Source organism: Micromonospora sp. NPDC049523 (assembly GCF_040676775.1).
GTDB lineage: Bacteria > Actinomycetota > Actinomycetes > Mycobacteriales > Micromonosporaceae > Micromonospora_G.
Map to the genome: position 1 here is coordinate 1 of NZ_JBFAPP010000030.1, position 57,671 is coordinate 57,671.

Genomic DNA, 57,671 nt, shown 5'->3' on the forward strand with positions numbered 1-57,671 from the left:
GTCGATCTTGCAGTTGTGGTGCCCGGATTGTGCGCCTTATTCGCAGATGTCAACAGCCACAACTGCAAGATCGACGAGCGGGTGGGTGGGGCAGGACGGGACGGGACGGCGCCTAGCCTCCTAGGAAGGGTTAGGGGGTGTGGGGTGGGGGGTGGGGAAGAACGCAGGCGCCCGAGGTGTCTGAACGGTCCGGGATGGGGGATGATGGCGGCAAGGAGGGGAGTATTCCCCTGCGGCGGCGTCGTCAACACGGTCTACCTCCGGCTGGTCCGGTGGCCGACCCGGCCCGTCGGTCAGCGGCAGTCGGAGCGGTGCTCCGGGCGCCGGTGGCGGAAGAGACCTCCGACAGTCACCACATTCGGCACCACCAGCCACGGCACGCCCGTACGGGTGTGCCGTTTCGGGTGTGCCGAGTGTCTGCCGGAGGAATGATTTGAACGTGTCCACCTGGGTGTGGGTCGTAACGCTGGTCGCGCTGGGCGCGGTGCTGACCGTTGATCTTCTGATCATCGGGCGCCGACCGCACGAGCCGAGTATCCGCGAGTCGAGTCTCTGGGTCGGCTTCTATGTCGCGCTCGCCCTGCTCTTCGGGGTCGGACTTTGGCTGACCACGGACCTGTCCACGGCAGGCGAGTTCTACACCGGCTGGCTCACCGAGTACAGCCTCTCGGTCGACAACCTGTTCGTCTTCGTCATCATCATGGGCCGCTTCGCGGTGCCCCGGCAGTACCAGCAGAAGGTGCTGCTGATCGGCATCGTGCTGGCGCTGGTGATGCGCGGCGGTTTCATCGCGGCCGGTGCCGCCCTGATCTCCCAGTTCTCCTGGGTCTTCTACATCTTCGGTGCGTTCCTGGTCTACACCGCGATCAACTTCTTCCGGCAGGGTGAGCCGGAGGAAGAGGACTTCAAGGAGAACCTGCTGATCCGGTGGAGCCGCCGGGCGCTGCCGATCTCGAAGGACTTCGCCGGTGGCCGGCTGACCGTACGGGAGAACGGCAAGCGCATGTTCACCCCGCTGCTGGTCGTGATGATCGCCATCGGCACCACGGATCTCATCTTCGCGCTCGACTCCATCCCGGCGATCTTCGGGATCACCCAGAACGCGTACCTGGTCTTCACCGCCAACGTGTTCGCGCTGATGGGGTTGCGCCAGCTCTACTTCCTGCTCGGCGGGCTGCTCGACCGGCTGGTCTACCTCAACATCGGCCTGGCCGTGGTGCTCGGCTTCATCGGGGTCAAGCTGGTGCTGGAGGCACTGGCGGACAACAACCTGCCGTTCATCAACGGCGGTGAGCACGTCGGCTGGGCACCGCACGTACCGATCTGGCTCTCCCTGGTGGTCATCCTCGGCACGCTGGGTGTCGCCACCGTGGCCAGCCTGTTGAAATCAGCCAGTGACCGGCGCAAGCAACTCGCCGATGCGGGCCGCTGACGGGGACGGCGCCGGGTAACGGCGCGAGCCGGGTCAGTCGGTGCAGGGACGGACCCGGTGCGCCCCGACCAGGGTGGCTCGGCGGTCCTCGGTGAGCGACTCCTCGAGCACCCGCCGCTGGGTGTACGAGGCGTGCAGCATGCGTCGGTTGTCGCCGTAGCCCGGCTCGGCGGTCACGATGCCGATGTGGTGGATGTTGCGGCCGGGGCGGGCGAAGAAATAGAGGTCGCCGGGGCGTTCGGCACCCAAGGGCAGGGGTGTAGTGGCGTTCGCCTGGTCGTCGGCGTCACGCGGTAGCCGTACCCCGAACCGGCGCCAGGCCAGGTGCACCAGCCCGGAGCAGTCGATCCCGTACGCGGACACCCCGCCCCACAGGTAGATGACGTCAAGCAGGCGGTTCGCCACCGCGAGCACCTCGACCGCGCTCGGCGGGCGACTCGGGACCGGGGCGAGGTGGTCGGCCGGCAGCCAGAGCGGGTGGTCGTGACCGGGGGCGTACACCGGGCTCCAGCCGTCGCGGGCCGGGCCGGCCGGTGTCAACCGGGTCCCGAGGATCACGCCGGGCAGCACCGGGTCGCCGTCCGGTGTGGCGAACAGTGCGGTGACCGTGGCGTCGACCACGACGGGTTCCTCGCCGGCCGGGTCGGTGGTGGCGGGGGCGAGCTGTTCCACCGGCAGCCAGCCGGGATAACCGCGCGGGTCGAGCTTGGCGGCGGGTTGTTCGGTCGCGATCAGGCGGGCCCAGCCGTCCGGGCGGATCTCCTCGATCAGCACCCGTTCGCCGAGCAGCAACTGACTGAGCACGCAGTCGCCGACCTGTTGGTCCGCGGTCATCGCGGAGATCCAGGCCGGGATGTCGGTGGTCCGTGGGGCGAGCGCCGGCTCGTCCACCGGCCGGACCGCCTCCGGCCCGGCCCAGAGGGTCGCGACGGCCACCCGGACCACCGCCTCCTGTCCGGCCCGCAGTGTCGTCCCGGACGGTGCTGCAATGCTGGCCGGCGATGCCGTTCCGACCTGCGATGCCGTTGCGACCTGCGATGCCGTTGCGACCTGCGATGCCGTTGCGACCTGCGATGCCGTTGCGACCTGCGATGCCGTTCCGACCTGCGATGTCCTGGCGGCCTGCGTTGCTGCTCCAGCCTGCGCCATCAGCGGGGACCCCTCTCCCGGTCTTCCCGGCCGACCCTACGGAAGAGCCGAACGAGCGGCAATAAGTCGTCTTGCGCAGTGGGCGGCGTCAGTTCACGCCGTCGACGCCCAGACCGGGTGCGTCGGGAAGGAGGACACAGGCGTCGGCGTACCGGATGCCGCCCCGCACCGGTGAGGACGCGAGCCACCAGGCGGCGTCCAGGTCGGAGACGGCGGTGGTGCCGTACGCGGCGACCAGGCTGGCGGCGGCGCCGACCCCGATCTGGCTCTCCATCATCGAGCCGACGATGGTCCCCATTCCGTGCGCGGCGGCCAGTTCGAGCAGGCCGCGGGCGGCACCGAGGCCGCCGCACTTGGCCAGCTTGACGTTGACCATGTCGGCTGCCCGTCGCTGGATCACCGCGACCAGGTCGCGCAGCCCGAAGACGGACTCGTCGGCGAGGATCGGCACGGTGACCCGGTCGCTGACCCAGGCGAGCCCGTCCAGGTCCCAGCGGGACACCGGTTGCTCGACCAGTTCCACGTCCAGGCCGGCGTCCTCGATGCCCCGGATGACGCGGACCGCCTCCCGGGGTGTCCAGCCCTGGTTGGCGTCGAGCCGGATCCGGGTGTCCGGTCCGGTGGCGGCCCGGACCGCGCGGACCCGGGCCAGGTCGCCGGCGGCGTCCGTACCCACCTTGATCTTCAGGACGGTGAAGCCCTCGGTCACCCGTCGGGTGGCGGCGGCGGAGAGGGCGCCGGCTTCACCGGCGGCCAGGGTGACGTCGGTCGGCACCCGCAGGGTGGTGCCGCCGAGCAGCCGGACCAGGGGTACGCCGAAGCGGCGCGCGGCCAGGTCGTGCAGGGCGGTGTCGGTGGCGGCGCGGGCGGCCTCGTTGCCGGCGACGGCCCGGTGTACCTCGGTGCAGCGGGCGACGAGGTCGTCGGGGTCCCGGCCGACCAGGAGCGGGGCGAGCAGTTCGGACACGCATGCCTCGGCCCCGGCGATCGAGGAGCCGGTCACCTGCCAGACCTGTGGTGCCTCGCCGAAGCCGGAGCGTCCGTCGTCGTCGACGATCTCGACCACGAGCGTCTCGACGGTGGTCGCCCGGCGCAGCGCGGTGACGAACGGGGTGTGCAGCGGGGCGGTGAGCCGATGGGTGCGGACCGAGGCGATGGCCATGCTCGGCACCCTATCGGCCGGCGATCATCAGCTCGGCGGTGTCGGCGTGAGATCGCGGCGGGTGGCCCAGACGGTCGCGGAAACCCGGGCGATGAGCCGTCGGGCCGCCGTGTCCGGGTCGCCGCCGTCCGGGTGGTCGCTGGTGCAGACGACCACGGTGTACGGGGGCGCGTCGTCGGGGAAGACCACCCCGGCGGCGTGCCGTACGCCGCGTACCCAGCCGTTCTTGTGCGCGACCCGGGTGCCGTCCGGTAGCCCGGCGGCGAGGTCCTCCTGGTGTTCCTGGCCGAGCAGGGCCTGGAGCATCGTGGTGCAGGCTGCCGGGCTGGCCAGGGGGCCGGGCGTCTCGGTGCCGCGGGCGATGGTGCCGAGCAGGGCGGCCAGGTCGGCGGCGGTGACCGGGTTGTCGATGCCGGCGTCGCGGGCGGCGAAGTCCTCGATGCCTCGTCCGGTGTGGCTGTGCCGGGCGCCGGACAGGGCCCAGACGGCGGCGACGGCGGGCAGGCCGACGTGTCCGAGGACGAGGTTGGTGGCCAGGTTGCTGGATCGGACGATCATGCGTTCGGCGAGCCAGCGGAGAGAGGCTCGGCCACCCACCTTGGCCCAGACGGCCGGGTCGTTGTCGTAGCTCGGGCCGCACCGGAAGCGGGGCGCGCCGGGTTTGGCGGAGTCGAACTCGTTCTCGACCGGCACCGGGGCGTCCGGGTCGAGGGCGCCGGTGTCGGCGGCCCGGTAGAGCGCACCCAGTACGGCGACCTTCATCGTGCTGGCCGCGTAGTGGGTCTGCTGTGGCAGCCGGGTGTACGCGGGCGCGGTGTCGAGCCGGCCCGCGTACACCGAGACCGTGCCGGCCGTGTCGGCCAGCTCACGGTCGAGCCTGTCCCAGGTCATGCCGCCGACCGTAGCCGATCGGCGGATCTTCCGTGGTGTGCTGCGGCTTTGGTCAGCCGGCGTGCTTGCGGCGGGCGGCGGCCCGTCCTCGGGCGTTCTGGTCGAGTACGACCTTGCGCAGCCGTACGGCCGCCGGGGTCACCTCGACGCACTCGTCCTCGCGACAGAACTCGAGGGCCTGTTCCAGCGACAGCTTGCGCGGCGGGATCAGCTTCTCCGTCTCGTCACTGGTGGATGAGCGCATGTTGGTGAGCTTCTTCTCCTTGGTGATGTTGACGTCCATGTCGTCGGCGCGGGAGTTCTCACCGACCAGCATGCCCTCGTAGACCTCGCTGGTCGGTTCGACGAACAGGGTGCCGCGTTCCTGGAGGTTCATCATCGCGAACGGGGTGACCACGCCGGAGCGGTCGGCGACCAGGGAGCCGTTGTTGCGGGTACGCAGTTCGCCGAACCACGGCTCGTAGGACTCGAAGACGTGGTGCAGGATGCCGGTGCCCCGGGTGTCGGTGAGGAACTCGGTCCGGAAGCCGATCAGGCCGCGGGCCGGTACCAGCCACTCCATCCGGATCCAGCCGGTGCCGTGGTTGACCAGTTGCTCCATCCGGCCCTTGCGGGTGGCGAGGAGCTGGGTGATCGCGCCGAGGTACTCCTCCGGTGCGTCGATGGTCAGCCGTTCGACCGGCTCGCAGGTCTTGCCGTCGATCTCCCGGGTGACGACCTGGGGCTTGCCGACGGTCAGCTCGTACGACTCGCGGCGCATCTGCTCGACCAGGATGGCCAGGGCCAGTTCGCCGCGGCCCTGCACCTCCCAGGCGTCCGGTCGCTCGGTCGGCAGGACCCGCAGCGACACGTTGCCGATGAGTTCCTTGTCGAGCCGGTCCTTGACCATGCGGGCGGTGACCTTGGAGCCCTTGACCCGGCCGACCAGCGGCGAGGTGTTGGTGCCGATGGTCATCGAGATGGCCGGCTCGTCGACGGTGATCAGCGGCAGCGGTCGCGGGTCTTCGAGGTTCGCGAGCGTCTCGCCGATCATGATGTTGGGGATGCCGGCGACGGCGATGATGTCGCCCGGTCCGGCGGATTCGGCGGGCTTGCGCTCCAGGCCGTCGGTCATCAGCATCTCGGAGATGCGGACCCGCTCGGTGGTGCCGTCGGTACGGCACCAGGCGACGGTCTCGCCCTTGCGGATGGTGCCCTCGCGGACCCGGCACAGGGCGAGCCGGCCGAGGAACGGCGAGGCGTCGAGGTTGGTGACGTGCGCCTGCATCGGGGCGCCCTCGGTGTACGACGGCGGCGGGATGGTGCCGAGCAGGGTGTGGAACAGCGGTTCCAGGGAGGTGCTGTCGCCGGGGACGGTGCCGTCGGCGGGCTGGGTCAGCGAGGCGATGCCGTCGCGGGCGCAGGCGTAGACGATCGGGAAGTCGATCTGCTCCTCGTCGGCGTCCAGGTCGAGGAAGAGCTCGTAGGTGTCGTCGAGCACCTCCTTGATCCGGGCGTCCGGCCGGTCCACCTTGTTGATCACGAGGATGATCGGCATCCGGGCCTTGAGGGCCTTGCGGAGCACGAACCGGGTCTGCGGCAGCGGGCCTTCGCTCGCGTCGACCAGCAGGATCACGCCGTCGACCATGGTCAGACCGCGTTCGACCTCGCCGCCGAAGTCGGCGTGGCCGGGGGTGTCGATGATGTTGATCACGACCGGGTCGGAGCCGTCCGCCGGCACGTAGCGAACGGCGGTGTTCTTGGCGAGAATGGTGATGCCCTTTTCCCGCTCGAGGTCCATCGAGTCCATCACCCGGTCGGCCATCTCGGCCCGGGCACTGAACGCCCCGGACTGCCGCAACATGGCGTCGACCAGGGTTGTCTTGCCGTGGTCAACGTGAGCGATAATGGCGACGTTGCGTAGGTCGGCGCGGGTCTGCATGTCACTATCCTCCCTCCTCCTTCGTCGCGGTTGCGTCGGGGTCACCCTTGAGGTGGTCGGGATCTCCTCCAAACCGCTGTCATGGGGTTGTTCCGGGCTGGCATGCTGGCCGGCGTGGTCCGGGGGTGGATATGCATACGGTGGTGACACTGCTTGAGCAGTTGCCGCCGCTGCTCGTCTACCTGGTCGCCGCGGCGCTGGTCGGGGGCGAGACCGGGCTGTTGGTGCTGGGACTGTTGGTGCCCAGTGAGGCGACTCTGCTGCTGGTCGGGTTCCTGGCCTACACCGGCACCCTGGATCTCGGCACCGCGCTGGTCGTGATGATCTCGTCGGCGCTGCTCGGGGACTCGGTGGCGTTCCGCAGCGGTCGGCGGCACGGGCCGCGTATTCGGGCGAGCAAGTGGGGACAGCGCATCGGCGCGCGCCGGTGGGCGAAGGCCGACGAGATGCTCGACCGGCTCGGCGGGCGCGCGGTGCTGGCGGCGCGCTGGATCGCGTACGCGCGGACGCTGGTGCCGCGGCTCGCGGGCAACGCCGGCATGCCGTACCGGCGGTTCGCGCCGTGGAACCTGGCCGGGGTGGTCAGCTGGGTCGGCGGTTCGGTGGTGGTCGGCTACCTGGCCGGCGAGTCGTACGAGACCGTCTCCAGCTATCTCGGCAAGGCGACCGGGGCGGTGCTGGTGCTGCTGGTCGCGGTGCTGGTGATCGTGCTCGGCGGGCGGTGGCTGGGCCGCAACCCCGATCCGGTACGCGCGCTACTGGGCCGGGCCCGTGCGCTGCCACCGGTGCGTTGGCTGGCCGGCCGTTACGGGGTGCTGTTCTTCCTGCTCGCGATGCACATCGGTCCCGGCTGGACCCTGCTGATCAACCTGCTCGCCGGGCTCGGGCTGCTGTTCGCCACCGGTCTGGGGCTGGCGTACCTGGTCGACGTGGTGGTCCACCAGAGCGGCCTGTACGTGGTGGACCACGCGATCGCGCAGTGGTTCGCCGAGCAGCGTGCCAGCGGTACGGCCGACGCGGCGATCACCGTACTCAACATCTTCCGTGGATCGTTCCTGATCATCGCGGTGGCATTGGTCGCGGTGCTGGTCGGTTGGCGGTCCCGGCCGTGGCAGGCGGACCTGGTCAGCGTGGTGGGCACGGTCGGTGCGTCGCTGCCGCTGGTGCTGCTGGCCCTGGTCGCGGACCTCACCCAACCGGGTCAGCGCACGCCCGAGGAGGCCGGTGCGGCGGTGGCGGCGTTCCCGAACCAGAACGCGATCGTCACCGCCAGCCTGTGCACGCTGGCCTGGTTGCTCGCTCGGCAGAACCGGTGGCCGTTCGCGGTTGCCGCCTGGACGGGTGCGGCGGTCGGGGTGTTGATGGTCGGGGCGGCGCGGCTCTACGTCGGCTGGAGTTCGGCCAGCGAGACGGTCACGTCGATCCTGCTCGGGGTGCTCTGGACGGCGGTATTCATGGTGGCTTGGGCCACTCGTGACCGGGCGGTGCGCGGCTCCGCGCCGCCGAAGACTCAACCGATCGGTTCGTGATCCCTGCCCGTTGGGTTGGTGATCCATGCCGGTCGAGGTCCCGGTCGGTCGTCGTTCCTTTGTTAGGGTGCGGCTCGGACTCGACGGGGGAGGGCTCCGATGACTGGATCGACGCGCCGGATCGGACTGGCCGCGGGTGCGGTGTCGCTTGCCGTGCTGCTGGCCGGCTGTGGCGGTGACTCGCCGACCGGCGATCGGGTGGCCGCGCCGGTCGGGGTGACCGTCTCCGGATCGACCGGTGAGCCGAGCCCGCCGCCGTCCGGCCCGGTTGCCGAGGGTCTGGGCACCGGGCCGACCAAGTCGGTGTCGCCGAGCCCGAGCAAGACCACTCCCAAGCCCAAGCCGACCAAACCGAAGGCCCCGCCGAAGCCGGTGCCGAAGAAGGACGTGCCGCCCCCGCCCGCGGTCCGGCCCGCACCGGCCGGCTGCAGCGGGCCGAAGTACGTCGGCGAGCAGGCGAGTCGGGCGGAGTCGAAGGCGGCGCTGACCGCCGCGGCGAACGTGACGTACTGGCCCACTTCGGCGCCGGAGATCAAGGTCCCGCTGAACCTGGTCAAGGCGGTCGCCTGGCAGGAGAGCGGTTGGCAGTCCAACATCGAGGCCTGTGACGGCGGGGTCGGCCTGATGCAGGTGATGCCGGGTACGGCGGATCAGGTCAACAACCGGTTCGGCCAGTCGTACCGGATCGGCGACTACGGGGACAACGCGAAACTCGGCGCGAACTACCTGGCCTGGTTGATCAAGTACCTGGGTGACCTGAGTGGGCTGGGCTATGGCGTCTCGGCTACGGACTGTGTCGATCATGTCGATCCGTGCATGCTCAACGCGGTGATCTCCGCGTACAACATGGGGCCGGGAACCGTGTTGGTGGAGAAGTCGGACGGGACGTACGACCTCAAGGTCTCGAACATCCGGTACACGGACAACGTGCGTACGTTGATGACCGAGTGCGAGTGCCTCGGATTCTGACCGGGGCGGCTCTCCTGGTCCACCGTCCCTTGTGATCGATATCTGGTCGTAGATCGACTGCTGGCACCGCGCCGGTAGTCGATCTGACGTGCGCCCGACAGAAGATGGCATGCATTTGCCCTGGTCAGCGGCGTATGGGCGACGATACTCTCAAGTCGGACAGGTTGGACGATCGGCACTGTCAATCCATTTGGGTAAGACGCGCCGATAGGAGAAATTCAATGGCACTCTGGACCGATCTCGCCACCTGGCGTGGTCCCACCGTCAACTCCGGTGACGGCGACAAGAACGGCAATGAGGCCAGCGACCGGATGACCGAACACCGCGGCATCGTGTTGCACATCGCCGAGGGCTACTTCGAGGGCACCATCGCCTGGCAGAAGAACCCGACGGCCAACGTCTCGTCACACTTCGTAGTCGCGAAGGACGGTCGGATCGCACAGATGGTGGACACCGACATCCGATCCTGGGCTCAACGGTCCGGGAACCCCACATGGCTCAGCGTCGAGAACGAGGGCTTCGTCCCGGGCGCACTCACCCCACAACAGATCGAGGCGAACGCGCGCCTGCTCGTGCGCGCCAACCAGGTCTACGACATCCCACTGCAGATCGCCACCAGTCCATCGGGGCGGGGTCTCGGCCACCACAGCATGGGGGCCGAGAACGGGGTCGACTGGGGACATCCCAATTGCCCTGGTCCCGCCATCATCGCCCAAAAGCCGGCGATCGTCTCCCGGGCGTTGAAGTTGGCCGAGTCGGAGGTGGCGCCGCCGGCTCCGGTGCGGCGCCGGCACAGATGGATCATCGACAACTAGGAGATCGGCGACCAGAAAGGTCCGTCCCATGTATCTCATCCAGAGCACGACGCAGAACCCGAGCCCCATCTTCCTCGTGCACGACAGCGGCAAGGTCCGGCACATCGGGCCGGTCGAATTCAACTACCTACGTTCCCTGGGTGGCGGTGCGACCGTGCCACTGCTGGTGGAGCCGGACCCGGACGCGTTCTCCCGGCTGCTGGCCGAGGCCCGCGTCTCTCAGGGTTACCTGCAGAACTGAGTCGCACCTGGCCCGGAGCCGGCGACCGTCCGCCGGTCAGCGGTGCCGGGCCAGCCAGGCGTCCTCGGCGGCGTAGTCGAAGTAGTCGGTCCGATATTCCAGCAGGTCGGTGAAGACGTCACGCCAGTCCCGGTCGCGGGTGGCGTCCACCAGCCAGCTCACCGTCTCCGGCAGTGACCGGAGGTAGTCGGTCACCGGGCGGTAGCCGAGCTGCCGTTGGGCCACGCTCATGTCGAGCACCACCGGGTTCGCCGTCGACCAGGGTGTCTCGCCCACCGGCGGGGCCGGCGAGGGGCCGTCGATCAGCACCTCGTCGGCCGAGTGGTCGAGCACCGAATGGATGGCGGCGCCGATCTCCCGTACGGTCGGCGCCTCCGGGTCGGCGGCGTTGAGCACCCTGGCACCCGGCTCGGACGCGGCCAGCCGGACCAGTTCGGCCAGGTTGGCGGTGGACACCGGGTGGAATTGGCTCTCGCCGCCGTAGGCGAGCACCCGGGCCGGTCTGCGGTCCAGTGCCCGCTTCACGAAGTGCCACTCGCGGGGGTGCACGGTGTGCGGGCCGTGGATGGCCCCGGCGCGCAACACGGTGGTGGGTAGGACCGCGCCCGCGTCGAGCAGTTCGCGTTCCAGGGCGGCCTTCTCGGCCGCGTAGTCCCCGGTGCCCGCGGCGATGGTGGCCTGGGTTTCGGCGATCGGTACGGGGAAGGCCACCCCGTCGGCGCCGAAGCCCAGCCCCCGGTCGTCGAGGTAGACCGCGGCGCTGGAGAGCACCACCGCCGAGCCGATCCGGTCGGAGAGTTCGATGAGTTGCCGGGCGTGCCGGGCCCCGTACGCGACCGTGTCGACCACCAGGTCGCAGCCGTCGCCGACCGCCTCGGCCAGTTCGTCGTCGTCTTCCCGGTCGAGCGGGACCGGGTGCACGTGCCAGTCGAGCGGCCACAGTGGCCCGCCCCGCCCGCCCCGGGACCCGGCCCGGACCTGCCAGCCGTCACGCACCAGGGCCCGTACGGTCGCCCGGCCGACCTGGCCGGTCGCTCCGATGACCAACGCAGTCCTCTCCATACGCCCACGCTAGGCGGGCGGGCGCCCCGGCCGGCGCCCTTCTGCCGAGGGCGAATAAGCCGAGAGCCCAACCAGTCCAGCGATCAGCAACAGGCATTGCGCAATAACTCTTGCGCAATGCCTGTTGCTGATGTCAGACTCCGTGCCATGGAAGACAAGGCAGAAATCCGGCAGGTGACCGACTCGCGGGTGCTGGCGGCCCTGGCGCACCCGTTGCGCCGCCGGCTGATGGACGCGCTGAAGGTCGACGGACCCTCCACGGTGAGTTCGCTCGCCGACCGGACCGGGCAGGCGGTGGCCAACGTCAGCCACCACCTCAAGGTGCTGGCCGCCAGCGAACTGGTCGAGGAGGCACCCGAACTGGCCCGCGACCGGCGGGAACGGTGGTGGCGCCCGGTCTCCGCCGGGGTGCGCTGGTCGCAGGCCGACTTCGTCCACGACCCGGCCGCGATGGCGGTCTTCAACGCCTCGCTGTCGCTGAACCTCGACCGTCACGCCGGGCTCGTCCGGGCCTGGTGGGCGGCGGCCGAGGCCCGAGCCGAGGAGTGGACCGAAGGGCCGTTCTCCACCGACAAGTGGCTGCACCTCACCCCGGGCGAGTTGGCCGAGCTCGGTGGCGAGCTGATCGGGCTGCTGGACCGGTGGGCCAACCGGGAGGTTCCGGACGACGGCCAGCGCCGGGAGCCGGTCTTCGTCTTCGCGCACGGCGTACCGGCGCAGCCGTGACCGGCGACCCGACCCCGCGCCGGGGCCTGCTGCGGCACCGGGACTTCCGGCTGCTCTGGATCGGACAGACCACCAGCAAGCTCGGCAGCAGCGTCACCGGCGTGGCACTGCCACTGGTGGCGGTCGCCACCGTCGGTGCGAGCACCTTCCAGGTGGCGGTGCTGGCCGCGGCCGCCTGGGTGCCCTGGCTGCTCATCGGGCTGCCGGCCGGTGCCTGGGTGGACCGGCTGCCTCGGCGGCCGGTGATGATCCTGGCCGACCTGGCCTGCCTGGTCCTGTTCCTCAGCGTGCCGGTCGCCGCCTGGCTCGGCGTACTGGGCATCGGGCACCTGCTCGCGGTCGCCCTCGGCGCGGGCACGGCCAGCGTCTTCTTCCAGACGGCCTACCAGGTCTACCTGCCCACGCTGCTGCGACCCGAGCAGGTGGCCGAGGGCAACGCGAAACTGCAGGGCACCGAGTCTGGGGCCCAGGTGGTCGGCCCCGGGCTCGCCGGGCTGCTCGCCCAACTGGTCGGCGCGGCGTCCGCGCTGCTCGCCGACGCGGCCAGCTTCCTGGTCTCGGCGCTGTGCCTCTGGTCCATCCGTACGCCCGAAGCCCGGCCCGCACCGGACCCGCACCGGGAGAACCTGCGCCGGCAGATCCACGCCGGCATCCGCTTCGTGGCCCTCGACCCCTACCTGCGGGTGCTGACGGTCTTCGGCGCGGCCAGCAACATCGCCCTGGTCGGCTACCAGGCGATCCTGGTGGTCTTCCTGGTCCGCGAGGTCGGGGTGAGTCCGGGCCTGGTCGGCGCCCTGATCGCCCTGACCAGCCTCGGCGGGGTGCTCGGCGCGACCGCCGCGAGCTGGCTCGCCCGGCGCTTCGGCACCGCCCGTGGCCTGCTCCTGTCCGAACTGGGCGCGGCGCCCTTCGGGCTGCTCATCCCGCTCACCGCGCCCGGTCCCAGGCTCGGCTTCATGGTCGCCGGGGGTGTGCTCGTCGGTGCCGGGATCGTCGCCGGCAACGTGATCAAGGGGACGTTCCGGCAGACGTACACTCCGCACCACCTGCTCGGCCGGGTCACCGTCAGCATGCAGCTGCTCAACCTCGGCTCGATCCCGTTCGGTGCGCTGCTCGCCGGTGCGCTCGGCACCGGGCTGGGGATCCGGCCGACAATGTGGATCATGACGGCGTGCCTGCCGCTGAGCGGTCTGATCCTGCTCGTCGGGCCGCTGCGGCGACGCCGCGATCTGCCGACCCGCCCGCCGACCCACGCCCGGGACGGGCGCGCATCCGACGTCCCCGGTTCCGATGTGGCGGTCCCGGACGTGGCGGGCGCCGACGCGCCCGTTCCGGGCGAGTTGCTCGCCGCCGGGCGATGACCGGCAATGGCGCACCCACCGGTCGAGTCGGTGTCCGCGGCAATGGACAGCCGCGGCCGGGTCGATCTCCGCGGCAATGGCCAGCCGTGGTGGTCGGCGTCGGCGGCAATGGCCGGCCGCGGTCGGGTCGGTGTCAGCGGCCAGGGCGGCGGACGGTCGGGTCGGTGTCAGCGGCCAGGGCCGCGGCCGCGATCGCTTCAGTGGAAGCGGTCGGGGGCGACGTGGGCGGGGTCGATGCCCGGATCGGGTGCCGTGCCGCCGCTGACCAGTGCCGCCAACAGGCGGCCGAGGCTCGGCGCGACCTGCATGCCGTACCCGCTCAGGCCGGCAAGCCAGAGGAATCCCTCCGCGTCCGCGGACCGGCCGACCACCGGCACGTCGTCGGCGGCCGAGGTCCGCAGCCCGGCCCAGGCGTGGTGCACCCGGCGGATGGTGAGGGTGGTGGCCTCCTCGACCCGGGCGGCGCCGATCGCGATGTCGAGATCGTCGGGGCGTACGTCACCCGGCGGGGTCGGGGTGGCGTCGGCCGGGGAGATCAGCAGCCGCCCCGACTCCGGTTTGAAGTAGAACGTCTCCGCCACGTCCGACACCATCGGCCACCGCGCCGCGCTAATCCCGTCCGGCAGGTCCACCAGGAACGCCGTACGCCGCAGCGGCGTCAGACCGACCGGCCGTACGCCGGCGAGTTCCGCCACCTGGTCGGCCCACGCACCCGCGGCGTTGACCACCAGCCCACCGGTGAAGTCCCCGGCGTCGGTCTCCGCCCGCCAGCCGCCGACGACCCGGACCAGCGACCGGACCCGTGCGGACCGGACCACCCGACCGCCGCCCGCCCGGATGCCCCGCAGGAAGCCCTGGTGCAACGCGTCCACATCGATGTCCTGTGCCGCGGGGCGGACCATCGCCCGGTGGTAGCGGCCCGGACGGACGATCGGGCAGTAGGACTGCACCTCGTCCAGGTCGATCTCGCGGGCCGGGGTCGGCGCGGCGAGTTCGTCGGCGAGCGCCGCGTCGAAGCTCGCGTCCTCACCGGCCGGCGAGAGCGCCAGGACGCCCCGCGGGGTGAGCAGCGGGGTGGTGCTGAAACCCGGCGGCGGATCATCCAGAAAGGAGCGGCTGGCCGAGGTCAACGCCCGCACCACCGGCCCGCCGTAATACTCCGAGAACAGTGCGGCCGAGCGGCCCGTCGCGTGGTAGCCGGCGACCTTCTCCATCTCCAGCAGGACCACCCGCCCGTACGCGGCCAGGTGGTAGCCCGCGCTGGCGCCAGCTATCCCACCGCCGATGATGAGGAAGTCAGCGTCCACGGGCGCTGACCGTAGTCGGTCAAGGCGAAGACAGCAATCAATGGCGAGACAGTTTCGGGTCCAACCAGGAAATCCGGGACGACCCTGAGAGGGATCAGGGGTTTCGAGCACGATCGAGGGGTCTGTCCCGGAGGGAAATGTTGGCCGGCACGCCTACGGTGTAGTCATGGCGCAGCAGGGGTGTGGGCATGGCTGACTGGCTGGCGCAACTGGGTGAGCTGCCGAGTGCGCTGTACCTGGCGGGGCTCGGCGTGGTCATGCTGCTCGACGCCATCCCGTTGGTGGGCGTGCTGGTACCCGGCGACATCGCGGTACTCGCCGTGGTGGGCACCGGCCGACCGGGCGGACCCGCCGGTGCCTACCTCAGCGTGATTGCCGGTTGCGTGGTCGGCTGGTCGTTGAGCTTCCTCGCCGGCCGGCTGTTCGGCGACCGGATCCGGCAGGGTCGGATCGGAGCCTGGATCGGCGAGGCGAGGTGGGCCGCCGCCGAGGGCATCCTGAACCGCGGTGGCGGCCGGATGGTGATGGTGGCCCCGTTCCTGCCCGTGTTCAACGCGCTGCTGCCACTGGCCGCCGGCGGTCTACGAATGTCCTACCGTCGCTTCGTCTCCTGTGCGGCACTCGGTGCCGCGCTCTGGGCCGGGCTGTACGTGCTGCTGGGCACAGCGGCGAACTCACTCGGTGGACTGTTGCCCGGAGAGTCGTTCACGCTGGTCGCCACGGTCGGAATCGGCCTGACCGTCGGCTGGGTCGTGCTGCTCGGTGCCCGGCGCAGCTGGCTCAGATCGGCCGGACATTCGCCGCCTGCGGGCCCTTCTGCCCCTGAGTGACCTCGAACTCGACCTTCTGGCCCTCGTTGAGCTCGCGGTAACCCTGGCTGTCGATGGCGGAGTAGTGGACGAAGACGTCCGGTCCTCCACCGTCCTGCTCGATGAAGCCGAAGCCCTTTTCTGAGTTGAACCACTTCACGGTGCCGGTTGCCATTCAAATCTCCTTAACAGGTGTGCGACGGTGGTCGTCCCACACCTCACCGACACTAGCGTTCCGACCCGGTTGATGCGCGGCGAAGTCGCGGCTCGGCGACAGTCAGGGCGATAACCGGGGCCGGAAGGGCCGCTCTACGGCATGCTGGACCCGTGACGAGACGGATGGCGGGCCCGCTGGCCGATCTCGAAACCAAGATCTCCGCGACGGACACCGGCGGACTGGATCGGCTCCGGCTCGTCGAGGTGCCGTTCGTCCCCGAGGTGCGCCTGCACCTGGCCGAGGACGCCATCGTCTGGTGGGCCAGGATGGAAGCCGAGGCCGGTGCGGTGTTGCCGCCGCCGTACTGGGCGTCGGCGTGGCCGGGTGGGCAGGCGCTCGCCCGGTACGTACTGGACCATCCCGAGGCGGTCACCGGGTTGCGCGTACTCGACCTGGCCGCGGGGTCCGGGCTGGCCGCGATCGCCGCCGGGCTGGCCGGGGCGGTCTCGGTGACCGCGAACGACATCGACCCGTACGCCCTGGCCGTGATCGGGATGAACGCGCGGGCGAACCGGGTCGACGTACGCCAGGCCGACGGTGACCTGCTCGACGGCGACGGGCTCGACGCGGACCTGATCCTGGCCGGTGACGTCTTCTACCGCCGGGCACTGGCGGACAGGATGCTGCCGTTCCTGGAGCGGGCCGCGGCACGCGGTGCGCGGGTGCTGGTCGGCGACCCCGGGCGGGTGTTCCTACCGGCGGACCGGTTCCGGGTGGTGGCCAGCTACCACGGTTCGGCCAGCGACTCGGTCGAGGACGCGGAGATCAGTCGGATGGACGTGCTGCAGCTCCTGAGCTGACCGCCGGAAGGTCGAGCACGTACGAGTCGCCCTCGCGGCGGAAACCGAGCCGGTCGTAGTACGGGGCGACCATGCCCGGCGGGGTCACCACCCGGCGGAAGCCCCGGTCGGTGAAGAGCCGGCTGCGCCGGTAGACGAACTCGCCGGGGGTGAAGTCCCGGAACCGCTGGGTCACGTAGTCCAGTTCCACCCGGGCCACCTCCCCGCCGCTGCCGTCGACCAGCACCACCCCGACCACCTCGTCGGCGCGTACGACGAGGAAGGCCGTCCGGTCCGGGTCGGCGCCGTGCCAGCGGAAGCCCGGGTTGAACCGGGCGATGTCCGCCCCGTGTACGCGCAGCGTGTGGGCCAGGAAGCCGTCGTCGGTGCCGACCTCGACGACCTCGTAGGTCCGCTCGTCGTGCCGGGTGGCGAGCATCCGGCGCAGGTACCAGACGTTGATGATCGCGATCACCACGTTCAGCCCGACCCCCGGCCAGACCTGCAGGGCGGTGTTGTACCCGATCAGGACCAGGGACCCGACCAGGTTCAACGCGCGCAGCCGCAGTACGCGGGTCTGCAGCAGGGACCAGACCAGTACCGCGGAGCCGAGCCAACCGATGATGTCCAGCCAGTTCACCCGCCGAGGTTAGCCCCTGCCCGCTGACCTGCCCAAAATCGGACGCAGGTGGTGAAGCGCGCGGACCGGGCGCGGTTGTCGTCGCCGTGGCGGGGCAGGTGGTGACACGCGGGGGTACCGGCCTCGGGGAAGACGTACCCCCGGCCGTACCACCACGAGTATGGTGGCCCGTATGGCAGACAAGGTCACGTTGAGTCTGAACCCGGACACACTGGCCCGGGCGCGTGCCGCCGCCGGCCAGGAGGGCATGTCGCTGTCCGCGTGGATCGACCGCGCCGCCCGTCGGGAGGCGATGCGCGACGCCGCCCGCCGGCAGGACGAGTGGCTGGCCGCCAACCCGGACGTACGCGACGAGCTCGACGGGTTCGACCGGCTCGCCGACAACCTCGAAGCGGGTTGGAATGACCTGGCCGAGGCGGCGTGAACCGCGGTGAGATCTGGACTGTCGGCGATCCCAGCAAGGTGCGTTACCGCGTCATAGTGCTCTCCGGCGACGCGCACAACGACCGGCCCAGCGCCTCGCCGTACTGTGCGCCGATCGTCCGCCAGCGCGGCAGTTCGGAACTGCCGCCGTTTGTCGTACCGCTGGCCGAGACGGACCCGATGACCGGTGTGGTGGTGGTCAACCGGATGCGCCGGGTGCCGGCCGCCGCCGGTGTCGAGCGGGTCGGCATGGCCACCGGGGCCAGCATGTCCCGGATCGTCGAAGCCCTCAAGGACCTCTTCGAACTCTGACACTCGCGAACCCTGCTTGACCACCAGCATCCTGCTCGTGTTCACCGGCGACAGCCTCGTCCTGGGTGGACCCGGGAATTCGCCCCGACGTCCCCAGCGAAGTCACCACGGCACGTCGTGCGCGAGCCAAACTGGTGGAGGCGGAACAATCAGCAGAGCAGGCCATGCTACCAACCACGAACGCCCCGTACCCTTCTCGAAGGTCGGGGCGTTCGTGGTTGGAAACCGGAGCTTGGTGCGCGACGTCTACCAGCCGCGGGCTCGCCACTCCTGGAGGGAGGGGCGCTCGACGCCGAGGGTGGAGTCCCGTCCGTGACCGGGGTAGAACCAGGTTTCGTCCGGCAGCCGACCGAAGATCTTGGTCTCCAGGTCGTTCATGATGCTGTCGAAGTGGGCCGGATCGGTGGTCTTGCCAGGTCCACCGGGGAACAAGCTGTCGCCGGTGAACAGGTGCGGGATGCCGGCGGGGTCGCTGTAGAGCAGGGCGATCGAGCCGGGGGTGTGCCCGACCAGGTGGATCACCTCCAGGGCACAGCCGCCGACCCGTACGGTGTCCCCGTCGACCAGCGTCTCCGAGTCGATCGGCAGCCCGTCGGCGTCGGCGGTGTGCGCCAGGCTGATCGCGCCGGTGGCCGCCACCACCTCTTCCAGCGCCACCCAGTGGTCCATGTGCCGGTGGGTGGTGATCACGTGGCTCAGCCCGGTCTCGCCGGCAAGTTCCAGCAGCCGGGGCGCCTCGTTGGCGGCGTCGATCAACACCTGGTCGCCGGTGGTGCGGCAGCGGACCAGGTAGGCGTTGTTTTCCATCGGCCCGACCGACACCTTGGTGATGGTCAGGTCGTCCAGGTCCCGTACGTCGGGCGCGCCGCCGGGCGAGACATCTCCGCGGTAACTCATCTCGTACCTCTAGATCCAGTCCGGTGGGGTGGGCAAGGGGCCGTTCGGGGTGACGGTAAGCCCGGCACCGGCGGACCGGCCGATCAGCCAGCCGGCGAGCAGGTGCACCGGTCCGGCGACGGTCGGTCCGGCACCGGCCGGGCCGATGGTCAGGGTGCGGCCGGCGTCGGTCGGGCGCAGCGCCAGCGCTGGTACGTCGTCGCGGGTGGCCAGGTCACCGGCTGCCTCGTGCAGCAGCCGCTGGGCGAAGCCCTCGGGCCAGTCGACCGGGTCGTAGCCGGCGTCGAGGTCGACGTGGTGCACCTCGAGTTCGCGCAGGCGGGTCCAGACCAGCATCGCCGCCACCCGGTCGCCGCGGTGTGACCTGACCACCGCCGTCCAGGCCTGCGGCGGCATCGCGGCGCACGCCTCGGCGAACCGTTTCGCGCCGCCGCGCAGGTCGTCGAGATGGGCGTCGAGTTCGCGGCCGGCACCGGCGGCGATGTCCGCGTCCCGGGCGGCCACGCTCGCGTACGCCGGGACGTGCTGGCCGGTGCGGGCACCGGTGAGCAGGTTGACCAGCGCGTCGGCGCTGCGCGCCAGGTGGGTCAGCACATGTCCGCGGCTCCAGCCGGGCAGTCGGGACGGTTCGGCGAGGGTGGACCGGTCGAGCGTGCCGGCGGTACGGAGCAGCCGCTCCGTGGCGCGGTCCACCTCGGCGATCAGAACCAATGGGTCAACGGTCACGTTTCGACCCTAGTCGTCCGCGCCCTGCCGGTGGCCGTCGGCGGGCCGTACCCGGAAATGGCTTTCGGTGGATCGTAGGCAGCCCTTACCGTTCGGGTTGAACGCGTCACCCGGGAGTTGGAGGGAGGTGGGGATCATGCCGGTCGCCGTGCGCGTCTCCCGCATCCCGGTTCACCAATTCTGACGAGGGTTGACATGAGGTTTGATCTCGCGTCCCTGGGCTGGGACGCCGCGCTTCACAGCGCGTACTCCAGGCACGATGACCTGCGGCCGGGCCGGGTGGTTCGGGTGGACCGCGGGGTGTGCACCGTACTGTGCGCCGACGGGACGTACCGGGCGAGTCTGGCCGGGGCGGTGCTGGCCGGTGCCGCCGCCGATCCGGCCCGCCTGCCGTGCGCCGGGGACTGGCTGCTGGTCCGGGTCTGGCCGGACGACCGGGTCACCGCGGAGGCGGTGCTGCCCCGGCGTACGGCGATCGTGCGCCGGACCGCTGGCAAGGCCGCCACCGGTCAGGTGCTGGCCGCCAACCTCGACGCCGCGGCGGTGGTGGAGCCGATGCATCCGACGCCGGACATGGCGCGGATCGAACGTCTGCTCGCCCTGGCCTGGGCGTCGGGGGCGGAGCCGCTGGTGGTGCTGACGAAGTGTGATCTTGTCGCCGACCCGGCGGCGGTGGCCGCGCAGGTGGCCGACGTGGCGCCCGGCGTAGCGGTGTTGGCGGTGAGCGCGCAGACCGGCGCCGGCCTGTCCGACCTGCGCCCGCAGGTCGCGTACGGCCGCACGCTGGCGCTGCTCGGACCGTCTGGTGCGGGCAAGTCGACGCTGGTCAACGCGCTCGCGGGAACGAACGTGATGGTCACCCAGGGGATCCGGGGGGTGGACGGCAAGGGGCGGCACACCACCACCCACCGGGCGTTGATCCCGATTCCCGGCGGGGGAGCGGTGCTGGACACCCCGGGCATCCGGGCGGTCGGGCTGCTCGACGCGGCCGGTGGCCTGGACCACGCCTTCGCCGACGTGGCGGAGTTGGCCGCGGCCTGCCGGTTCGACGACTGCGCGCACCAGGTGGAGCCTGGTTGCGCGGTCCGGGCCGCGCTGGAGGACGGTGGGCTCACCCCGCGTCGGTGGGAGAGTTGGTGCAAGCTGCAACGCGAGGTGGCGTTCGAGACCCGGCGCCGGGACGCCCGGCTGGCGGCCGAGGCGCGGGCGGGGCGGCGGCGGACCCGGTCGGACCGCCGGATCCGTCCGTAGGCCGGGGAGTCGCTCGGCGATGCCACGGCGTTGACCAGCGGGAACGTACGGCTGGGAGAAAGTGTCGTACCTCGGGGCTAAAGTTGCCGAGGCGCATTCTTGGCGTCTGCAAGACCAGTGACTTCGGCGGCAAGATCACCGAAACGGGGCGAAACCCGGAAGCTGGGCATAACCGCAGAAGCTCGACCCAACCGCAGAACCTCTTCAAGCCGCAGTAGCTTGTCCGAACGGACGAGTTCTCGCTTTCTTCTCCCGGGAGTACACGGACAGTGGCCGACCGCATGATCATCCGCGGCGCGCGCGAGCACAACCTGCGTGACGTCAGTCTCGACCTGCCGCGGGACGCAATGATCGTCTTTACCGGGCTTTCCGGCTCGGGCAAGTCGAGCCTGGCCTTCGATACGATCTTCGCCGAGGGCCAGCGGCGCTACGTGGAGTCGCTGTCGTCGTACGCTCGGCAGTTCCTCGGTCAGATGGACAAACCGGACGTCGACTTCATCGAGGGGCTCAGCCCGGCGGTGTCGATCGACCAGAAGTCCACCTCGCGCAACCCCCGGTCGACCGTGGGCACGATCACCGAGGTCTACGACTACCTGCGTCTGCTCTATGCCCGCGTCGGCGAGCCGCACTGCCCGGTCTGCGGCGAGCGGATCTCCAAGCAGAGCCCGCAGCAGATCGTCGACCGGGTGCTGGCGATGAAGGAGGGCACCAAGTTCATGGTGCTCGCGCCGGTCATCCGGGGCCGCAAGGGCGAGTACCTCGACCTCTTCGCAGAGCTTCAGGGCAAGGGCTACGCCCGCGCCCGGGTCGACGGCGTGGTGCAGCCGCTCACCGAGTTCATCGGCGAGGCTCCGGCGACCAAGCTGAAGAAGCAGGAGAAGCACACCATCGAGGTGGTGGTCGACCGGCTCACCGTCAAGGCCTCGGCCAAGCAGCGTTTGACCGACTCGGTGGAGTCCGCGCTGACCCTCTCCGGCGGGCTGGTCCTGCTCGACTTCGTCGACCTGGCCGAGGACGACCCGGACCGGGAGCGGCGCTACTCCGAGCACCTGGCCTGCCCGAACGACCACCCGCTCGCGATCGAGGACCTGGAGCCGCGGGTCTTCTCCTTCAACGCCCCGTACGGCGCCTGCCCCGAGTGCACCGGCCTGGGCACCAAGAAGGAGGTCGACCCGGAGCTGATCGTGCCGGACCCGGAGCGGACCCTGCGCGAGGGCGCGATCCAGCCCTGGTCCTCCGGGCAGACCCTCGAATACTTCCTGCACCTGCTCGAGGCGCTGGGCGAGGCGGAGCACTTCGACCTCGACACCCCGTGGCGCAAGCTCCCCTCGCGGGCACAGAAGACGATCCTGCACGGCTCCGGTGACCAGGTGCACGTGCGTTACCGCAACAAGTACGGCCGCGAGCGCTCCTACTACACCGGCTTCGAGGGTGTGGTGCAGTGGATCGAGCGCCGGCACTCCGACACCGAGTCGGACTGGTCCCGGGACAAGTACGAGGGCTACATGCGCGACGTGCCCTGTGCCGCCTGCGGTGGCGCCCGGCTGAAGCCGGAGGTGCTCGCGGTCACCCTGGGCGGCCGGAGCATCGCCGAGGTCTGCGCCCTGTCGGTGGGTGAGTGCGCCGAGCTGTTGGGCGTACTGACGTTGACGGACCGGCAGAAGATGATCGCCGAGCGGGTGCTCAAGGAGATCAACGCCCGGCTGCGCTTCCTGGTCGACGTCGGGCTGGACTACATCTCCCTGGACCGCCCCGCCGGCACCCTGTCCGGCGGCGAGGCACAGCGCATCCGGCTGGCCACCCAGATCGGCTCCGGCCTGGTCGGCGTGCTCTACGTGCTGGACGAGCCGTCGATCGGCCTGCACCAGCGGGACAACCACCGGCTGATCGAGACCCTGGTCCGGCTCAAGAAGCTCGGCAACACGCTGATCGTGGTCGAGCACGACGAGGACACCATCCGGGTCGCCGACTGGATCGTCGACATCGGTCCGGGTGCGGGCGAGCACGGCGGCAAGATCGTGCACAGCGGTTCGGTGAAGGACCTGCTGGGCAACCAGGAGTCGGTCACCGGGGCCTACCTGTCCGGGCGGCGCAAGATCCCGACCCCGAAGCAGCGCCGGCCGCAGACGCCGGGCCGGGAGCTGGTCGTACACGGCGCCCGTGAGCACAACCTGCGCAACCTGACCGTGCCGTTCCCGCTGGGCCAGTTCACCGCCGTCACCGGGGTCAGCGGCTCGGGCAAGTCGACCCTGGTCAACGACATCCTGTACGCGGTCCTGGCGAACCAGATCAACGGTGCCAGGATGGTGCCGGGGCGGCACACCCGGGTCGCCGGCCTGGAGCACGTGGACAAGGTCGTCGGGGTGGACCAGTCGCCGATCGGGCGTACGCCCCGGTCGAACCCGGCGACGTACACCGGGGTCTGGGACCACGTGCGCAAGTTGTTCGCGGAGACCACCGAGGCGAAGGTGCGCGGGTACGGCCCGGGCCGGTTCTCGTTCAACGTCAAGGGTGGGCGCTGCGAGGCGTGCAGCGGTGACGGCACGATCAAGATCGAGATGAACTTCCTGCCCGACGTCTACGTGCCGTGCGAGGTCTGCAAGGGTGCCCGCTACAACCGGGAGACCCTGGACGTGCACTACAAGGGACGTACCGTCGCCGACGTGCTGCAGATGCCGATCGAGGAGGCGGCCGACTTCTTCTCGGCCATCCCGGCGATCCACCGGCACCTCAAGACGCTGGTTGACGTCGGCCTCGGCTACGTACGGCTGGGCCAGTCGGCGCCGACCCTGTCAGGTGGCGAGGCGCAGCGCGTCAAGCTCGCCTCCGAGCTGCAGAAACGCTCGACCGGCCGGACCGTTTACGTGCTCGACGAGCCGACCACGGGCCTACACTTCGAGGACATCCGCAAGCTGCTCGGCGTGCTGGAGAGCCTGGTCGACAAGGGCAACACGGTGATCGTGATCGAACACAACCTGGACGTGATCAAGACCGCCGACTGGCTCATCGACATGGGCCCGGAGGGTGGCCACCGCGGCGGCCTGGTGCTCGCCGCCGGCTCCCCGGAGGAACTGGCCGAGGTCCCGACGAGTCACACCGGTCAGTTCCTGCGGCCGGTGCTCGGGCTCAAGGGCGCGGCAAAGGGCTCCGAGGCGGCGACCGCGCGGGCGGAGAAGGCCAACGGTGCCGCCGCGAAGCCGAAGACGGCCGCGGCCAAGTCCACCACGGCGGCCAAGACCACCGCGGCGGCGAAGAGCACCGGGGCCAAGAGCGGTACGCCCACGGGCAAGACCGCCGCGGCCAAGTCCACCACACCGGCGGCTCGGGGACGGCGGGCCGCGTCCGCGGTCTGAATCGTGCCCAACTGAACCATTGCCGGCGATCTTGCGTGTCTACTGTCGTGGCCGCAGTACCAGTCCGGGCGCGGCCGCCACAGTCGAGAGGAAAGGCTAGGCATGAGTGACGACCAGATCGTGACCGGTCAGGTGCAGACCCGCCGCGCCCTGCTGTTGGGTGCGGGCGCCGTCGGCGCGACCGTGGTACTCGCCGCCTGCGGCACCGACAACTCCACCGACGGTTCCGACGACGCGGGCGCGCCCGCCGGCAGCGACCCGGCGGGCGATCCCAACGCAGGTGGGGACAACGGCGGCGGCGCGGACGTGCTGACCAAGACCGCCGACGTGCCGGTCGGCGGCGGGTTGATCTTCGCGGCGAAGGACGTCGTGGTGACCCAGCCGACCAAGGGCGAGTTCAAGGCGTTCAGCGCGATCTGCACCCACCAGAACTGCCCGGTGACCAACGTCGACGGGGGCACGATCAACTGCTCCTGCCACGGCAGCAAGTTCTCGATCACGGACGGTTCGGTGAAGAACGGACCGGCCACCCGGCCGCTGGCGGCCAAGGACGTCAAGGTCGAGGGCGAGAACATCACCCTCGCCTGATCCGCGGGCCGGCCTGGCGCGGAGGACCCCGCGCCAGGCCCGGATCCGGCCTACGATCCGGGGATGCGGCTGACCGTACTCGGCGCGTGCGGCGCGTGGCCGGAGGCGGGGCAGGCGTGCAGTGGTTACCTGGTCGAGCACGACGGGTTCCACCTCCTGCTCGACATCGGCTACGCGACCCTGCCACGACTGCTGGAGCGGATCGGCCCCGAGCAGGTCGACGCGGTTTTTGTCAGTCACGGCCACCCGGATCACTGCGCGGACCTCAACCCGCTGCTGCGCGCCCGCCATCTCCGGGCCGACAAACCCCCACCCCTTCCCGTGTACGCGCTGCCAGGCGCCCTGGACCCGGTGCTCGCACTGGACCGCCCCGGCATGCTCGACGACGCGTACGTGCTGCACGAGTTCACCGCCGGTGACCGGCTGCGGATCGGCCCGTACGAGGCGTGGACGCGGCTGCTGCCGCACTGGGTGCCGAACGCCGGGGTGCGCCTGACGGCCGGCGGGCGGGTGCTCGCGTACACGGGTGACACCGGGCCGAGTGCCGAGGTGGTGGAGTTGGCCCGTGACGCGGACCTGCTGGTGGCCGAGGCGAGCCATGTCGACGAGGTGCCGCAGGACTCCGTACGCGACCTGACCAGCGCCCGCCAGGCCGGTCGGCAGGCGGCCGAGGCGGGCGTCGGCATGCTGCTGCTGACCCACTTCTGGCCCGGCACCGACCGGACCGCCGCCCAGGTCGCGGCCGGTGACGCGTACGCCGGGGAGGTTGCCGCCGCCGTGCCCGGCCTGGTCGTGGATCTCGGGTGAGCCCCGTCCCGGCCCGGACGGGCTCGGCCGGGAATGACAGGGGTGCGGACTAGGCTTGCTGACGTGGCTGACCCCTCGACCTACCGTCCCGCCCCGGGCACGATCCCGGAGGCTCCGGGGGTTTACCGCTTCCGTGACCCGACCGGCCGGGTGATCTACGTCGGCAAGGCGAAGAACCTGCGCAGCCGGCTCAACTCCTACTTCGGCGACACCTGGAACCTGCACCAGCGCACCCAGCAGATGGTCACCACCGCCGCCTCGGTGGACTGGATCACCGTGGGCACCGAGGTCGAGGCGCTCCAGCAGGAATACACCTGGATCAAGCAGTACGACCCCCGGTTCAACGTCCGCTACCGGGACGACAAGTCGTACCCGTACCTGGCGGTGACGCTGGACGAGGAGTACCCGAGGTTGCAGGTGATGCGGGGGGCCAAGCGCAAGGGGGTGCGCTACTTCGGGCCGTACTCGCACGCCTGGGCGATCCGCGAGACGCTCGACCTGCTGCTGCGGGTCTTCCCGTCGCGTACCTGTTCCTCCGGGGTGTTCAAGCGGGCCGGCCAGATCGGGCGGCCGTGCCTGCTCGGCGACATCGGCAAGTGCTCCGCGCCCTGCGTCGGCCGGGTTTCCGCCGACGAGCACCGGCAGATCGTGGACAACTTCTGCGACTTCATGGCCGGCAAGACCGACACCATGGTCCGCCGCCTGGAACGGGAGATGCTCGACGCCAGCGAGCAGCTCGAATTCGAGCTGGCCGCGCGGCTGCGCGACGACGTGGCCGCGCTGCGCCGGGCGATGGAGAAGCAGACGGTGGTGCTCGGTGACGGCACCGACGCCGACGTGGTCGCGTTCGCCGAGGACCCGCTGGAGGCGGCGGTCCAGGTCTTCCACGTCCGCGACGGCCGGGTACGCGGCCAGCGCGGCTGGGTGGTGGAGAAGGTCGAGGACCTGACCACCGGCGACCTGGTGCACCACTTCTGCACCCAGGTCTACGGCGGCGAGCAGGGCGAGGCCGACGTCCCCCGCGAGCTGCTGGTGCCGGCCCTGCCGCCGGACGCCGACGCGCTCGCCGACTGGCTGTCCGACAAGCGGGGGAGCCGGGTCAGCCTGCGGGTGCCGCAGCGCGGCGACAAGCGGTCGCTGCTGGAGACGGTCGGGCGCAACGCCGGTGAGGCGTTGACCCGGCACAAGCTGCGCCGCTCCGGCGACCTGACCACCCGGAGCAAGGCCCTCGACGAGATCACCGAGTCGCTCGGGCTGCGTACGTCACCGCTGCGGATCGAGTGTTACGACATCTCCCAGATCCAGGGCACCGACGTGGTCGCCAGCATGGTCGTCTTCGAGGACGGGCTGCCGCGCAAGAGCGAATACCGCAGGTTCATCGTGCGCGGCGCCACCGACGACCTCTCCGCCATGTCCGAGGTGCTGCGCCGCCGGTTCGCCCGCTACCTGGAGACCCGCGCGGAAACCGGTGAGCTGGGTGAGGAGACCACCATCGACCCGGACCGGCCGGGCATCGACCCGACCACCGGGCGGCCGCGCAAGTTCGCGTACCCGCCGCAGTTGGTGGTGGTCGACGGCGGTCAACCCCAGGTGGCGGCGGCCTCGGCGGCACTGGCCGAGTTGGGCATCGACGACATCGCGCTCTGCGGCCTGGCCAAGCGGCTGGAGGAGGTGTGGCTGCCCGACGACGAGTTCCCGGTCATCCTGCCGCGTACCTCCGAGGGCCTCTACCTGCTGCAACGCGTACGGGACGAGGCGCACCGGTTCGCCATCACGTTCCACCGGGAACGGCGGTCGAAGCGGATGACCGTCTCCGGCCTGGACAACGTGCCCGGCCTCGGTGAGGTACGCCGCAAGGCGCTGCTGCGGCACTTCGGCTCGGTCAAGCGGCTCGCCGCCGCCGAGGTGGACGAGATCGTGGAGGTGCCCGGCATCGGTCGCCGTACCGCAGAGGCGATCATCGCTGCCCTCAACCCGGACCGGGTGTCGGCCCCGCCCGCCTGACACGCCTGCCGATCCACCGCCGGGTGCAATCCCGGCGGTGCTGTGGCGTCTGCACATCTGATCGCTGACCTGCGGATTCAAGATGTTCGCAAGGTTTGTCCATGCATCGACACCCACAGTGGGCCTCACGGCACCCTAGGTGGTTGCCGGATTCCCGCGACCCGCGCGTCCGCCACTGCCGTCGGACGGCGCCGGTACGCGTCGTGTCGCCTTCAGCACTGTGGAAAGGGCCAGGCATGGACCAACCGATCGGCGCAACCATTCGCCGACCTGTCCTCCGCCACCGTTTCGGTGGCCTGCTACGAGCGTTGCTCGCGACGGTGGTCGCGGCCACCCCGCTGGTCGTGGCGGTGGGGCCGCAACCGGCCTCGGCCGCACCGGCGAACGGCAACCTGATCATCAACGGGACCTTCGACAACGGCAGTACCCAGCCCTGGTGGACCCGCCTCAGCGAGACCAGGACCGACGTCCAGGCCGGACAGTTGCGGATCAGGACCCTTGGTGAGCGGCCGAACACCTGGGACGACCTGGTCGGCCACTTCGAGTTCGGGGTGGAGGCGGGGCGTCGCTACCGGCTGCAGTTCGACGCGAACACCGACGTCGGCCGCACCCTACGGGTGTCGGTGTCCCGGGTGAACACCCCGTTCACCTCGGCGTTCGACCGGAACATCACGCTCGGCAGCGCGATGACGCGCTTCACCTTCGACTTCACCTCACCGTTCGCCGACCCGCAGGCCGTACTCTTCTTCCACCTCGGTGACAGCGTGGCCTCGACCGTACGGCTGGACAACATCTCCCTCACGCCGCTGCCCGCCGACCCGGTCACCGATCCGGTGCTCTTCTGGAACGACCAGCTGCTGGAGGCGTACCGGGTCGCCCGCGACGGTGTGCCGCCGACCAGCGGTTCCCGGATCGGCGCCATCATGCACGCGGCGATGTGGGACGCGGCGGTGTCCGTGACGGGCACCGGGCAGCCGTACCGGGCCCGGGTTCCGGTGCACTATCCCGGCACCCTGGACGACGTCGTCGCCCCCTCGCTGGAGGCGGCGATCAACCAGGCGGCCCGCGACACCCTGGTCGCGCTGTTCGCCAACAACGTCCACCCGGGGGTCGACCCCGCCCGGTTCGACATCGCGTTGGCGCAGGCCAACGGGCAGCTCCCGGCCGGGGTGAACGCGTCCGAGATCGCCCGTGGCACCTCGGTCGGCACCCAGGCCGCCACCGCGATCCTCCAGGCTCGCGCAGGCGACGGCTCGGGTGTCACCACGCCGTACACGCTGGACGGGGTGCGCGGCTCGTGGCGGCCGACCGAGCCCGGCACGTCGGCGGTCACCCCGAACTGGGGCCGGGTCACCCCGTTCGCGATGACCCGGAGCAACCAGTTCCGGCCGGGCCCGCCGGCCGGTGCGGCAAACTACGCCGACCTGCTGGGCAAGCAGGAGTATCTGGACCGGGTGGACGAGGTCCGGCGGCTCGGCGGTCGACAGAGTACCGAGCGGACCGCCGACCAGACGCAGATCGCGTTCTTCTGGGCCAACGACGTGCCCGGCACGTACAAGCCGCCGGGGCAGTTGTACGCGCACACCCGCATCGTTGCCGAGCCGCGGGGGCTCGGCATACTCGGGAACGCGCGGCTGTTCGGGCTGGTCTCGCTGGCCATGGCGGACGCGGCCATCGCCGCCTGGGACGCCAAGTACGAGACCGGGATCGACCTGTGGCGGCCGGAGAGTGCGATCCAGGAGATCGAGCCGGGCTGGAAACCGCTGTCGCAGCGCCCGAACGGTGTCTCGTTCTCCCCGGCCTTCCCGGCGTACATCTCCGGGCACGCCACCTTCGCCGGGGCGTGGGCGGGGGTGATGCGGGCCTACTTCGGCACGGACGCGGTCCCGTTCACCGGCACCACGGAGGACCCGAGCGCGATCGGGGTGCGACGCTCGTTCACCACCTTCACCCAGGCGGCACAGGAGAACGCGCGGAGCCGGATCTATCTCGGCGTGCACTACCAGTGGGACGCGGACGCCGGTCTCGCCACCGGCACGTCCGTCGCCGCCCGGGTGTTCAGCACCCAGCTTCGACCGTGACCGGCGGGACCGCGTACGGGTCGACCGTGGGATGACCCGTACGCGGGACCGGAGCACCGAATAGGAACCTGCGGCGGTCGGCCGGTCGCCATCCAGGCGACCGGCCGACGTGCCGGTGCGCAGGGGTTGGGGCAGACCGGCATGGGCCGCCCGGGCCGGTGCGGTTGACGGCGAGGTCGAGTGGGCAGGAGAAGTTCGTGGATGACTTCAAGCGACCGACGATCGCGGCGGCGATCGGACTCCTGCCGGTGTCCATCATCCTGGTGCTCGCCAACGACGGACCGCTCTGGGCCGGGATCGCCGGCTGGGCGGTCGGTGCCGCGGTGATTGCCCTGCTGGGCTTCGGGCTCGGCCGGCTGCGCTCGCGTACCGGCTCGCGCTGAACGCGGCGCCGCAGCGGGTACGCCGGCTACTCAGTCTTCGAGGCGACGTTTCTGCGGGTAGATGGTCTCGCCGCGGGTGAGCATCTCGACGAACTGGGCGATCCGCCGCGCCCGCGTCTCGGCCTTCTTGGCGCTGCCGACCCGGTACACGATGGCGAAGCTGTTCTGCTTGGTCAGGATGTCGAACATCGCCCGCGCCCTGGGCTCGGCGTCCAGCGCCGCGGCCAGGTCGGCCGGGACCTCGGCGGTGGCCGGTCCGGCGTACGCGGCGTCCCACCGACCGTCGGCCTTGGCCCGCTCGATCTCCGCCGTACCTGCCGGACGCATCCGGCCCGCCTCGACCAGGGCGGAGACCCGGGTGACGTTCCGTGCCGACCAGGGGCTGGTCGAGCGGCGCGGACTGAAGCGCTGCGTGTACGTGGTCTCGTCGCGGCTGCGTGCCTGGCTGTCGATCCAGCCGTAGCAGAGCGCCTCTTCGAGGGCTTGGGCATAGGTGAGGCTGGTGGGGTCGGTGCTGCCCTGCTTGGCGAGCAGCAGCCAGACCCCGTCCGAGTCGCCGTGGTGCGCGTCGAGCCATTCCCGCCACGCATCCTGGTCGGCGACGGTCAGTTCGGGCTGGTCAGGGCTCATCGTCGACTCCTGGGTCCGGGGCGGGGGTGGCCGGTGTCGCCGGTTGCTCGGCGACGATCATGACCCGGCGCAGCAGGTCCGCCAGGGTCCGGCGTTCGGTCGGGTCGAGGGCGTCGAGCAGCCGGTGGTCCTCGTGGCCGAGCACCTCCATCGCCCCGAGCCAGGCGGCGTGGCCGGCGTCGGTGAGTTCGATGTCGACCCGGCGGCGGTCGGTGGTGGACGGGATGCGGCGGACGAAACCGCGCCGTTCCAGGGCGTCGAGGCGGGCGGTCACCGAGGGTGGGGCCATGTCGAGGTCGGCGGCGAGTTCGGTGGGGGTGGCCCGGCCCCGGCGGCCGGCGAGCACGTGCAGGGTGTCGAACTCGTGTCGCTGGAAGTCGAAGTCGAGCAGGTAACGCTCCTTGACCCGGCGCAGGTGGCGGGCCAGCCGGATCGCGCGGGTGACCACGCCCTCGACGTCCGGATCGAGGCCGGGCAGGACCGGCATCCACCGGTCCACGTGATCGTCGGTCGCGTCGCGCTGCTGCACAGCCACACTCTACGTCACCATCGAATTATTCGTTGACGAAAGATTCGGCGTCGAACTAAATTCGCCGCATGGACCATCCCCTCCGGCTCCGCACCTTCCGGTTGCTTTTCCTCGGCCGTACGCTCTCCGCGCTCGGCGACGCCGTCGTGCCGCCTCGTACGGCCTCGCGCTGACCGCGCTCGGCTTCCTCAACCCGGTGTGGGAGACCGTTGTCCAGGCCGAGATTCCGCCGCACGCCCTGGCCCGCGTCACGTCGTACGACTGGCTGCTCTCGCTGGCCGCGACGCCGGTCGGCTACGCCCTCGCCCCACTGGGTGCGAGCCTCTGGTCGGCCGAGACGCCCCTGGTCGCCGCCGCGATCATCGTCGCGCTCGCCTGCCTCGGCACCGCCGCCGTCCCCGGCGTACGCCGCATCGGCGGATCACTCGGCGGTGGTCGACGGCCACCGGGCAGTACGCCCGAGCGCGAGGCGGAGCCGGTCAGTACCGCGGCCGGAACCGGAGGCGCATGACGCGGAGAGTTCTACATCAATTCGATGTACGCACGCGTCTGGGTATGTACGACCTGACGAAGTGGTCGCCGGTTCGCGTACGCGGTTGATCCACGGTTGCTCAGCCCTGGAACGCCGACCAACACAGGGCTGAGTAGCCGCTGAGCAGGGGCGAACGCCGCCAGAACTTGCTCCGGATCAGGCGGGGGAGGGCGTGAGCAACTGGTAGATCGCGTGGTCCTGCCACTGTCCGGCGATGTTGAGGTAGTTCGGGGCGACGCCGAAGCGGACGAATCCGCTGCGTTCCAGCACCCGCTGAGAGGCGGCGTTGTGCAGCAGCACCGAGGCCTCGACCCGGTGCAGCCCCAACTCCTCGAACGCCACCCCGACGACGGCGCGTACGGCGGCGCTCGCGACGCCCCGGCCGTTGTCGACGGCGTTCACCCAGTAGCCGAGGCTGCACGACTGGAACGGGCCACGCACGACCGTCTGGAGGTTGATCCGGCCGACCACCCGTCCCGAGTCGAGGATCACGTGCGGGAACCCGGCGCCTCGCCGATGCTGTTCGAGCGCGGTCTCGACGACAACCCGGTGGCCCTCGACCGTGAAGTAGTCCTCGTCCCGAACCGGCTCCCACGGGGCGAGGAAGTCACGGTTGACCCGTGCGAGTTCGGCCAGCACCGGCACATCGTCGAGCTGGAGGAGCCGGATGCTGATCATCCGAAGATGATCTCAGATCGGCGCGGTACTCGGGTCCCCACCGGTAGGCTGCGCCGCGTGGCGCTGAACGTGACGCTGGACGAGTTGACCGCGCAGAACCGTGAAGCCGTACTCGCGTTGCGGGTCGGACCGGGGCAGGGGCGGTTCGTCGGGACCGTACGGGAATCGTTGGCGGAGGCGGCGGAGTACCCGTACGCGAAGCCCTGGTACCGGGCGGTGTACGCGGCTGCCGAACCGGTCGGCTTCGTGATGCTGAGCTGGGACGCGGAGCCGCAACCGCCGGAGATCATCGGGCCGTGGTTCCTGTGGAAGCTGCTCATCGACGAGCGACACCAGGGGCGCGGCTACGGGCGCGAGGTGGTCCGGCAGGTCGCGGACCTGGTACGGGCGGAGGGTGCCACCGAACTGCTGACCAGCTACGTCCCGGAGGACGGCGGCCCGGCCGGCTTCTACCGGCGACTCGGCTTCGTGCCGACCGGTGAGCAGGACGCCAGCGGAGAGGTGATCGTGCGCCTCACCCTGGCCCCGAGTTCAAGCGCTGACCGGACGTCGACCGCCTGACCCGTACACGGGCCGGCCCAACGGTGAACTGGCAGGATTGCCGGGTGCCGAAGCTCTCGCAGTCCGCCCTGCATCCCGCCTATCCGATCCGAACCCCACGGCTGTTGCTGCGTCCGCTCAGCACGAACGACGTCGACGCGCTGCTCGCGTACCGGAGTCTGCCCGACGTCTGCCGTTACGTGCCGTTCGAGCCGATGACCCGCGAGGTGGTCAAGGACCGGCTCGCCACGGTGTGGGCGAACCACGGCCTCACCCACGAGGGGCAGGCCCTCACCCTCGGCATCGAGCTGGCCGCGACCGGTCAACTCGTCGGCGACGCCGTGCTCTTCTGGCACAGCCGGGAGCACGGTGGCGGCGAGATCGGGTACGTCCTGCACCCCGACCACGCCGGCCACGGTTACGCCACCGAGGCGGCGCACGAACTGCTGCGCCTGGGCTTCGACGACCTGGGCCTGCACCGCATCGTCGCCCGGATCGACGAACGCAACGAGCCGTCGGCAAGGGTCGCCCGACGGTTGGGGATGCGGCAGGAGGCGCGTCTCGTACACAACGAGCTTTTCAAGGGCGAGTGGAGCACCGAACTCGACTTCGCGATGCTCGCCGACGAGTGGCCCGCGCATCGGACCGTCCAGAACTGATCAGGTGCGGGTGGCGATGACCAGGTGGTCGGCGTCGGAGCGGGTCAGCATCCGCTCCTCCGGCTCACCGAAACCGGCCGCGGTGAGCAGCTTCGCCAACTCGTCGAAGGCGTACGCCCTGCCGCCCTGGGTGTGGAACAGGTTGAGGCTGAACGCGCGTACGAACGCGTCGGCGACGCCCGGCGGGCGCTCGGGGACCTCGGCGAGCGGCTCCAGCAGCACCACCCGGCCGCCCGGGTTGAGCGCGGCGGCGACCCGTTCGAGCAGTGCCGCCACCTGGCTGTCGTCGTACCCGTGCACGATGTTGAAGAGCAGGACCAGGTCGTAGCCGGCGCCGAGGTCGGCGGTGAGCAGGTCACCCGGTCGCAGCTCGACCCGGTCGGCGAGCCCGGCGGACTCGACCACCGCCCGGCCCTGGGACAGGGCGCCGGGCAGGTCGACCACCGTGGCGCGCAATTGCGGGTACGCGTCGCAGAACGCGGCCGTGTAGCCGGCGTGCCCGCCACCGAGGTCCAGCAGCCGACCCCCGGACGGCGGAGCGGGGACCAGGGTGATGACCTCCTCGGAGAGCCAACCGGCGAGCCGGCGCAGCATGGTCTGGAAGTCCGCCAGCGTCTCCGGGCGCTGCTCCAGCCAGGAGTAGAAGTCACCGGTCGGACCGCCCTGGCGGACCGAGGTCTCCAGGTCGCCCCAGAGTTCGGTCACCACGGTGGTCCAGAACGACAGCACCGGGGCGAAGCTGTCCGGAGTGGAGCGCAGCAGCCAGCGGCTGGTGTTCTCGCTGTTCGCGTACGCGTCGCCGGGCTGGACCAGGTAGCCGAAGCCGACCAGCGCGTCGAGCAGCAGGCGCAGCCCGAGCGGGTCCGCGCCGATCCGCTCGGCCAGCGAGGCGACCGGCAGCGGGCCGTCGGCCAGTTCCTCGAACACGCCGAGCCGCAGACCCGCCCCGGCGGTCCGGAACGAGATCGCGTTCAGCATGTCGAGGTGGGCCGCGGGGGCCTCGTCGGTCTCCATGAACGCGCGGGCGACCTCGGGCGGCAACGGCACCGGCATGCTGCTTCTCCTTGAACTCGGAAACTACGGCGGGGGACGGGAGGGCTCAGCCGCGTACGGGCTCGGCGGCCGGCTCGGTCGTGGCGGCCGGCTCCGGGGCGGCCGGCTCCAGGGCGTCGGGCAGGTCGTCGACGTTGCGCAGCGAGCGGCGGGACCAGGCGAACGCCACCAGCAGCACCATGAGCGTGCCGACCACCGCGAAGACCAGGGCGGTTCCCCGGCCGTCGCCGGTGCCGACGATCGTGCCGACGCTGCCGGCCAGCGCGCCGTCGGGGCGCATCAGCGGCTCGAAGACCTGGTCCGCGAGGGGACCGGCGAGCAGGTACGACACCGGGATGCTCGCATCACCGACGACCCGCGCGGCGGCCAGCACCCGGCCCAGCACCTTCGGTTCGGTCTTGGTCTGGATCAGGGTCATGGTGGAGCTGTTCACGATCGGCAGGGTGAACAGGAACAGCGGCGCCACCACGGCGATCAGCCAGGCCGACGGGCTCAGCGAGTGCAGCACCAGCGCGACCCCGCCGAGGGCCAGCCCGCCGAACACGGCGTGGATCCGCCGGGCCGGACCGCCCCAGGCGGTCATCACCAGGCTCCCGGCGAAGAGTCCGGCGCCACCGGCGAACATCAGTACGCCGAGGGTGTCCGGCGAGGCGAACGACAGGATCAGCGGCTGCACCAGCACACCGGCGAAACCGAACAGGAAGTTGTATGCCCCGAAGAGCACCATGAGCTGCCACAACCCGGTGTGCGCGCGCAGGTAGTGCCAACCGGCGGCGGCCTCCCGCAGCACCGGTTCGCGGGTACGTTCGGCGGCCGGGCGGGTCGCCTCCACCGGCAGCCGGACCAGCAGCAGGGTCAGCGACGCGACCGCGAAGCTGACCAGGTCGATGGTGAGCACCCCGCCGATCCCGATGGTCACCACCAGCACCCCGGCGATCAGCGGCGCGGCGATCTGGGCGGCCCTGGTCACCTGCATCAGCCCGTTGAACCGGGCCAGGTGAGCCTTGCCGACCAGGGCCGGGGTCATCGCCTGGTAGCTGACCTGGTGCACGGTGGACGAGGCGGCGCTGAGCGCGCTGGCCAGGTAGATGTGCCAGACCTCGAGACTGTCGGCCGCCACCAGCAGGGCGAGCGCGGCGGTGCCGACCGCCGCGCCGAGATCGCTGAGCAGCATCACCTTGCGGCGATCCCAGCGGTCGGCGATCACCCCGGCGAACGGGGCGACCAGCACCGCCGGCAGGCTGCTGGCCAGGAAGATCAGCGAGAACTGGGTGACCGAGCCGGTCCGCTGGTAGACCCAGACGCCGAGCACGAAGCCGGTCAGGCTGGAGCCGACCAGGGAGACGAGCTGACCGACCCAGACCGCGATCAGCAGGCGGGCGCGGAGTCGTTCAGCCATGCGTACTCCCGGAATCGGTGTGCCCACCGGGCGGCGGGGCGAGGAACCCGGTGCGGACGTACCAGGCCAGGTAGGTGTGGACCAGCGCCGGGTCCGCGGGCGGGCAGGTGATGCCGGCCGGCGCCAGCGCCGCCTCGGTCCGGGTGCAGTCGAACCGCGGCTGGGTACGCCGGGGCGCCTGCTCGCCGAAGAGCGGGGTGAACGGTGCCAGGGCCACGTCCGGCCGGGCCAGCAGGGCGGACCGCCACCGGTCGTACGGCACCAGCTCGACCGGGTAGCCGAAACCGCTCAGCGCACCGGCCAGGTCGGCGAAGGAGATGGTGTGGTTGTTGTAGTAGTGGAAGTCGTCGTTCCGGTACCCCGGCTGCCGGGACAGGTGCCCGATCGCCCGGCCCACGTAGTCGACCGGGGCCAGGTCGGCGTGGTCGTCCGGAATCTCCGGCACCGCGCCGAGCTGCACGAACGTCTTCAACAACCGGCTGAAGTAGTCGTCGGCGTTGCCGACCCCGGTGCCGGCGTGGCCGGTGATCCGGGCCGGCCGGTGCACGCCCACCGACAGCCCGCGCGCCCGCGCCGCCCGGACCAGCGCGTCCGCCGCCCACTTGGTGGCGTTGTAACCGTCACCGAGCCCGGTGCAGTCGTCCGGTGCGTCCCGCTCGTCGACCACCCCGCCGACCCGGTCCGGGGTGAGGAACACCCCGAGGGTCGAGACGAGCTGTACGGCGGTCGGGCGCCCGGCGGCGGCCAGCCGGAGCACCTCCAGGGTGCCGTCGACGTTCGCCGGCCGCAGCCGCTCGTACGGCATCAGGAAGTTGACCAGCCCACCGTTGTGCAGCACCAGGTCCGTACGGTCGGCCAGCGCGTCGAAGTCCCGCCGGTCCAGCCCGAGCCCCGGTTCACCGAGATCCCCCGGTACGCCGACCAGACGACCGTGGTACTCGTCGCGCCAGAGGCCGTAGCGGAGCAGGTTGTCGCGTACCCGGTCGGTGGCGGCCTGCGGGGTGGCGGCCCGGACCAGGCAGTGCAGCTCCGCCCGGCTGTGGTCGAGCCAGTCGGCGAGCAGGTGCGCGCCGAGGAAGCCGGTGGCACCGGTGACCAGCACCGTCTCGGGTACCGTCGCCGGTTGGCCCGCCGGCAGGCGGTCGGCGATGTCGTCGGGGAGCACGGCGTCGGCGCGTACCCGATCGGGGTCGAGCGTGCGGTCGGCGTGCCCGGCGCGGGCCCGGTCGATCCGCTCGGCGAGGCCGGCCAGGTCGGCGGTTTCGAACAGCGCCCGCAGCGGCAGGTCCACGCCGAGGTCGGCGGTGATCCGGGCGGCCAGCGGGCCGGCGAGCAGCGAGTGTCCACCGAGGTCGAAGAAGTTGTCCCGGGCACCGACCCGCTCGCGGTCGAGCAACCCGGCCCAGATGTCCGCGAGCGCGCGTTCGGTCGGCGTCCGGGGCGGCACGTGGTCGTGGTCGAGCGGCTGGTCGGCCGGGGCGGGCAGGGCCGCCAGATCGAGCTTGCCGTGCGAGTTCAGCGGCAGCTCGGGCAGCAGCACCACGTGCGCGGGCACCAGGTAGTCGGGCAGCCGCTCCCGCAGCCCGGCCCGGACCACGGCCGTCGTCGGCGCCGGCTCGGCGGTCGGCACCAGGTACGCGACCAGGCGCGGCCCGGTCCCGTCGTCGCGAACCGTCACCGCCGCCCGCGCCACCCCCGGTTGCGCCGCGCAAGCCACCTCCACCTCGCCCAGGTCGATCCGATGCCCACGGATCTTCACCTGCCGGTCGGTGCGGCCGAGGAACTCCAGCGTCCCGTCCGGCCGGTGCCGTGCCAGGTCACCGGTGCGGTAGAGCCGCGCACCCGGCGGCCCGTACGGGTCGGCGACAAAACGCAGCGCGGTGAGCCCCGGCGCGCCGAGGTAACCACGGGCCGGTGCGGTGCCGCCGACGTACACCTCGCCGGTGAAGCCGATCGGCACCGGGCGCAGCCGGGCGTCGAGCAGATGCACCCGGACCCCGGCCAGCGGGCGCCCGATCGGCAACTGGCCGAGACCGGGCAACTCGGCGGCGTCCACGGTGTCGTACGTGGTGGCGCAGACGGTCGCCTCGGTGGGGCCGTAGTGGTTGTAGATCCGTACGGTGCCGCCGGTGGCCTCCGCCCAGCCGCGTACCGCCCCGGTCGGGGCCGCCTCGCCGCCGATCATCAGCGCCCGCAGCCCGGTGTCCGTACGCGGAGCCGCCCCGGCCAGGTCCGCCACCCAGCGGGCCCAGAGCGCGGCGGCGGTGTCGACCAGTGTGATGCCCTGCTCGACGCAGAGGCGGAGCAGGTCCGGCCCGGTCAGTTCGGCCGGTCGACGGTGTACGACCAGGGCGGCACCGGCGACCAGGGCCGGGAACAGGTCGCCCACCGAGGCGTCGAAACTGAGCGGCGGCAGCATCAGCAGCCGGTCGCCGGGGCCGATGTGGTGCAGGTCGACGAAGGAGCGGGTCAGGTTGACCGCGGTCCGGTGGGTGACCATCACGCCCTTGGGCGTGCCGGTGGAACCGGAGGTGTAGATGACGTACGCGAGCTGGTCCGGTCGGGTCACCGGCAGGGGCCTGTCGTCGGTGTCGTCGCCCGGGTCGGTGTCGCCCACGGACAGGACCGTGCCGGGGTGGGCCGCGAAGCGGTGCGCGTCGGCCGGGTCGGCCAGCAGCACCGGGGCCTGCGCGTCGGCGAGCAGCCCGAGTAGGCGTGCGGGTGGGTGGCCCGGGTCCAGCGGCAGGTACGCCCCGCCGGCCTTGAGGATGCCGAGGATGCCGACGACCGCGTCCGTACCGGCGGGCAGGACCAGTCCGACGGGGACCTCCGGGCCCACCCCGGCGCGGCGCAGCCGCCGGGCCAGCCGCTCGGCCCGCCGGTCCAGCTCGCCGTAGCTGAGCACCCGGTCGCCGTCGACCACAGCCGGTGCGTCCGGCGTCGCCACCGCCCGCGCCCGGATCAGCTCCGCCAACCCGTGATGCGGTTGCGCCGCCTCCCCGGTGTCGTTCCACCCGGTCAGGGCCTGCCGGTCGGCGGGCCCGAGCAGGTCCAGTTCGGACAGCCGCCGGTCCGGGTCGGTGACCATGGCCCGGAGTACGAGTTGCAGCCGGTCGGAGAACCGGCTGATGGTCGACGGGTCGAACAGGTCGGTGTTGTAGTCGACCACCCCGGACAGGGTCGGGTGGGTCTCGAAGAACAGCACGGTCAGGTCCAGCCGCGCGGTTTCCCGGTCGAAGCTCACCGGCCGCACCTCGAGTGCCGCCGACCGTCGCGCCTCGACCGCCGGGTTGACCACGCACATCACCTGGAACAGCGGGTTGCGGCTCGGGTCGCGGGGCAGGTCGGCCAGCTCGACCACCTGGTTCAACGGCAGGTCGGCGTGGTCGATCGAGTCGACGCAGGTACGCCGTACCCGCTGCAACGCGGCAGCCAGGCTCGGATCACCGGACAGGTCGGTACGCAGCGCCAGGCTGTTCACCATCAGCCCGACGACGGACTGCAACTCCGGGGTGGACCGGGTGGAGACCGGTGAGCCGACGCAGATGTCCTCCTCGCCGGTCCACCGGTGCAGCAGCACCTGCAACGCGGTCAGGACCAGCATGAACCGGGTGCAGCCGGTGGACCGGGCCAGCCCGTCGAGCGCGCCCGCGAGTTCCGCCGGCACCTCGAAGCGGTGCGTCGCCCCGGCGAACGTCTGCACCGGCGGACGTGGCCGGTCGGTGGGCAGCTCCAGCGCACCGGAGGCGCCCGCGAGCTGCCCGGCCCAGAACTCGCGCTGGCGCTGCGTCAGCCCGGCGTCGAGCGCCTGTTGCCGCCAGAGCACGTAGTCCGGGTACTGCACCGGAGGCGGTGCCGGGGCCGCGCCGCCGAGCAGCCCGTCGAGCACCTCGCCGAAGACGGTCGACATCGACCCCTCGTCCGCGACGATGTGGTGCAGGCTCAGTACGAGCAGGTGCTCGTCCGGCTCGAGCCGGGTCAGCTGGATCCGGGCCAACGGCCCCCGTTCCAGGTCGAAGCCGGTCTCGATGTAGGCGCGGGCGAGGTCGTCGGCGTGCGCCGCCCGGTCACCGGGTTCGTCGGCGAGATCGTGTACCTCGATCGGGATCCGGATCCGGGGGTCACCGGGCGCCAGCACCACCTGCTCGGTCCGGCCGTCGTGGAGCGCGAACACCGTACGCAGCGCCTCGTGCCGGTCCTGGACGGCGTCCACCGCCGAACGCAGCGCGGCGGCGTCCAGGGTGCCGGTGAGCACCGCCGCGACGGCCAGCGCGTACGCGCCGGTGCCGGGGTCGAGCCGGTCGAGGAACCAGAGTCCCTCCTGCAGCGGGGAGAGCGGGATCCGGGTGCCGGGTGTACGTACCGGGATGCTGGTCGGACGGCGGGCGGAGGTCACGCCCCGCCGGGCGAGCAACTCCCGGATGAGCCGTTCGCGGGCGCCGGAGTCGACCTCGGTCACGACGATTCACCCAGCAGGCTGCGTAGCTGCTCGGTCGACATCCCGTCCAGGTCCTGGCGAAGCTCCGCGACGGTCACCACATGCCCCGGTACGGGTTCCCGGGCGACCAGCGCATCGGTCATCGTGGCCACCGTCGGCGCCTCGAACAGCACCCGGATCGGCAGGTCCATCTCGAACGCGGTGCCGATCCGGCTCAGCGCCTGCGCGGCGAGCAGGGAGTGCCCGCCGAGCTGGAAGAAATCGTCGTGTACGCCGACCCGCTCCACCCCCAGCACCTGCTGCCAGATGTCCGCCAGCGTCTGCTCCACCGGGTTGCGCGGGGCGACCCGTTCCACGGTCACCGTGTCCCGCCAGTCCGGCTGGGGCAGCGCGCCCCGGTCGGTCTTGCCGTTCGCGTTCACCGGCAACGCGGAGAGGGTGACCAGGGTCGCCGGCACCATGTAACCGGGCAGCCGGGTCGCCAGCCACGGGCGCAGCACCGACCAGAGGTCCGGGGTGCCGGCGACGGACGGCACCACGTACGCGACCAGCCGGGTGTCGTCCGAGCCGGCCGCCCAGGTGCTGACCACCGCGTCGGCGACCAACTCGTGCGCCCGCAACTGCTCCTCGATCTCGCCCAGCTCGATCCGGAAACCACGGATCTTCACCTGGTGGTCGGTCCGGCCGAGGAACTCCAGCCGCCCGTCGGCGCGCTGCCGGGCCAGGTCACCGGTGGCGTAGAGCCGCGCCCCGGGGCGACCGGTGAACGGGTCCGGCACGAACCGGGACGCGGTCAGCCCCGGCCGGCCCGGGTAACCCCGGACCACCCCCTGGCCACCGATGTGCACCTCGCCGACCACCCCGACCGGCACCGGCTGGCCGATCCGGTCCAACACGTACAGCTCGGTGTTGGCGATCGGCGTACCCAGGTCGATGGCGGCCGGCGACGGCGCCACCGTCGTCGCGGCCGACCAGACCGTGGTCTCGGTCGGGCCGTAGCAGTTCCACAGCGTCGCGCCGTCCGCGATCAGCGCGTCGGCCAGGTCCCGGGGCAGCGCCTCCCCACCGCAGAGTCGCAGCCGCAGCCCTTCCGGCACCCCGCCGGTGGCCAGCAGGAGCCGCCAGGTCGCCGGGGTCGCCTGCATCGCGGTGATCCCGTCCGCGACCAGACGCTGCCGCAGCGCGGTGCCGTCGCCGGTGACCGCACTGTCCACGATGGTCAACGGGGTGCCGCTCAGCAGCGGGACCAGCAGTTCGAGCACGGAGATGTCGAACGAGAGCGTGGTGACCGCCGCGAACCGGTCGGTCGGGGTGAGGCCGAGGTCGTCGTGGAACGAGGCGACCAGGTTCAGCACCGCCCGGTGCGGCACCGCGACGCCCTTCGGTCTGCCGGTCGAACCCGAGGTGTAGATCAGGTAGGCGAGCCCGTCCGGGTGCGCCGGCACCGGCTCCGCGTCGGCCGGGGCCGCGGCCAGTTCGGCGGCGTCGTCGTCCAGGCAGATCACCACCGGTACGTCAGCCAGCAGGTCGGCCAGCTTCTCCCGGACCGACCGCTGGGTCACCACCACCGTGGCACCGGAGTCGGTGAGCAGGTAACGCAACCGGTCCGCCGGCAGGCTCGGGTCCAGTGGCAGGTAACCCGCACCGGCGTGCCAGGCACCGAGCACCCCGACCAGCATCCCGACCCCGCGTTCGAGGCAGATCCCGACCGGGCTGTCCGGACGCACCCCACGAGCCCGCAGCACGTACGCCAACCTGGCCGCGCGCTGGTGCAGTTCGGCCGGGTCGACCGCGCCGTCCGGGCCGCTGACCGCCGGCACCTCGCCCGCCTCCGAGTCGTCGGTCGGCAGCAGTTCCAGCACCGAGGCGACCGGCGGCAGCCCCCGGGCGGTGTTGTTCCAGTCGACCACCGAACGCCAGCGTTCCACCCCGGCGAGCAGCGGGATCTCCGCCACCGGCCGGTCCGGGTCGGCGAGCGCCACGTCGAGCAGGGTGGTGAGCTGCCGGGCCAACCTGGCCACCGTGTCCGCGTCGAACAGGGCGGTGTCGTACTCGACCGCCATCTGCAGGCCGCCGTCGGAGGCGGCCTCGCCGACCAGGGAGAGGTCGAACTTGGCGGTGCCGCTGTCGACCCGCAGCGAAGTGCTGGTCAGGTCGACCAGCTCCAGGTTGGCCGGCGGGGTGTTCTGCACGATGAGCTGGGTCTGGAAGACCGGCGCGTGCCCCAGGCTGCGTTCCGGCGCCAACTCCTCGACCAGCTTCTCGAACGGTACGTCCCCGTTGGCGAGGCCGCCGAGGGTGGCCTCCCGCACCCGGTCGACCAGCTCACGGAAGCTCGGCACACCGGCCACCGACACGCGCAGCGGCAATGTGTTGACGAAGAAGCCGATCAACGGCTCCAGGTCGGCGTGGTTGCGCCCGGCGACCGGGGTGCCGACGACCAGTTCGTCCTGGCCGCTGGACCGGGACAGCAGCGCGGTGAAGGCAGCCATCAGGGTCATGAACACGGTCGCGCCGCTGGACTGGTTGAACTCCTGCATCCGCCGCAGCAGCGGTACGCCGAAGTCGAAGTAGTGCACCGCGCCCCGGTACGACTGGGTGGCCGGGCGGGGACGGTCGGTGGGGAGCGTGAGCAGGGCCGGCGCGCCGCGCAACTGGTCCAGCCAGTAGTCGAGCTGGTCCCGCAGCGCCGGACCGGCGAGCTTCTCCCGCTGCCAGAGCGCGTAGTCGGCGTACTGGGCCGGCAGGTTCGGCAGGTCCGGTGACCGGCCGGCGCGCAGTGCCGCGTACGCGGTGTTCAGCTCGGTGAACAGCACACCCAGCGACCAGGCGTCGGAGACGATGTGGTGCAGGCAGAGCGACAGGTGGTGGTCGTCGTCGGCGGTCCGGACCAGCCGGGCCCGGAACAGGGGGCCGTGGGCCAGGTCGAACGGGCGGCGAGCCTCCTGCCAGATCAGCCGTGCGGCGTCGTCGGCCGACGACCCGGTCAGGTCGGTGACCTCCAGCACCGGGTCGGCGTCGGCGCGTACGACCTGCACCGGTTCGCCGCCCGAGTCGGCGAAGGTGGTACGCAGCGCGCCGTGCCGCCGCACGATCAGCTCCAGGGCGGCCCGCAGCGCGTCGACGTCGAGCGGGCCGCGCAGCCGGAACGCGACCGGGATGTTGTAGACCGGGTCGCCGGGCTGGAACCGGTCGAGGAACCACAGCCGCTGCTGCCCGAACGACACCGGGTACGTGCGCGGCGCGTTCGCCCGCTCGGTCAGCATGCGGGCCAGCAGGGCCCGCTTGTTCGGCGTGGTACCGGTGTGACCCGTCCCGTTTCCTTCGCTCATGATGCTGCTGCTCCTTGCTGATCGGCCAATTGAGGCACCGGCGGTCGCGGGGTCACCGGTGCCGGATGGGGCGCGGGGAGGCCGAACTCGTTCGCCGCGGCGGCGACCCGGCTGCGCAGGGCCGGCGGCGTGTTGGCGCCGAACAGGCGCAGATAGGTGGCGACCGAGCCAGGGTCGTCGGCGAGGAACGGGAAGTCCGACGAGACCATGTGCCGGATCGCGAGCAGCGGCACCGGGCTGTACAGCGGCCGGAAGTCGAGGTTCCACAGCCCGGCCTTGTCCGGCGGACCACTGTGGAACTCGCCGATCATCAGGCCCTCCGCGACGTACTGCGGTTTCAGGCGTTCCTGGGTGGCGTCGACGACGGCGTTCGCCTCGGTCTGCGGCACGTCCGGCAGGGTCAGCAGGATGGTCTTGAACTGGGCCGCCGGGCCGCTGGTCGGCGGCAGTTGGCGGAACCAGTCGCGGTAGGTCATCAGCAGTTCGTCGAGGGCGCCCGGTTCGACCGTCTCGCCCCGGTGCACCGCCAGGTAGAACATGCCCCGGTCCAGCGACGCCTGCGCGAACGGGCAGACCGGTCCCTTGCGTCCCAGTTCCGGATGGGGTCGGCAGAGGTACTCACGGGCCCAGCGGAGCACGCTGAGCAGTTTCTCCTCGACGCCCTCCAGCAGCGGGTGCACCGCCTCGGTGGTCAGGTCGAACTGTTCCACCAGCACGCAGGCCGGTTGTTCGGGATGGATCAACACGTTCCCGTCACCGCCCCGAGGACCGGCGGGTGGACACCGACCGGGTCGCCGCCCAGAGCAGCCCGGCGCCGAGCGCCAGCGCACCACCGGTCGCGGCGCCGCGCAGCAGCCGGTCCTGCCGGCCGGACCGGGCCAGTGCCTCGGCGTACGGGGTGGTGGTGTGCGCGACCATCGTGTACAGCGGCGTCCAGTACGCCGGCAGCAGGCGGCTGAGCAGCCGGTCCGCGCCGGCCCGCAGCGCGTACGCCGGGCGGTGCACCCGGTCGCGCAGCTCGACGAAGTTGCGGGTGGACAGCTCGGCGAGCACGTCGGTGTGCGGCCGGCGGGACGCCTCGTACGCGGCCAGTGCCGCGCCCCGGTCGGCGTGCTGGTCCAGGCACTGGTCGAGCACCAGACAGTCCTCGAAGGAGGCGTTCATGCCCTGCCCGTAGAACGGGTAGACGGCGTGCGCGGCGTCACCGACGAGCACCACCCGATCGGTGTGCCGCCACGGGCTGGTCCGTACGGTCACCATCTGACCGGTCGGATGTTCGAGCACCTCCTCGACCAGCCGGGGCATCAGCTCCTCGGCGTCCGGGAAGTTCTGCCGGAAGAAGGCGCGGACGGTGTCCGGGGTGGTGAGCGTGGCGAAGCTCTGCGGGCCCTCGAAGGGCAGGAACAGGGTGCAGGTCAGCGAGCCGTCCACGTTGGGGTGGGCCACCATCAGGCCGTGCTCGCCGGGCCAGACGTGCAGCGCCTCCAGGCGTACCCGGGGTTGGCCGTTGTCGTCGGCCGGGATGGTCAGCTCCTTGTAGCCCCAGTCCAGGAACTCCTGGCTGTGGTTGGCCCGCTGCCCGTGGTGCAGTTGCTGCCGTACGGCGGAGAACGCCCCGTCGGCGCCGACCACCAGGTCCGCGGTCACCTCCTCGGTGGTGCCGTCGGCGAGCCGGGTCACGGCGACGCTCGGCACCTCCCGGTCGAGCCCGTGCAGCCGCCAGCCGAAGTGGAAACGCACCCCGGGCTGGGCCTCGGCCGCGTCGACCAGTACGGCGATCAGCTCGTCGCGCAGCACCGAGTGCAGGATCTGGTGGCCGTGCACCCCGTACGGCTGGAAGCTCACCGTGCCGTCGGGTGAGTGGACCACCCGCCCGCGCATCGGCACGCTCCGCTTGAGTACGTCGGCGAGCAGCCCGACCTCCTGCAGGGCGCGCATGCCACGGGCGGAGAGTCCCAGGTTGATCGAGCGTCCGGCGGCACCGGCCGGGGTCAGCCGGGGGTCGTCGCGCCGTTCGTAGACGTCCACCGCCCAGCCCCGTCGGGCCAGGTAGACGGCGGCGAGTGAGCCGGCCAGGCCGGCGCCGATGATCACGGCGCGGTCCCGGCGGTCGGTCGGTGACGGCGTGGCCGTCATTTGCCCTCCTCGGCGATAAGCGTGTCCAACAGCTCGTCGATCTCCCGGTCGGAGAGGTCGTCGAGCGAGGCGAGCAGGTCCTGGGCGCTCGGCCCACCGGCCGCGACCCGGTCGGCCGTACCGGTCGCTTCGCCCTCGGCGGTGGCCGGGTCGGCGACCAGGGGCGCGAGTTCGGCGATGGTCGGCGCGGCGAAGAGCAGCCGCAGCGGCAGGTCGACTCCGAAGGTGGCGCGGATCCGGGCGATCAGCCGGGTCGCGGTCAACGAGTGCCCGCCGAGGGCGAAGAAGTTGTCGTGCACGCCGACGTCGGCCAGCCCGAGCACCTCGCGCCAGAGCACCGCCAGCCCCTCCTCGGCCGGCGTACGCGGGGCCACCTGTCCGGCGCCGGACGTCTCCCGCCACACCGGCTCCGGCAGCGCCCGACGGTCGATCTTGCCGCTGCCGGTACGCGGGAACCGGTCCACCGGCACCAGGGTCGCCGGCAGCATGTACTCGGGGAGCTGGCCGGCGAGCGCGGGGCGCAGCCGGGACCAGAGCGCCGCCGGGTCGGCTTCGGCTTCGGTCGGCACCACGTACCCGACCAGCCGGACGTCCTCGGCGCTGGCCCGCCAGGTGACCACGACCGCGTCGCGGATCGCGTCCTGGGCCCGCAGGGCGGCCTCGATCTCGCCGAGCTCGATCCGGTAGCCGCGGAGTTTGACCTGCTGGTCGGCCCGGCCGAGGTACTCCAGGCGCCCGCTCGGCAGCCAGCGGGCCAGGTCACCGGTGGCGTACAGGCGGGCACCGGGCCGGCCGCCCCACGGGTCGGGGCGGAAGCTGGTGGCGGTACGCGCGGCGCTGCCGTGGTAGCCGCGGGCCACCCCGAGCCCACCCAGGTGCAGTTCGCCGACCGCGCCGACCGGCACCGGTAGACCGGCCGGGTCGAGCAGGTAGAGCCGGGTGTTGGCGACCGGGTCGCCGAGGTCCACCGGGCCGTGCGTGCCGACCGGACCGGCGGTGGAGTAGATGCTCGTCTCCGACGGGCCGTACCCGTTGATCAGGGTGGCGCCGTCGGTCAGCAGGGCGTCGGCGAGGTCGCGGGTGAGCGCCTCGCCGCCGCTGATCCGCAGCCGTACGCCGGACGGCACCCCGCCCGCGGCGAGCAGCATCCGCCAGCTCGCCGGGGTGGCCTGCACGACGGTGACGGCCCGATTGGCGATCTCGCTTCGCAGCGCGGCGGCGTCGACCGCGAGCCGGCTGTCGAACAGTTCGATCCGGGCACCGGCGAGCAGCGGCAGGATCAGCTCGACCACGGAGATGTCGAACGCGATGGTGGTGATCGCGGCTACCCGGTCGTCGGGGGTGAGGCGCAGCAGCCGTTCGAAGCCGACCAGCAGGTTGACCACCGAGCCGTGGGTGACCGCGACGCCCTTCGGCACACCGGTCGAGCCGGAGGTGTAGAGCAGGTAGGCGAGGCTGTCGGGGTGCCCGGTCTGCTCGGGCGCGGTCGCCGGCAGGGTCCGCAGCCGAGCGGCCACGTCCTGGTCGTCGAGCAGGATCACCCGGGTGCCGGCCGGCCAGCAGTCACCGGTACGGGTGGCGCTGGCCCGGTCGGTGAGCACGACCGGGGTGCCGGCGGTGGTCGCCATGCCGGTCAGCCGGGCGACCGGCAGTTCCGGGTCCAGCGGCAGGTAACCGCCGCCGGCCTGCCAGACCGCGAGCATCGCGGTGAGCATGCCGGTGCCCCGGGACAGACAGAGGCCGACGGGTACGTCGGTGCCGACGCCGTACTCGCGCACCAGGTGGGCGAGGCGGTTGCGGTCGGTGGTGAGCTGCCGGTACGTCAGCGTGGCGTCCAGCGCGGCCACCGCGACCGTGTCCGGGTCGGCCGCCGGGTGCTGCGCGAACAGTTCCGCGACCGAGGCGTACGGCGGCGCCACCGCCTCCTGCGCCCGCCACCCGGCGATGATCTCGTCCCGTGCCGCCGGCCCGAGCAGCGGCAGCTCGGCGATCGGGGTCGCGGGTTGGGCGACCGCCGCCTCCAGCAGCGCCAGGTACGCGCTGGCGAGCCGGTCGATCCTGTCCGCGTCGAACAGCTCGGTCCGGTACGTCAGCCGCCCCCGCAGCCGGTCCGGCCGCTGCTCGATGGTGAGCGTGAGGTCGAACTTGACGCTGCCGTTCTCGTGCAGTTCCGGGGCGATCCGCAGCCCCGCCACCTCGACCGGCGCGGGTGTCTCCTCCAGCGCGAACATCACCTGCACGACGGGGGAGAAGGCCAGGCTGCGCTGCGGGGAGAGCAGGTCGACCAGTTCCTCGAACGGCACGTCCTGGTGGGACTGGGCGGCGATCGCGCTGCTGCGGGCACCGCGGAGCAGTTCGGTGAAGGTGGTGCGTTCCTCGAACCGGCCACGCAACGCCAGGGTGTTGGCGAAGAAGCCGACCACTCCCTGCGTCTCCGGCCTGCTCCGGCCCGCGACCGGTACGGCGACCAGCAGATCCTGCTGCCCGCTGAGCCGGTGCAGCAGCGCCTGGAAGCCGCCGAGCAGGACCGCGAACTCGGTGGCGTCGGCGTCCCGGGCGAGTCCGCGTACGCCGTTGGTCAGGGTCGCCGGCAGCTCGAACGTGACCAGGCCACCGGCCGGCGACTGCTCCGGCGGGCGGGGCCGGTCGGCGGGCAGGTCGAGCAGGGTCGGTGCACCGGCCAGCTCGTCGTGCCAGAAGGCGAGGTCGTCGGCGAAGGCGGACCGTGCGGCCTGTTCACGCTGCCAGACCGCGAAGTCGGCGTACTGGATCGGTGGTGGTGGCAGGTCCGGTGCCGTTGCGGTGACCGCGGCCCGGTAACCGTGCGCCAGCTCGCCGAAGACGGTCTCGAACGACCAGCCGTCGGCGATGATGTGGTGCACCACCAGCACGAGCAGGTGGTCGTCCGGGGCGAGCCGGACGACCCGGGCCCGCAGCAGGGGCCCCTCGGTCAGGTCGAACGGTTTGCGGCTCTCCGCGTCGAGCACGGCGGCCGCCTCGGCCGGGGCGTCGCCGGACGGTTCGGTGACCGGTAGCTGCACCGTCCATGGTGGACTAACGAGCTGCGCCGGTTCGCCGTCCACCGAGGTGAAGGTCGTACGCAGCACCTCGTGTCGCTCGACCAGCCAGCTCAGCGCCGACTGGAGCGCGTCGACTCGCAGCTCGCCGGTCAGCCGCACCGACCAGGCGATGTTGTACTCCGCCGAGCCCGGATTCAGCTGGTCCAGCATCCACAGCCGACGCTGGGTCGACGAGGCGGGCAGGACGAAGGTCTCACCGGTCATCAGGTCTCCTCGGTGCCTGTGGTCGGGAGGGGGTCACCCGTGCTCACGTCACGCTCCCGGTCTGGGTTCCGTCGCGTCGGGCCGGCGGGTGTCCACCGCGACCAGCCGGAACTCCGCGGTCCGGCGACCGCCGGTCGGGTCGGTCAGCCAGAGTTGTTCTGGTGTGGGCAGCATCTCGCTCAGCCGCAGGGACGCGTCCGGTCCGGCGCCCTCGACGGTGCGCCGCACCGCGCGGGCGAAGCCGTCGACCGAGGCGAGGCTGGCGAAGTCGAGGAAGAACGGCTTCTTCTCCACCGGGGTCTTCACGAAGACGTACCGGGGCAGGCTTCGGTCGCGCTGCCAGCGGCGTACCTCGCGGAACCGCTCCGCCTCGTCGGTGGTACGGGCGAAGTCGAGTCCGGCCGCGGCGAAGCGCCAGTTCTCCCGGGCGATCACCACCCGGTCCACGGTGATCCGGGGCCGGTGGTCGGCGGGCGGGAGCAGGTCGAAACGCTGGATCAGTTGCAGCATCAGGGCTTCGCCGACGACCTCGGTGAGCGGCAGCGCGTACTTGCCGTCCCGGGTCCGTACGGTCAGCGTCCCGTCGCGCGACTCCAGCACACAGTCGGCCACCGCGACCGCCGTACGCGGGTCCAGCCCGCAGCTGTCGTGCCCGAAGATCAGGCGCAGGTCCCGTTCGGTGATCAGCTTGTCGGTCAGCCGGGACGGCGCCCCGCCCTCCTCACCCGTGGCGGCCAGCACCACGCGTGCGCCGGGCAGGTCCGCCCGCATCGCCGCGACCAGCTCTTCCGGTTGCGGATGCTGGGCCATGAACAGCGCGGAGCGCAGCGTGTTCACGCCCGGGTGGACCTCGCCGACGACCCATTGGAAGTCGCCGCGGGCGATCGCCTCGGTGCCGTCCGCGACCAGCATCACGTCCGGCGAGTGCTGGTACGCGCCGATCCAGCCCGGTCGGGGCGCGGCGAACGCGGCGGCCACCCGGTCGGCGATGCTCGCCGAGTCGAGCTGAATCCGCCGTTGCCCGTCGAGGTCCGGCAGCAGCCGGCGCCACCGGTCCTGCAACCCTCGGATCACCGGTGCGATCAGCTTTTCCGGCAGGTCGAACAGCAGGTCGTTGGCCCAGAGCCAGAAGTCGGCGAACGGCACCGTGTCCTGCCCGGTCCGGCCGACCAGTTCCGTGTACCGCTCCCGGCAGGCGCGGCCGAACAGTGCGGTGCCGGCGAAGGTGAACCAGCGCGCGCTTTCCAGCAGCAGGCTCAGCGCCGGCCAGAGGGTGCCCATCAGGTCGGTGGAGAGGGTCACCTGGTCCCCGGCCCGGCAGTCCTCGTAGACCAGGGTGCGGCCCGCGTACACCCTGCCTGCCCGGCGGGTCGCGGCGGCGCCGGTCAGCTCGGTGAACGTGCTGTCGAGTGCGGCCAGCGCGGGGCCGAGCCGGTCGGCGTCGCCGGCCGCCGCGGCGACCGCGTCCCGGGCCCGGACCAGGTCGTCCAGGGCGTGCAGCGCCGGTTCGCGTACGGCGGGGTCGGTCACCGCGTTCAGCCGGTCCCGGACCGCCCGCTCGGGGAAGAGGTCTTCCTTCGGCACCTCCAGCGACCAGGTCACCCGGTGCGCGTCGCGCAGCTCGGCCAGCAGCCGGTAGACCTCCTCGGGCGAGGTCAGCCCGGTGCTGGGGTCGGCGACCAGTTCGGCCGCGATCTCCAACGCGGTACGCGTCCCGTCGGCGGCGGCGAGCAGCCGGGCGGTCACCGGCGGCAGCGGTGCCGGCGGGGTGAGCGGTAGCAGCAGGTGGTCGTCGAGCACGCTCAGGAACGGCAGCCGGCGTGGGATCAGCCACGGGGCTAACCGGGGGTCCCGTTCGGTGAGCGCGTCCGCGAGCCCGCTCATCGCCCAGTTCTCGAAGTAGACCGTACGGGCCGCCAGCGGTTTCGCGCCGTGTTCGATCCGCAGCCCGGTCCCGCCGGGCGCGACGGTGGCCCAGCCGACCGGGCCGAAGAAGCCGATGGTGTCGTTCTTGACGCAGTACCGCTGCAGGTAGGTGGCGACCAGCGCCTCGTGCTGCCGGTGCTTGGAGTCGCGGGCGGCCGGCGGTTCACCGTCGGCCGGCCCGGTCCGGTGCAGCAGCGGGTCCAGGCCGGTCCGCAGGGCGTGCCGGTTCTGCCAGGTCACCGCCTCGCGCAGGAGCGGGTCGGCGGCGGCGGCACGCAGTCCGGCGCTACGCCGGGCGCTGGCCCGCTGGTACGACTCGGCGAAGGCGAGCCGCTCGGTCCGTACCCGCTCCACGGCGTCGGCGAGCGCGGCCCGGTTCTCGGCCAGCAGGGCGGCCAGTGCGGGATCGGCCACCGGGGGCAGTTCCTCCGGCACCGCCCCCTGGCGGACCTGCCGGTCGGCCCGGTTCCAGCGGGACCGCTGCTCGGTCGGTGCGGCCCGGCGGGCCCGGTGCAGGTTGTCGGCGAGCGCCCGGCGCAGTTCCGCCAGCCGGTCCTCGCCGGCCAGTACGGCGTCGGTCTGTCGCACGTGCTCGGGGTCACCGAGCCGGGTGAGCGGCCCGACCGGGAAACCGGCGGCGCGCAGTCCGACCCAGCGCCACATCGCCCACGGTCCGGCACCGGGCCGGATCAGGTGCCCCGGACCGGCGACGTTCTCCGCGACCGGCTCGGTGACCGGCTCGGTTGTGATTGCTGGTGCTGGTGCTGGTGCTGGTGCGGTCGCGGTTGTTGCTGCCGGTGGCGGGGCGGTGAGGGTGGCGGTGCCGCTGCGGTAGGCGCCGCGGTCGCGGGCGGTGATGCGTACCGGCGGCGGCTCGGGGGTGGCTCGCCGCCGGTCGATCTCAGCGGCCAGCGTGGCCAGGTTGTGCTGGTCGTAGACGGCGCGCACCGGCAGTTCGACGCCGAAGCGTTCGGCGGCGAGGAACGCCAGCCGGGTGGCGAGCAGCGAGTTGCCGCCGAGGGCGAAGAAGTCGTCCTCGGCCCGGCCCACCTCCGCGCCCAGCAGGTCGCCCCAGAGGGCGGCGAGCCGGACCTGGGTCGGGTCGGTCAGCGGCCGCTCCGGAGCCGGCCGGGCGGGCAGGGTCGGGGCGGGCAGCGCGTTCCGGTCCACCTTGCCGTTGCGGTTGAGCGGCAGCTTCGGCAGCAGCACGTACCCGGCCGGGCGCAGGTAGACCGGCAGGTGCGCGATCGCGTACGCGTCGAGCTGCGGTTCGTCCAGCGTCGCCGTACCGACCGAGCCGGGACTGACGTACGCGACCAGTCGGCGGCGTTCGCCGTCACCGTGCACGACCACGGCGACCTCGCCGACCAGCGGGTGGGCCCGTAGGACCGCCTCCGCCTCGGCCGGCTCCACCCGGAAGCCTCTGATCTTGACCTGCCGGTCGATCCGGCCGAGGAACTCCAGCGTCCCGTCCCGAAGCCAGCGGACCCGGTCCCCGGTGCGGTACATCCGGGCGCCGGGGCGCGGGTCGAACGGGTCGGGCAGGAACCGCTCGGCGGTCCGGCCGGGGTCGCCCAGGTAGCCCCGGGCCAGCCCGTCCCCGCCGGTGTACAACTCCCCGGGCACGCCGACCGGCACCGGCCGGAGCAGTGCGTCGAGGACGTAGACGGTGCTGCGGGGCACCGGCCGGCCGATCGGCACCGGTGCCGGTACGGCCGCCGGGTCGGTCATCGGGTGGCAGCAGGTGAAGGTGGTGTTCTCGGTCGGCCCGTACCCGTTGACCAGGGGGCGACCGTCGCGGACCCGCAGCGCGGCGCGGACCGCGCCGGGGTCGAGCACGTCGCCGCCGGCCAGCAGTTGGTCCACCCCGGCCAGCGCACCGGGGTCCTGCTCGACGACCTGGTGGAACAGCCCGGCGGTGAGCCAGAGCACGCTGATCCGCTCGGCTCGCAGCAGCCGGGCGATCTCCGCCGGCCCGAGCGGGTCTGGTGGGGCGACGACCAGGCGGCCACCGTTGAGCAGGCTGCCCCAGAGTTCCAGGGTGGCGGCGTCGAACGCGGCCGAGGCGAGGTGCAGCACCGTCTGGTCGGGGCCGAGGCGCAGGTAACCCGGCTCGTGCACCAGGCGCAACACGGCCCGGTGCGGCACCCCCACGCCCTTCGGTGTGCCGGTGGAGCCCGAGGTGTAGTTGACGTAGGCCAGGCTCTCCGGCCGGGTCGGGCACTCGGGTGCGGTGGTCGGCTGTGCGGCCAGTTCGGTGTCGATCCGGTCGAGGTCGATCGTCCGCGCGCCCTCCGGCAGCGGGGGAGCACCCCCGGTCGCGGCCGGGCCGGCACCGGTCGCGGTCAGCACCACCGGGTCGCCGGCCGCGGCCAGCAGCTCCCGGGTGCGGGCAGTTGGGTTCGCCGGGTCGAGCGGCAGGTACGCCGCGCCGGCCTTGACCACGGCCAGCAGGGTGAGCACCAGCCGTACGGACCGGGGCAGGGCGACCGCCACCGGCTGGTCCGGGGCGACCCCGCGCCGGATCAGCAGGTGGGCGAGCTGGTTTGCCCGCGCGTCGAGTTCGGCGTAGCTGAGGGTGCCGTCCACCCCGGTCACCGCGACCGCGTCGGGCTGCTGGCGCACCCGCTCGGTGAAGCGGTCGCCGATGGTGCCGGTCGGCTCGGTCGCGGCGTCGGCGAGCCGGTCGTGGCCGGCCCATTCGCGGGTGAGCAGGCGCCGCTCGGCCGGGTCGAACAGCGGCAGCGCGGCCACCGGTGCGTCCAGCCCCGAGGCGAGACCGACCAGCAGGTTGGTGAAGTGGCGCAGCATCGCGTCGGCGGCGGCGTCGGTGCAGCGGCGCCGGTCGTGGTAGAGCAGCACCCGCAGCACCGGTTCACCGAAGACGCAGACGGTCACCGGCGGTCCGGGATGCCGGTGCACCCGGGCGGTACGCCCGCCCCAGCCCGGGACCGAGCCGAGCAGCGCGGTCTGCAGGTCGCGGTGCTCGTACATGAGCAGGCTCTCGAAGAGCGGCTCGCTCGGCGGCAGTTCGCTCCAGCGCTGCACGGCGGTGAGCGGGGCGACCTGGTGGGACCGGACAGCGTCGATCTGCGCCCGTACCTCGACCAGCCAGTCGCGTACCGTCCGGCGGGGATGTACGTCGATCCGCAGCGGCACGGTGTTGATCAACATGCCGATGATCGTGTCGGCCTGCTCGATGCTGCCCCGGCGGCAGCTTCGGACCGCGCCGAACACCACGTCCTGTTCACCGCTGTAGCGGTGCAGCAGCAGCGCCCAGGCGGCGTTCACCAGCGTGCTCAGCGGTACGCCGACCGCCTGCGCGGTCCGCTGCAGGGCGGCGCTGTCGGCGGGGTCGAGCGTACGGGTGAGTTCCCGGACCGAGTCCGGTTCGCGCGGCGGGACGTCGGCGGCCGGTCGCAGCGGCAGCGGTGTTGGCAGCGTGACCCCGCTCAGCCGGGTACGCCAGAACTGCTGGTCGGCGGCGAGTGGACGCTGCCCGGCCCAGACCGCGAAGTCCTGGAACGGCCGGCGGGTCACGGGTACGGGGGTGTCCCCGGCGACGAGCGCCGCGTACTCGTCGAACACCTCGGTGAGCAGCAGGTGCACCGAGCGGCCGTCGAGGATCACATGGTGCAGGCTGAACACGATGGTGTGCCGGTCGGCCGCGTGCTGGATCAGCCCGACTCGGACCAGTGGCGCGGTCGCGGGGTCGAACTCGCGGGACCGGTCGACGGCGAGGAACCGGTCCAGTCGCGCCTGCTGGTCCGCGGGGTCGTCGAAGCCCTCGTCACGCCAGTCGTGGCGGTGCACCGGGATGGTCACCTCGGGATGCACCCGCTGGGTGGCGCGGTCCTGGGCGAGCCAACTGAACGTGGTCCGCAGGGCCGGGTGACGTCGGGTCGCGGCCTGCCAGGCGGCGGCCATGACCGTCTGGTCGAGCGGCTCCGGCCAGTCGATCACGACCTGCAGGATGTCGACCCCCGAGCCGGGCTCGAAGCGGTGGTGGAACAGCAGTCCCTGCTGTAAAGCCAGTACGTCGTAGCACTCGCCGTCCGGTTGCGCGGCGTTCGGTTGGTCGTCATCGACCTCGGTTGCGCTACTGCTGGTCGACCGCACGGTCTGCTTTCCTCCTTTAGTGATGCAGCCTGCTTTGTCGGCGCACCATGAAATGTCGCCGGTTAATGCACTCGGCTGCTCGGTCGGGCACACGAGGGCATGGCGAGGCGGTCGGAAAGGTGGAAGATTTCGCGCTGGTATCGGGGGTGCCCAAAAAAATACGAGAGCCATTCAGATCTGTCAACACTGGGGCGCGACCGGGCCAGTGTGGCGTCAGGTAGGGAGATAGGAGCCGATTTGACCACATTCTCTATGACAAAAAGCCACGAAGTTGTCGTTACCCGGTCCTGTCCGTGTTAGGGCTACCCATTCATGAATGCCGGAACCCGGCGGGGCTCCGTCGCGGTTGCCGGCCGGCCCGGCCGCGCGCCATTCGTTGCAAACAACAAAAGAAAATTAATGATTCCGTACGGAACCAAGGTGCATTCACGGGCGCCCTGCTCATTCCCGTCGTGGCAGACAAAAACGGGCGCCTCGAACAATCGAGACGCCCGCTCGCGGCCGTGAACCGGATCACGCCCTGGCGGTCAGCCACTCCCGCAGGCCCCGCGGGCGCAGATCGGTCCACACCTCGTCTATGTGGGCCAGGCAGGTCGCCCGGTCACCCTCGACGCCGGCCCGCTGCCAACCCGGTGGCGGCTCGGACCCGACCGGCCAGATAGAGTACTGCTCTTCGTCGTTGACAACTACGTGATAGCGACGCTGATCCTCGGCTTCTTCCACGGGCACACTCCACAAATGGGGGGCTCAGCGGCCTGGGACGGTGACTGGTGACTATACATCGATCCCGCGAGCACGGTGCCGATCGACGATCGGCGTTCGCCGTACGCGCGCGGCTTGGGGGTAACAGGTGAGCGAGCGCGGCGGCGCGCACGGATCACGCTCGGACGACACCGCGGCCGACGCGGCACCGAGCCGGTCCGAGACGGATCTCGTCGTGGTCACCGGGGTCTCCGGCGGCGGTCGCAGCACGGTCGCCCGCGCCCTGGAGAACGTCGGCTTCTACGTGGTGGACAACCTGCCCCAGGCGCTGATGCTGGACATGGCCGAGCTGGCCTTCCAGGCCGGCGGGACCACCCGGCAGACGGCGATGGTGCTGGACGTACGCAGCCGCGCCTTCTCCACCGACCTGTCCGGGGCCATCCGGGCGCTCAAGGAGCGCGGCTTCCAGCCCCGGGTGGTCTTCGTCGACGCCGACGACGAGGTGCTGATCCGCCGCTTCGAGAGCGTCCGGCGCTCGCACCCGCTGCAGGGTGACGGCCGGCTCGCCGACGGCATCGCGGTCGAGCGGGGCCTGCTCGAAGAGGCCCGTGAGCAGGCCGACGTGATCATCGACACCAGCCACCTCAACGTCAACCAGCTCCGCAGCAGGGTGGAGGAACTCTTCGGCGGCGAGGACGCCCGGCGGCTCAAGGTCACCGTGCTCTCCTTCGGCTTCAAGTACGGGCTGCCGCCGGACGCCGATTTTGTGCTCGACGCCCGGTTCCTGCCGAACCCGTACTGGGTACCGGAGCTGCGCGAGCACAACGGGCGGGAGGAAGCGGTGAGCCGGTACGTGCTGGGCCAGCACGGCGCGACGACCTTCGTCGAGACGTACGCCCGCCTGATCAACGCGACCGCGCCCGGCTTCGAACGCGAGGGCAAGCGGTACCTCACCGTGGCGGTGGGCTGCACCGGCGGCAAGCACCGCAGCGTGGCGATCGCGGAGGAACTCGCCAGCCGGCTGCGTCAGGCCCGGTTGGCCGCCAACGCCCAGCACCGCGACCTGGGCCGCGAGTGACGGCGATCAAGGTCGTCGCGTTCGGCGGCGGCCATGGCCTGTCGGCGTCCCTACGGGCCCTGCGCCGCTGCGCGCCCGATCTCGAACTCGACATCACCGCGGTGGTGACCGTCGGTGACGACGGCGGCTCCAGCGGCCGGCTGCGCGCCGAGCGGGGCGCGCTGCCCCCGGGTGACCTGCGCCAGGCGCTGGTCGCCCTGGCCGCCGAGCGGCCGGCCACCCGGCGCAGCGCGGAACTGTTCCAGCACCGGTTCACCGGCGGGGGCGACCGGCCGTCCGGCGAGGACCCGCTGGCCGGGCACGCCGTCGGCAACCTGGTGCTGCTCGGGCTGATGGAGCAGCTCGGCGACCCGGTCGCCGCGCTCGACCACGCCGGGGCGATGCTCGGCGCGATCGGGCGGGTGCTGCCCATGTCCTGCCAGCAGATCGGGATCGAGGCCCGGGTACGCGGCACCGACCCGGCCCGGCCGGACGCGGTGCAGACCGTACGCGGCCAGCACGCGGTGGCGGTGACCCAGGGGCGGGTGGAGTCGGTGCGGCTGACCCCGTCCGGGCCACAGGCCTGCCGGGAGGCGGTCGTCGCGGTGGGCGAGGCCGACTGGTTGATCTTCGGTCCGGGTAGCTGGTACACCAGCGTGATCCCGCACCTGCTGGTGCCGGAGCTGGCCGCCGCGATCGTGGCGAGCCCGGCCCGCCGCCTGGTGACCCTGAACCTGGCGACCGAGCAGGAGACCCTCGGGCTGTCGGTCGCCGACCACCTGGCCGCGCTGCGCTGGTACCTGCCGGAACTGCGGGTCGATC

44 protein-coding genes and 1 pseudogene (1 of these 45 running past the window's edge) are annotated in these 57,671 nt (G+C 71.7%); 23 read left to right on the top strand and 22 right to left on the bottom strand.

Going from position 1 to position 57,671, the window contains the following annotated elements; genetic code table 11:
• Positions 1-433: 433 nt before the first annotated feature.
• Positions 434-1,432 carry a TerC family protein gene (locus AB0J90_RS31785; RefSeq protein ID WP_363602252.1) on the top strand — a complete coding sequence of 333 codons (999 nt, stop codon included), beginning with the start codon at positions 434-436 and terminating at the stop codon, positions 1,430-1,432.
• Between the two features lie 33 nt (positions 1,433-1,465).
• Here AB0J90_RS31785 and AB0J90_RS31790 read toward each other — a convergent pair whose 3' ends face one another.
• The 4 genes from AB0J90_RS31790 to typA all read right to left on the bottom strand — a co-directional run bounded on the left by AB0J90_RS31790 (position 1,466) and on the right by typA (position 6,555).
• Entirely contained in the window at positions 1,466-2,368 is a 903-nt protein-coding gene (locus AB0J90_RS31790) for a C40 family peptidase (RefSeq protein WP_363602254.1), read from the bottom strand.
• 301 nt (positions 2,369-2,669) lie between these two features.
• On the bottom strand, positions 2,670-3,743 hold the full coding sequence (locus AB0J90_RS31795; RefSeq protein ID WP_363602256.1) for a dipeptide epimerase: 1,074 nt from the start codon (positions 3,741-3,743) through the stop codon (positions 2,670-2,672).
• A gap of 27 nt (positions 3,744-3,770) precedes the next feature.
• Positions 3,771-4,634, bottom strand: a complete 864-nt coding sequence (locus AB0J90_RS31800) for a serine hydrolase (protein ID WP_363602258.1) — start codon at positions 4,632-4,634, stop codon at positions 3,771-3,773.
• A gap of 52 nt (positions 4,635-4,686) precedes the next feature.
• Entirely contained in the window at positions 4,687-6,555 is a 1,869-nt protein-coding gene (gene typA / locus AB0J90_RS31805; protein ID WP_363602259.1) for a translational GTPase TypA, read from the bottom strand.
• 131 nt (positions 6,556-6,686) lie between these two features.
• Between typA and AB0J90_RS31810 the strand changes: the two genes are divergently transcribed.
• From AB0J90_RS31810 to AB0J90_RS31825, 4 genes are all read left to right on the top strand, one after another.
• Entirely contained in the window at positions 6,687-8,084 is a 1,398-nt protein-coding gene (locus tag AB0J90_RS31810) for a VTT domain-containing protein (protein ID WP_363602374.1), read from the top strand.
• A gap of 99 nt (positions 8,085-8,183) precedes the next feature.
• A complete protein-coding gene (locus AB0J90_RS31815) occupies positions 8,184-9,053 on the top strand; it encodes a transglycosylase SLT domain-containing protein (protein WP_363602261.1) in 870 nt (289 codons plus the stop codon).
• A gap of 221 nt (positions 9,054-9,274) precedes the next feature.
• Entirely contained in the window at positions 9,275-9,868 is a 594-nt protein-coding gene (locus AB0J90_RS31820; protein WP_363602263.1) for a peptidoglycan recognition family protein, read from the top strand.
• Positions 9,869-9,896: 28 nt separating this feature from the next.
• Positions 9,897-10,109: a hypothetical protein gene (locus AB0J90_RS31825; RefSeq protein ID WP_363602265.1), complete on the top strand. Its 213-nt coding sequence runs from the start codon at positions 9,897-9,899 to the stop codon at positions 10,107-10,109.
• 36 nt (positions 10,110-10,145) lie between these two features.
• Here AB0J90_RS31825 and AB0J90_RS31830 read toward each other — a convergent pair whose 3' ends face one another.
• Complete coding sequence (locus AB0J90_RS31830; protein ID WP_363602267.1) at positions 10,146-11,171, bottom strand: NAD-dependent epimerase/dehydratase family protein; 1,026 nt, start codon at positions 11,169-11,171, stop codon at positions 10,146-10,148.
• A 147-nt stretch (positions 11,172-11,318) separates the two neighbouring features.
• Here AB0J90_RS31830 and AB0J90_RS31835 point away from each other — a divergent pair, with 147 nt between their 5' ends.
• On the top strand, positions 11,319-11,897 hold the full coding sequence (locus tag AB0J90_RS31835; protein ID WP_363602269.1) for a helix-turn-helix domain-containing protein: 579 nt from the start codon (positions 11,319-11,321) through the stop codon (positions 11,895-11,897).
• Complete coding sequence (locus AB0J90_RS31840; protein ID WP_363602271.1) at positions 11,894-13,258, top strand: MFS transporter; 1,365 nt, start codon at positions 11,894-11,896, stop codon at positions 13,256-13,258. The genes AB0J90_RS31835 and AB0J90_RS31840 overlap by 4 nt, the downstream gene beginning before the upstream one ends.
• Before the next feature lie 197 nt (positions 13,259-13,455).
• Here AB0J90_RS31840 and AB0J90_RS31845 read toward each other — a convergent pair whose 3' ends face one another.
• Entirely contained in the window at positions 13,456-14,565 is a 1,110-nt protein-coding gene (locus tag AB0J90_RS31845; protein WP_363602273.1) for an FAD-binding oxidoreductase, read from the bottom strand.
• Positions 14,566-14,753: 188 nt separating this feature from the next.
• On the opposite strand from AB0J90_RS31845, the gene AB0J90_RS31850 reads away from it, so the two are divergent.
• A complete protein-coding gene (locus AB0J90_RS31850; protein WP_363602275.1) occupies positions 14,754-15,395 on the top strand; it encodes a VTT domain-containing protein in 642 nt (213 codons plus the stop codon).
• Here the strand turns inward: AB0J90_RS31850 and AB0J90_RS31855 are convergent.
• Entirely contained in the window at positions 15,346-15,549 is a 204-nt protein-coding gene (locus AB0J90_RS31855; RefSeq protein ID WP_326556917.1) for a cold-shock protein, read from the bottom strand. The two genes, AB0J90_RS31850 and AB0J90_RS31855, sit on opposite strands and share 50 nt — an antisense overlap.
• Positions 15,550-15,713: 164 nt before the next feature.
• Between AB0J90_RS31855 and AB0J90_RS31860 the strand changes: the two genes are divergently transcribed.
• The gene (locus AB0J90_RS31860) at positions 15,714-16,391 is read left to right on the top strand and encodes a 50S ribosomal protein L11 methyltransferase (RefSeq protein ID WP_363602376.1); all 678 of its coding nucleotides are present in this window, start codon (positions 15,714-15,716) and stop codon (positions 16,389-16,391) included.
• Here the strand turns inward: AB0J90_RS31860 and AB0J90_RS31865 are convergent.
• Complete coding sequence (locus AB0J90_RS31865; protein ID WP_363602277.1) at positions 16,357-17,010, bottom strand: YgjV family protein; 654 nt, start codon at positions 17,008-17,010, stop codon at positions 16,357-16,359. The two genes, AB0J90_RS31860 and AB0J90_RS31865, sit on opposite strands and share 35 nt — an antisense overlap.
• Positions 17,011-17,182: 172 nt before the next feature.
• Between AB0J90_RS31865 and AB0J90_RS31870 the strand changes: the two genes are divergently transcribed.
• Positions 17,183-17,434 carry a hypothetical protein gene (locus tag AB0J90_RS31870; RefSeq protein WP_329102196.1) on the top strand — a complete coding sequence of 84 codons (252 nt, stop codon included), beginning with the start codon at positions 17,183-17,185 and terminating at the stop codon, positions 17,432-17,434.
• Positions 17,431-17,745, top strand: coding sequence for a type II toxin-antitoxin system PemK/MazF family toxin (locus AB0J90_RS31875; protein WP_363602279.1), 315 nt, complete (start codon positions 17,431-17,433; stop codon positions 17,743-17,745). Before AB0J90_RS31870 ends, AB0J90_RS31875 begins: the two co-directional genes overlap by 4 nt.
• Positions 17,746-17,991: 246 nt before the next feature.
• Here the strand turns inward: AB0J90_RS31875 and AB0J90_RS31880 are convergent, their stop codons facing one another.
• Both AB0J90_RS31880 and AB0J90_RS31885 read right to left on the bottom strand, forming a co-directional pair.
• On the bottom strand, positions 17,992-18,642 hold the full coding sequence (locus AB0J90_RS31880; RefSeq protein ID WP_363602281.1) for an MBL fold metallo-hydrolase: 651 nt from the start codon (positions 18,640-18,642) through the stop codon (positions 17,992-17,994).
• Between the two features lie 9 nt (positions 18,643-18,651).
• On the bottom strand, positions 18,652-19,368 hold the full coding sequence (locus tag AB0J90_RS31885) for a maleylpyruvate isomerase family mycothiol-dependent enzyme (protein WP_363602283.1): 717 nt from the start codon (positions 19,366-19,368) through the stop codon (positions 18,652-18,654).
• Positions 19,369-19,563: 195 nt separating this feature from the next.
• Here AB0J90_RS31885 and rsgA point away from each other — a divergent pair, with 195 nt between their 5' ends.
• The 7 genes and pseudogenes from rsgA to AB0J90_RS31920 all read left to right on the top strand — a co-directional run bounded on the left by rsgA (position 19,564) and on the right by AB0J90_RS31920 (position 29,835).
• Positions 19,564-20,619, top strand: a complete 1,056-nt coding sequence (gene rsgA / locus AB0J90_RS31890) for a ribosome small subunit-dependent GTPase A (RefSeq protein WP_363602285.1) — start codon at positions 19,564-19,566, stop codon at positions 20,617-20,619.
• 269 nt (positions 20,620-20,888) lie between these two features.
• Positions 20,889-23,804, top strand: a pseudogene (gene uvrA / locus AB0J90_RS31895) (excinuclease ABC subunit UvrA); the annotation flags it as partial.
• Between the two features lie 270 nt (positions 23,805-24,074).
• Positions 24,075-24,560 (top strand): Rieske (2Fe-2S) protein, encoded by a 486-nt coding sequence (locus tag AB0J90_RS31900; RefSeq protein ID WP_363602287.1) that lies wholly within the window; start codon positions 24,075-24,077, stop codon positions 24,558-24,560.
• Between the two features lie 63 nt (positions 24,561-24,623).
• Positions 24,624-25,367, top strand: coding sequence for an MBL fold metallo-hydrolase (locus AB0J90_RS31905; RefSeq protein WP_363602289.1), 744 nt, complete (start codon positions 24,624-24,626; stop codon positions 25,365-25,367).
• Positions 25,368-25,430: 63 nt separating this feature from the next.
• Entirely contained in the window at positions 25,431-27,371 is a 1,941-nt protein-coding gene (uvrC, locus tag AB0J90_RS31910) for an excinuclease ABC subunit UvrC (RefSeq protein ID WP_363602291.1), read from the top strand.
• Between the two features lie 236 nt (positions 27,372-27,607).
• Positions 27,608-29,452 carry a carbohydrate binding domain-containing protein gene (locus AB0J90_RS31915; RefSeq protein ID WP_363602293.1) on the top strand — a complete coding sequence of 615 codons (1,845 nt, stop codon included), beginning with the start codon at positions 27,608-27,610 and terminating at the stop codon, positions 29,450-29,452.
• Positions 29,453-29,649: 197 nt separating this feature from the next.
• The gene (locus tag AB0J90_RS31920) at positions 29,650-29,835 is read left to right on the top strand and encodes a hypothetical protein (RefSeq protein ID WP_363602295.1); all 186 of its coding nucleotides are present in this window, start codon (positions 29,650-29,652) and stop codon (positions 29,833-29,835) included.
• 30 nt (positions 29,836-29,865) lie between these two features.
• Here AB0J90_RS31920 and AB0J90_RS31925 read toward each other — a convergent pair whose 3' ends face one another.
• Positions 29,866-30,465 (bottom strand): YdeI/OmpD-associated family protein, encoded by a 600-nt coding sequence (locus AB0J90_RS31925; protein ID WP_363602297.1) that lies wholly within the window; start codon positions 30,463-30,465, stop codon positions 29,866-29,868.
• On the bottom strand, positions 30,455-30,994 hold the full coding sequence (locus tag AB0J90_RS31930) for a MarR family transcriptional regulator (protein ID WP_363602299.1): 540 nt from the start codon (positions 30,992-30,994) through the stop codon (positions 30,455-30,457). The genes AB0J90_RS31925 and AB0J90_RS31930 overlap by 11 nt, the downstream gene beginning before the upstream one ends.
• A 196-nt stretch (positions 30,995-31,190) precedes the next feature.
• Between AB0J90_RS31930 and AB0J90_RS31935 the strand changes: the two genes are divergently transcribed.
• The gene (locus tag AB0J90_RS31935; RefSeq protein ID WP_363602301.1) at positions 31,191-31,505 is read left to right on the top strand and encodes a hypothetical protein; all 315 of its coding nucleotides are present in this window, start codon (positions 31,191-31,193) and stop codon (positions 31,503-31,505) included.
• A gap of 177 nt (positions 31,506-31,682) precedes the next feature.
• Here the strand turns inward: AB0J90_RS31935 and AB0J90_RS31940 are convergent, their stop codons facing one another.
• A complete protein-coding gene (locus tag AB0J90_RS31940) occupies positions 31,683-32,204 on the bottom strand; it encodes a GNAT family N-acetyltransferase (RefSeq protein WP_363602303.1) in 522 nt (173 codons plus the stop codon).
• A gap of 57 nt (positions 32,205-32,261) precedes the next feature.
• Between AB0J90_RS31940 and AB0J90_RS31945 the strand changes: the two genes are divergently transcribed.
• Positions 32,262-32,765: a GNAT family N-acetyltransferase gene (locus AB0J90_RS31945; RefSeq protein WP_363602305.1), complete on the top strand. Its 504-nt coding sequence runs from the start codon at positions 32,262-32,264 to the stop codon at positions 32,763-32,765.
• Between the two features lie 44 nt (positions 32,766-32,809).
• Positions 32,810-33,403 carry a GNAT family N-acetyltransferase gene (locus tag AB0J90_RS31950; RefSeq protein WP_363602307.1) on the top strand — a complete coding sequence of 198 codons (594 nt, stop codon included), beginning with the start codon at positions 32,810-32,812 and terminating at the stop codon, positions 33,401-33,403.
• Here the strand turns inward: AB0J90_RS31950 and AB0J90_RS31955 are convergent, their stop codons facing one another.
• From AB0J90_RS31955 to AB0J90_RS31995, 9 genes are all read right to left on the bottom strand, one after another.
• The gene (locus AB0J90_RS31955) at positions 33,404-34,456 is read right to left on the bottom strand and encodes a methyltransferase (protein WP_363602309.1); all 1,053 of its coding nucleotides are present in this window, start codon (positions 34,454-34,456) and stop codon (positions 33,404-33,406) included. It abuts the gene before it with no gap.
• A gap of 46 nt (positions 34,457-34,502) precedes the next feature.
• The gene (locus AB0J90_RS31960) at positions 34,503-35,855 is read right to left on the bottom strand and encodes an MFS transporter (protein WP_363602311.1); all 1,353 of its coding nucleotides are present in this window, start codon (positions 35,853-35,855) and stop codon (positions 34,503-34,505) included.
• Complete coding sequence (locus AB0J90_RS31965) at positions 35,848-40,314, bottom strand: amino acid adenylation domain-containing protein (protein WP_363602313.1); 4,467 nt, start codon at positions 40,312-40,314, stop codon at positions 35,848-35,850. Before AB0J90_RS31965 ends, AB0J90_RS31960 begins: the two co-directional genes overlap by 8 nt.
• Positions 40,311-43,625 carry an amino acid adenylation domain-containing protein gene (locus tag AB0J90_RS31970; RefSeq protein WP_363602315.1) on the bottom strand — a complete coding sequence of 1,105 codons (3,315 nt, stop codon included), beginning with the start codon at positions 43,623-43,625 and terminating at the stop codon, positions 40,311-40,313. Before AB0J90_RS31970 ends, AB0J90_RS31965 begins: the two co-directional genes overlap by 4 nt.
• Positions 43,622-44,371 carry a DUF6875 domain-containing protein gene (locus AB0J90_RS31975; RefSeq protein WP_363602317.1) on the bottom strand — a complete coding sequence of 250 codons (750 nt, stop codon included), beginning with the start codon at positions 44,369-44,371 and terminating at the stop codon, positions 43,622-43,624. Before AB0J90_RS31975 ends, AB0J90_RS31970 begins: the two co-directional genes overlap by 4 nt.
• A gap of 7 nt (positions 44,372-44,378) precedes the next feature.
• Positions 44,379-45,761 (bottom strand): NAD(P)/FAD-dependent oxidoreductase, encoded by a 1,383-nt coding sequence (locus AB0J90_RS31980; protein ID WP_363602319.1) that lies wholly within the window; start codon positions 45,759-45,761, stop codon positions 44,379-44,381.
• Entirely contained in the window at positions 45,758-49,045 is a 3,288-nt protein-coding gene (locus tag AB0J90_RS31985; protein ID WP_363602321.1) for an amino acid adenylation domain-containing protein, read from the bottom strand. Before AB0J90_RS31985 ends, AB0J90_RS31980 begins: the two co-directional genes overlap by 4 nt.
• A gap of 48 nt (positions 49,046-49,093) precedes the next feature.
• Complete coding sequence (locus AB0J90_RS31990) at positions 49,094-55,090, bottom strand: amino acid adenylation domain-containing protein (RefSeq protein ID WP_363602324.1); 5,997 nt, start codon at positions 55,088-55,090, stop codon at positions 49,094-49,096.
• A 513-nt stretch (positions 55,091-55,603) separates the two neighbouring features.
• Positions 55,604-55,813 carry an MbtH family protein gene (locus tag AB0J90_RS31995; protein WP_363602327.1) on the bottom strand — a complete coding sequence of 70 codons (210 nt, stop codon included), beginning with the start codon at positions 55,811-55,813 and terminating at the stop codon, positions 55,604-55,606.
• Between the two features lie 214 nt (positions 55,814-56,027).
• Here AB0J90_RS31995 and rapZ point away from each other — a divergent pair, with 214 nt between their 5' ends.
• Together rapZ and yvcK are read left to right on the top strand one after the other, a co-directional pair.
• A complete protein-coding gene (gene rapZ, locus AB0J90_RS32000; protein ID WP_363602378.1) occupies positions 56,028-56,870 on the top strand; it encodes an RNase adapter RapZ in 843 nt (280 codons plus the stop codon).
• A protein-coding gene (gene yvcK / locus AB0J90_RS32005; RefSeq protein ID WP_363602330.1) for a uridine diphosphate-N-acetylglucosamine-binding protein YvcK crosses the window boundary here: on the top strand, positions 56,867-57,671 show its 5' portion. It continues 173 nt past the right edge of the window; the window shows 805 of its 978 coding nt (coding positions 1-805); it begins with the start codon at positions 56,867-56,869; its stop codon lies beyond the right edge, outside the window. The genes rapZ and yvcK overlap by 4 nt, the downstream gene beginning before the upstream one ends.

Excerpts from the sequence above, each read along its gene's own strand:
- AB0J90_RS31795 (WP_363602256.1), bottom strand. The coding sequence starts at position 3,743 with ATGGCCATCGCCTCGGTCCGCACCCATCGGCTCACCGCCCCGCTGCAC.
- AB0J90_RS31800 (WP_363602258.1), bottom strand. The coding sequence starts at position 4,634 with ATGACCTGGGACAGGCTCGACCGTGAGCTGGCCGACACGGCCGGCACG.
- typA (WP_363602259.1), bottom strand. The coding sequence starts at position 6,555 with ATGCAGACCCGCGCCGACCTACGCAACGTCGCCATTATCGCTCACGTT.
- AB0J90_RS31810 (WP_363602374.1), top strand. The coding sequence starts at position 6,687 with ATGCATACGGTGGTGACACTGCTTGAGCAGTTGCCGCCGCTGCTCGTC.
- AB0J90_RS31815 (WP_363602261.1), top strand. The coding sequence starts at position 8,184 with ATGACTGGATCGACGCGCCGGATCGGACTGGCCGCGGGTGCGGTGTCG.
- AB0J90_RS31820 (WP_363602263.1), top strand. The coding sequence starts at position 9,275 with ATGGCACTCTGGACCGATCTCGCCACCTGGCGTGGTCCCACCGTCAAC.
- AB0J90_RS31825 (WP_363602265.1), top strand. The coding sequence starts at position 9,897 with ATGTATCTCATCCAGAGCACGACGCAGAACCCGAGCCCCATCTTCCTC.
- AB0J90_RS31830 (WP_363602267.1), bottom strand. The coding sequence starts at position 11,171 with ATGGAGAGGACTGCGTTGGTCATCGGAGCGACCGGCCAGGTCGGCCGG.
- AB0J90_RS31835 (WP_363602269.1), top strand. The coding sequence starts at position 11,319 with ATGGAAGACAAGGCAGAAATCCGGCAGGTGACCGACTCGCGGGTGCTG.
- AB0J90_RS31850 (WP_363602275.1), top strand. The coding sequence starts at position 14,754 with ATGGCTGACTGGCTGGCGCAACTGGGTGAGCTGCCGAGTGCGCTGTAC.
- AB0J90_RS31855 (WP_326556917.1), bottom strand. The coding sequence starts at position 15,549 with ATGGCAACCGGCACCGTGAAGTGGTTCAACTCAGAAAAGGGCTTCGGC.
- AB0J90_RS31860 (WP_363602376.1), top strand. The coding sequence starts at position 15,714 with ATGGCGGGCCCGCTGGCCGATCTCGAAACCAAGATCTCCGCGACGGAC.
- AB0J90_RS31870 (WP_329102196.1), top strand. The coding sequence starts at position 17,183 with ATGGCAGACAAGGTCACGTTGAGTCTGAACCCGGACACACTGGCCCGG.
- AB0J90_RS31880 (WP_363602281.1), bottom strand. The coding sequence starts at position 18,642 with ATGAGTTACCGCGGAGATGTCTCGCCCGGCGGCGCGCCCGACGTACGG.
- rsgA (WP_363602285.1), top strand. The coding sequence starts at position 19,564 with ATGAGGTTTGATCTCGCGTCCCTGGGCTGGGACGCCGCGCTTCACAGC.
- AB0J90_RS31900 (WP_363602287.1), top strand. The coding sequence starts at position 24,075 with ATGAGTGACGACCAGATCGTGACCGGTCAGGTGCAGACCCGCCGCGCC.
- AB0J90_RS31905 (WP_363602289.1), top strand. The coding sequence starts at position 24,624 with ATGCGGCTGACCGTACTCGGCGCGTGCGGCGCGTGGCCGGAGGCGGGG.
- AB0J90_RS31915 (WP_363602293.1), top strand. The coding sequence starts at position 27,608 with ATGGACCAACCGATCGGCGCAACCATTCGCCGACCTGTCCTCCGCCAC.
- AB0J90_RS31925 (WP_363602297.1), bottom strand. The coding sequence starts at position 30,465 with ATGAGCCCTGACCAGCCCGAACTGACCGTCGCCGACCAGGATGCGTGG.
- AB0J90_RS31940 (WP_363602303.1), bottom strand. The coding sequence starts at position 32,204 with ATGATCAGCATCCGGCTCCTCCAGCTCGACGATGTGCCGGTGCTGGCC.
- AB0J90_RS31955 (WP_363602309.1), bottom strand. The coding sequence starts at position 34,456 with ATGCCGGTGCCGTTGCCGCCCGAGGTCGCCCGCGCGTTCATGGAGACC.
- AB0J90_RS31960 (WP_363602311.1), bottom strand. The coding sequence starts at position 35,855 with ATGGCTGAACGACTCCGCGCCCGCCTGCTGATCGCGGTCTGGGTCGGT.
- AB0J90_RS31970 (WP_363602315.1), bottom strand. The coding sequence starts at position 43,625 with ATGAGCGAAGGAAACGGGACGGGTCACACCGGTACCACGCCGAACAAG.
- AB0J90_RS31980 (WP_363602319.1), bottom strand. The coding sequence starts at position 45,761 with ATGACGGCCACGCCGTCACCGACCGACCGCCGGGACCGCGCCGTGATC.
- AB0J90_RS31985 (WP_363602321.1), bottom strand. The coding sequence starts at position 49,045 with ATGACCGGTGAGACCTTCGTCCTGCCCGCCTCGTCGACCCAGCGTCGG.